Annotated in this window: 46 protein-coding genes and 3 tRNA genes (1 of these 49 running past the window's edge); 36 read left to right on the top strand and 13 right to left on the bottom strand. The window is 52.1% G+C overall.

All coding sequences use genetic code 11. The annotated features are described in order from the left end of the window. The 8 genes in view from asnB (ACVBEJ_RS03110) to ACVBEJ_RS03075 are tightly spaced (at most 44 nt apart) and all read left to right on the top strand, a layout consistent with a single transcriptional unit that may run on beyond the window. Positions 1-1,817 carry the 3' portion of an asparagine synthase (glutamine-hydrolyzing) gene (asnB, locus tag ACVBEJ_RS03110; protein WP_447128134.1) on the top strand. Its footprint begins 73 nt before the window's first position, so the window shows 1,817 of its 1,890 coding nt (coding positions 74-1,890); its start codon lies beyond the left edge, outside the window; the stop codon is at positions 1,815-1,817. Continuing rightward, the gene (locus ACVBEJ_RS03105) at positions 1,817-2,896 is read left to right on the top strand and encodes a glycosyltransferase (protein WP_447128133.1); all 1,080 of its coding nucleotides are present in this window, start codon (positions 1,817-1,819) and stop codon (positions 2,894-2,896) included. The genes asnB (ACVBEJ_RS03110) and ACVBEJ_RS03105 overlap by 1 nt, the downstream gene beginning before the upstream one ends. A gap of 17 nt (positions 2,897-2,913) precedes the next feature. Continuing rightward, the gene (asnB, locus tag ACVBEJ_RS03100; protein ID WP_447128132.1) at positions 2,914-4,818 is read left to right on the top strand and encodes an asparagine synthase (glutamine-hydrolyzing); all 1,905 of its coding nucleotides are present in this window, start codon (positions 2,914-2,916) and stop codon (positions 4,816-4,818) included. Continuing rightward, positions 4,815-6,950, top strand: a complete 2,136-nt coding sequence (locus ACVBEJ_RS03095) for a bi-domain-containing oxidoreductase (protein ID WP_447128131.1) — start codon at positions 4,815-4,817, stop codon at positions 6,948-6,950. Before asnB (ACVBEJ_RS03100) ends, ACVBEJ_RS03095 begins: the two co-directional genes overlap by 4 nt. 44 nt (positions 6,951-6,994) lie before the next feature. Continuing rightward, positions 6,995-8,635, top strand: coding sequence for a heparinase II/III family protein (locus ACVBEJ_RS03090; protein ID WP_447128130.1), 1,641 nt, complete (start codon positions 6,995-6,997; stop codon positions 8,633-8,635). A gap of 3 nt (positions 8,636-8,638) precedes the next feature. Then, positions 8,639-9,841, top strand: a complete 1,203-nt coding sequence (locus ACVBEJ_RS03085; protein WP_447128129.1) for a glycosyltransferase family 4 protein — start codon at positions 8,639-8,641, stop codon at positions 9,839-9,841. Then, positions 9,838-10,779: a UDP-glucose 4-epimerase family protein gene (locus tag ACVBEJ_RS03080; protein WP_447128128.1), complete on the top strand. Its 942-nt coding sequence runs from the start codon at positions 9,838-9,840 to the stop codon at positions 10,777-10,779. Before ACVBEJ_RS03085 ends, ACVBEJ_RS03080 begins: the two co-directional genes overlap by 4 nt. A 2-nt stretch (positions 10,780-10,781) precedes the next feature. Next, on the top strand, positions 10,782-11,333 hold the full coding sequence (locus ACVBEJ_RS03075; RefSeq protein WP_447128127.1) for a sugar transferase: 552 nt from the start codon (positions 10,782-10,784) through the stop codon (positions 11,331-11,333). A gap of 14 nt (positions 11,334-11,347) precedes the next feature. Here ACVBEJ_RS03075 and ACVBEJ_RS03070 read toward each other — a convergent pair whose 3' ends face one another. Next, a complete protein-coding gene (locus ACVBEJ_RS03070; RefSeq protein WP_447128126.1) occupies positions 11,348-13,252 on the bottom strand; it encodes a polysaccharide biosynthesis protein in 1,905 nt (634 codons plus the stop codon). A gap of 261 nt (positions 13,253-13,513) precedes the next feature. On the opposite strand from ACVBEJ_RS03070, the gene ACVBEJ_RS03065 reads away from it, so the two are divergent. Further along, a complete protein-coding gene (locus ACVBEJ_RS03065; RefSeq protein WP_447128125.1) occupies positions 13,514-13,723 on the top strand; it encodes a type II toxin-antitoxin system RelE/ParE family toxin in 210 nt (69 codons plus the stop codon). Here the strand turns inward: ACVBEJ_RS03065 and ACVBEJ_RS03060 are convergent. The 3 genes from ACVBEJ_RS03060 to ACVBEJ_RS03050 all read right to left on the bottom strand — a co-directional run bounded on the left by ACVBEJ_RS03060 (position 13,680) and on the right by ACVBEJ_RS03050 (position 14,755). Continuing rightward, complete coding sequence (locus ACVBEJ_RS03060; protein ID WP_447128124.1) at positions 13,680-13,964, bottom strand: type II toxin-antitoxin system RelE/ParE family toxin; 285 nt, start codon at positions 13,962-13,964, stop codon at positions 13,680-13,682. The two genes, ACVBEJ_RS03065 and ACVBEJ_RS03060, sit on opposite strands and share 44 nt — an antisense overlap. Next, entirely contained in the window at positions 13,951-14,220 is a 270-nt protein-coding gene (locus ACVBEJ_RS03055; protein WP_447128123.1) for a ribbon-helix-helix domain-containing protein, read from the bottom strand. The genes ACVBEJ_RS03060 and ACVBEJ_RS03055 overlap by 14 nt, the downstream gene beginning before the upstream one ends. A 459-nt stretch (positions 14,221-14,679) precedes the next feature. Next, positions 14,680-14,755 (bottom strand) — tRNA-Asn (locus ACVBEJ_RS03050). A 665-nt stretch (positions 14,756-15,420) separates the two neighbouring features. On the opposite strand from ACVBEJ_RS03050, the gene uvrB reads away from it, so the two are divergent. The 3 genes from uvrB (at position 15,421) to ACVBEJ_RS03035 (ending at position 18,708) form a co-directional block, all read left to right on the top strand. Then, entirely contained in the window at positions 15,421-17,430 is a 2,010-nt protein-coding gene (gene uvrB, locus ACVBEJ_RS03045; RefSeq protein WP_447128149.1) for an excinuclease ABC subunit UvrB, read from the top strand. Between the two features lie 58 nt (positions 17,431-17,488). Continuing rightward, complete coding sequence (locus ACVBEJ_RS03040; protein WP_447128122.1) at positions 17,489-18,556, top strand: Wzz/FepE/Etk N-terminal domain-containing protein; 1,068 nt, start codon at positions 17,489-17,491, stop codon at positions 18,554-18,556. Between the two features lie 75 nt (positions 18,557-18,631). Beyond that, positions 18,632-18,708: transfer RNA gene (locus ACVBEJ_RS03035), tRNA-Val, on the top strand. A gap of 540 nt (positions 18,709-19,248) precedes the next feature. On the opposite strand, the gene ACVBEJ_RS03030 is transcribed toward ACVBEJ_RS03035, so the two are convergent. Together ACVBEJ_RS03030 and ACVBEJ_RS03025 are read right to left on the bottom strand one after the other, a co-directional pair. Continuing rightward, a complete protein-coding gene (locus tag ACVBEJ_RS03030; protein WP_447128121.1) occupies positions 19,249-19,533 on the bottom strand; it encodes a type II toxin-antitoxin system RelE family toxin in 285 nt (94 codons plus the stop codon). After that, positions 19,523-19,771: a type II toxin-antitoxin system Phd/YefM family antitoxin gene (locus tag ACVBEJ_RS03025; RefSeq protein ID WP_447128120.1), complete on the bottom strand. Its 249-nt coding sequence runs from the start codon at positions 19,769-19,771 to the stop codon at positions 19,523-19,525. The genes ACVBEJ_RS03030 and ACVBEJ_RS03025 overlap by 11 nt, the downstream gene beginning before the upstream one ends. Before the next feature lie 439 nt (positions 19,772-20,210). On the opposite strand from ACVBEJ_RS03025, the gene thrS reads away from it, so the two are divergent. The 8 genes from thrS (at position 20,211) to ACVBEJ_RS02985 (ending at position 28,228) form a co-directional block, all read left to right on the top strand. Then, complete coding sequence (gene thrS / locus ACVBEJ_RS03020; protein WP_447128119.1) at positions 20,211-22,133, top strand: threonine--tRNA ligase; 1,923 nt, start codon at positions 20,211-20,213, stop codon at positions 22,131-22,133. A gap of 58 nt (positions 22,134-22,191) precedes the next feature. Further along, on the top strand, positions 22,192-22,734 hold the full coding sequence (gene infC, locus ACVBEJ_RS03015) for a translation initiation factor IF-3 (RefSeq protein WP_447128148.1): 543 nt from the start codon (positions 22,192-22,194) through the stop codon (positions 22,732-22,734). 248 nt (positions 22,735-22,982) lie between these two features. After that, a complete protein-coding gene (rpmI, locus tag ACVBEJ_RS03010) occupies positions 22,983-23,174 on the top strand; it encodes a 50S ribosomal protein L35 (RefSeq protein WP_289155548.1) in 192 nt (63 codons plus the stop codon). A 38-nt stretch (positions 23,175-23,212) separates the two neighbouring features. Next, a complete protein-coding gene (rplT, locus tag ACVBEJ_RS03005) occupies positions 23,213-23,569 on the top strand; it encodes a 50S ribosomal protein L20 (protein ID WP_289155546.1) in 357 nt (118 codons plus the stop codon). A gap of 207 nt (positions 23,570-23,776) precedes the next feature. Beyond that, a complete protein-coding gene (gene pheS, locus ACVBEJ_RS03000) occupies positions 23,777-24,790 on the top strand; it encodes a phenylalanine--tRNA ligase subunit alpha (protein ID WP_447128118.1) in 1,014 nt (337 codons plus the stop codon). Positions 24,791-25,158: 368 nt separating this feature from the next. After that, positions 25,159-27,552, top strand: coding sequence for a phenylalanine--tRNA ligase subunit beta (pheT, locus tag ACVBEJ_RS02995; RefSeq protein ID WP_447128117.1), 2,394 nt, complete (start codon positions 25,159-25,161; stop codon positions 27,550-27,552). A gap of 27 nt (positions 27,553-27,579) precedes the next feature. Beyond that, positions 27,580-27,888 (top strand): integration host factor subunit alpha, encoded by a 309-nt coding sequence (gene ihfA / locus ACVBEJ_RS02990; RefSeq protein ID WP_447128116.1) that lies wholly within the window; start codon positions 27,580-27,582, stop codon positions 27,886-27,888. Beyond that, the gene (locus tag ACVBEJ_RS02985) at positions 27,872-28,228 is read left to right on the top strand and encodes a MerR family transcriptional regulator (RefSeq protein WP_447128115.1); all 357 of its coding nucleotides are present in this window, start codon (positions 27,872-27,874) and stop codon (positions 28,226-28,228) included. The genes ihfA and ACVBEJ_RS02985 overlap by 17 nt, the downstream gene beginning before the upstream one ends. 319 nt (positions 28,229-28,547) lie before the next feature. On the opposite strand, the gene ACVBEJ_RS02980 is transcribed toward ACVBEJ_RS02985, so the two are convergent. Then, positions 28,548-28,624: transfer RNA gene (locus tag ACVBEJ_RS02980), tRNA-Arg, on the bottom strand. A gap of 229 nt (positions 28,625-28,853) precedes the next feature. On the opposite strand from ACVBEJ_RS02980, the gene galE reads away from it, so the two are divergent. The 13 genes from galE to ACVBEJ_RS02915 all read left to right on the top strand — a co-directional run bounded on the left by galE (position 28,854) and on the right by ACVBEJ_RS02915 (position 49,379). Further along, positions 28,854-29,876 carry a UDP-glucose 4-epimerase GalE gene (gene galE, locus ACVBEJ_RS02975; RefSeq protein ID WP_447128114.1) on the top strand — a complete coding sequence of 341 codons (1,023 nt, stop codon included), beginning with the start codon at positions 28,854-28,856 and terminating at the stop codon, positions 29,874-29,876. A gap of 26 nt (positions 29,877-29,902) precedes the next feature. Next, positions 29,903-30,967 carry a UDP-glucose--hexose-1-phosphate uridylyltransferase gene (locus ACVBEJ_RS02970; protein ID WP_447128113.1) on the top strand — a complete coding sequence of 355 codons (1,065 nt, stop codon included), beginning with the start codon at positions 29,903-29,905 and terminating at the stop codon, positions 30,965-30,967. Continuing rightward, the gene (gene galK / locus ACVBEJ_RS02965) at positions 30,964-32,130 is read left to right on the top strand and encodes a galactokinase (protein ID WP_447128112.1); all 1,167 of its coding nucleotides are present in this window, start codon (positions 30,964-30,966) and stop codon (positions 32,128-32,130) included. Before ACVBEJ_RS02970 ends, galK begins: the two co-directional genes overlap by 4 nt. Before the next feature lie 453 nt (positions 32,131-32,583). After that, entirely contained in the window at positions 32,584-33,276 is a 693-nt protein-coding gene (locus ACVBEJ_RS02960; protein ID WP_447128111.1) for a TorF family putative porin, read from the top strand. 123 nt (positions 33,277-33,399) lie between these two features. Next, a complete protein-coding gene (locus ACVBEJ_RS02955) occupies positions 33,400-34,665 on the top strand; it encodes an ammonium transporter (RefSeq protein ID WP_447128110.1) in 1,266 nt (421 codons plus the stop codon). A gap of 27 nt (positions 34,666-34,692) precedes the next feature. After that, the gene (locus ACVBEJ_RS02950) at positions 34,693-35,031 is read left to right on the top strand and encodes a P-II family nitrogen regulator (RefSeq protein ID WP_447128109.1); all 339 of its coding nucleotides are present in this window, start codon (positions 34,693-34,695) and stop codon (positions 35,029-35,031) included. 328 nt (positions 35,032-35,359) lie between these two features. After that, complete coding sequence (gene malQ / locus ACVBEJ_RS02945; protein ID WP_447128108.1) at positions 35,360-37,438, top strand: 4-alpha-glucanotransferase; 2,079 nt, start codon at positions 35,360-35,362, stop codon at positions 37,436-37,438. Continuing rightward, positions 37,431-39,665 (top strand): 1,4-alpha-glucan branching protein GlgB, encoded by a 2,235-nt coding sequence (gene glgB, locus ACVBEJ_RS02940; protein ID WP_447128107.1) that lies wholly within the window; start codon positions 37,431-37,433, stop codon positions 39,663-39,665. The genes malQ and glgB overlap by 8 nt, the downstream gene beginning before the upstream one ends. Before the next feature lie 4 nt (positions 39,666-39,669). Continuing rightward, complete coding sequence (gene glgX, locus ACVBEJ_RS02935) at positions 39,670-41,748, top strand: glycogen debranching protein GlgX (RefSeq protein ID WP_447128106.1); 2,079 nt, start codon at positions 39,670-39,672, stop codon at positions 41,746-41,748. Between the two features lie 2 nt (positions 41,749-41,750). Then, positions 41,751-44,216 carry a glycogen/starch/alpha-glucan phosphorylase gene (locus ACVBEJ_RS02930; protein ID WP_447128105.1) on the top strand — a complete coding sequence of 822 codons (2,466 nt, stop codon included), beginning with the start codon at positions 41,751-41,753 and terminating at the stop codon, positions 44,214-44,216. A gap of 207 nt (positions 44,217-44,423) precedes the next feature. Beyond that, positions 44,424-45,710 carry a glucose-1-phosphate adenylyltransferase gene (gene glgC / locus ACVBEJ_RS02925; protein ID WP_447128104.1) on the top strand — a complete coding sequence of 429 codons (1,287 nt, stop codon included), beginning with the start codon at positions 44,424-44,426 and terminating at the stop codon, positions 45,708-45,710. A 373-nt stretch (positions 45,711-46,083) separates the two neighbouring features. Then, positions 46,084-47,718: an alpha-D-glucose phosphate-specific phosphoglucomutase gene (locus ACVBEJ_RS02920; protein WP_447128103.1), complete on the top strand. Its 1,635-nt coding sequence runs from the start codon at positions 46,084-46,086 to the stop codon at positions 47,716-47,718. Between the two features lie 74 nt (positions 47,719-47,792). After that, positions 47,793-49,379, top strand: coding sequence for a glycogen synthase (locus ACVBEJ_RS02915; RefSeq protein WP_447128102.1), 1,587 nt, complete (start codon positions 47,793-47,795; stop codon positions 49,377-49,379). Positions 49,380-49,524: 145 nt separating this feature from the next. Here the strand turns inward: ACVBEJ_RS02915 and tal are convergent, their stop codons facing one another. Genes tal through ACVBEJ_RS02885 form a run of 6 tightly spaced genes read right to left on the bottom strand, consistent with a single transcriptional unit; the run spans position 49,525 to position 54,119 of the window. Next, positions 49,525-50,481: a transaldolase gene (tal, locus tag ACVBEJ_RS02910; RefSeq protein ID WP_447128101.1), complete on the bottom strand. Its 957-nt coding sequence runs from the start codon at positions 50,479-50,481 to the stop codon at positions 49,525-49,527. A gap of 7 nt (positions 50,482-50,488) precedes the next feature. Then, on the bottom strand, positions 50,489-50,911 hold the full coding sequence (locus tag ACVBEJ_RS02905; RefSeq protein WP_447128100.1) for a methylglyoxal synthase: 423 nt from the start codon (positions 50,909-50,911) through the stop codon (positions 50,489-50,491). A 12-nt stretch (positions 50,912-50,923) separates the two neighbouring features. Next, complete coding sequence (locus tag ACVBEJ_RS02900) at positions 50,924-51,634, bottom strand: FadR/GntR family transcriptional regulator (protein WP_447128099.1); 711 nt, start codon at positions 51,632-51,634, stop codon at positions 50,924-50,926. 16 nt (positions 51,635-51,650) lie between these two features. After that, entirely contained in the window at positions 51,651-52,544 is an 894-nt protein-coding gene (locus tag ACVBEJ_RS02895) for an SMP-30/gluconolactonase/LRE family protein (protein ID WP_447128098.1), read from the bottom strand. A gap of 2 nt (positions 52,545-52,546) precedes the next feature. Next, positions 52,547-53,173 carry a 2-dehydro-3-deoxy-6-phosphogalactonate aldolase gene (locus ACVBEJ_RS02890; protein WP_447128097.1) on the bottom strand — a complete coding sequence of 209 codons (627 nt, stop codon included), beginning with the start codon at positions 53,171-53,173 and terminating at the stop codon, positions 52,547-52,549. A 28-nt stretch (positions 53,174-53,201) separates the two neighbouring features. Beyond that, complete coding sequence (locus ACVBEJ_RS02885) at positions 53,202-54,119, bottom strand: 2-dehydro-3-deoxygalactonokinase (RefSeq protein ID WP_447128096.1); 918 nt, start codon at positions 54,117-54,119, stop codon at positions 53,202-53,204. A gap of 181 nt (positions 54,120-54,300) precedes the next feature. Here ACVBEJ_RS02885 and dgoD point away from each other — a divergent pair, with 181 nt between their 5' ends. The 3 genes from dgoD to ACVBEJ_RS02870 all read left to right on the top strand — a co-directional run bounded on the left by dgoD (position 54,301) and on the right by ACVBEJ_RS02870 (position 57,520). Further along, entirely contained in the window at positions 54,301-55,449 is a 1,149-nt protein-coding gene (dgoD, locus tag ACVBEJ_RS02880) for a galactonate dehydratase (protein ID WP_447128095.1), read from the top strand. Between the two features lie 147 nt (positions 55,450-55,596). Then, positions 55,597-56,418 carry an SDR family NAD(P)-dependent oxidoreductase gene (locus tag ACVBEJ_RS02875; RefSeq protein ID WP_447128094.1) on the top strand — a complete coding sequence of 274 codons (822 nt, stop codon included), beginning with the start codon at positions 55,597-55,599 and terminating at the stop codon, positions 56,416-56,418. After that, entirely contained in the window at positions 56,402-57,520 is a 1,119-nt protein-coding gene (locus ACVBEJ_RS02870; RefSeq protein WP_447128093.1) for an aldose epimerase family protein, read from the top strand. The genes ACVBEJ_RS02875 and ACVBEJ_RS02870 overlap by 17 nt, the downstream gene beginning before the upstream one ends. The last annotated feature ends 151 nt before the right edge of the window (positions 57,521-57,671 follow it).

The raw sequence follows: 57,671 nt of genomic DNA, 5'->3' as shown, positions 1-57,671 counted from the left end.
AAAATATAAGACATCGAGGCCCTGATGATTTAGGTGTTGAGGTTCTCGGTCAAGCAGTGTTAGGGCAGGTTCGCTTGAGTATTCTTGATCTTTCTGACGCTGGACATCAGCCAATGTATTCGGCTTGCCGTCGTTATGTGATTGTATATAACGGTGAAGTCTACAACTATAAGGAGTTAGTAACTAAGTATAATATTTCTACCAAAAGTCAGACGGATACTGAAGTTGTATTAGAACTGTTTGCTAAATTTGGTGATCGCTCTTTCGAAATGCTCAATGGAATGTTTGCTTTTTCAGTTTATGATCTTAAAGATCAAGTTGTCTGGTTGGTTCGAGATCGGATAGGAATTAAGCCGCTATATATTGTAGAGGAAGATGAAGGGCTGGCGTTTTCTTCAGAGATAAAAGGCCTGCCCGTCGGGGATGAGATATTGTCGGGTGTTAATTCCAAGGCGATCTCAGAGTGGTGTTACTATGGAGCTTCGCTCGGTGATAAAACCTTACTTAAAACGGTGAATAGTCTGTTGCCTGGATCCTTTCTGCGGATTGACTTGAAGTCATGGAGTTTGGGCTACTCGACTTATTGGGCAGTTAAAGATTCATCGAATAATGGGGTTTCGAATAATTTTCCGGCTTCAAAAATTAGTGAACTTACCGACTTAATATCAGCATCAGTCAAGAGACAGATGGTGTCGGATGTACCGATTGGTATTATGTTGTCCGGTGGTGTAGATAGCTCAGCAATTACATGTTTTGCTTCTCGGCATTCTAATAATCCAATAAAGACATTCTCGGTTGCTTTTGACTTTCAAAAAGAGATAAGCGAACTGGATCGTGCAAAAAAAATATCAGATCTCTGTGGTACTGAACATCATGAATTACATATATCTGGTGGAGAAATTGCTGATGTCGTCGAAAAAATGGTATTTCATCATGACTCTCCATTCTCTGATGCTGCAAATATTCCTTTATATCTAACTACTCAAAATATAAAAAATGAAGTTAAGGTTATTCTTCAGGGTGACGGTGGTGATGAGTTATTCGGAGGATACCAAAGATACAATACCTTGCATAATTACAAATTATTAAAAATATTTTCTAGGTTTTTAAAACCAGTCAACAATTTGCTCCCTTCGAGAGCACTTAAGTATCGAGTTCAGCGTTATCTGGATTGTTTAGCTGTGGGTGATAGGGCTGAACTAATGGCTCTCCTTTTAACAGTGGAGTCTAAAAGACATTCCCCTTTAAATATTTTTTCCGAAGAGTATAAGGAGATAATTGCTAGATTTGATCCATTCGAGCGTTACAGACATGTCTCTGAAATTTTTTCAGAGCATTCATTAATAGACGCTATGCTGATGACGGATATGTCTATAATACTGCCAGATATATTTTTGGAGAAAGTCGACAAGAGTACAATGGCTAGCAGTGTAGAAGTTCGAGTTCCATTTCTTGATAATGATATTATAGATTTTTCCTTGTCTATCCTAGCGAAAGATAAAATTAAAAAAGGAAAAACTAAATGGCTTTTGAAGAAGTCGTTAGAGGGCGTTGTGCCTAACGAGATTTTGTACGCTAAAAAGCAGGGATTTGGTGTGCCATATGAGTACTGGATTAAAACAAGTCTTTTGCCATTACTTAAAGATAATATATCTCTGTTCAGCAGGAAATACCCTGGTGTTCTCAATGTAAAATATATTGATTTTATGCTTGATAAGCATGTTTCTGGTGTGCAAGACAGAGGGTTTATGCTTTGGAAATTGCTTAATTTTACGATCTGGGCGAACAATAACAAACTTGAGTTTGGGGTAAAGTAGTGAAGCGAAGCTTTATATTTGTGGGTGCAGGCGTTGAAAAATCTGATGTTAACGCGGGAGGCCAGACAACTGCTTCTATAGGTATACATTCTTATGCGAAAAGAAATTCGATATTCCTCCATGTCCTTGATACTCGGCAAAACAGCTTTCCTGTGCCACCTTTCAAGGAACGATTAATCAAGGGTGTAGATAGAGTAAAGCAGGCTTTTTGTATTATCCGAGATGATAAAATTGATGGTGCTATTATATTTTCTGGTGCTGGTTTTAGTTTTTACGAGCGAATCTTCACGACATTGTTGTGTCGCTTCTATAGGGTTCCTACTTTGATTCTAATTCGAGATGGGTTTTTTTTTAAGCAATTAGAGTCTAAATTTAGTCGACTTCTTATTTGTAATTTGCTCCGAATTCCGACATACATTGGGGTTCAAGGAGGAAAGTGGAATATTCTTTTTGATGAGCTGGCAATTAAAAAAAACAAAGTTGTAACAATAAAAAATTGGTTGCCTGAACACGTTGAAATTCAAGATGAGAAAGTTTTTGAAAAGGATTTTGTGACTTTTTGTTTTGTTGGTTGGGTAGTTAAGGAGAAAGGTATAATAGAACTCTTATCTGCGGTAAATAGCTTGGTTAGCTCTGGCTTTCGATTAAAAACGAAAATAATAGGCGATGGTTGGTTGATGTCAGACTGTCAGGATTTTGTCAGACGGAATAACTTGAAAGAATTTGTCGATTTTTTTGGATGGTTAGAATATAAACAAGTTGCAATGGAGCTGTCTTCGTCAGATGTATTTGTTCTTCCTACATACGCAGAAGGTTTTCCAAATAGTTTGCTTGAGGCCATGGCGAGCGGACTGCCGGCAATATCTACTGATGTGGGAGGTATATCGGGTAGCCTTCTGCATGGTCAAAACGGATATATCGCTGCTGTTGGTTCTGAAAAAGAGCTACAGCACTACATGAAAAAGTACATAGAGTCACCCGAGTTAATATCTGAACACTCAAAGGAGACGCTGAAGATTGTTCGTGAAAATCATCAGCGCGAAGCTAATTGTAAAAAAATATTTGATTTATTCTTGTAATCATTACTGGATTTTTTATGTGTGGAATAGTTGGAGGTGTTGGTAATATATCTGATAGCCTTATGAAGGATATGCTTGAATCTATGTCTCATAGAGGGCCTGATAATCAGGGTAGTATTTCAATTGATGGAACTGTCCATCTTGGGCATTCACGGCTGAGTATTATTGATTTATCCAGTGCTAGTAATCAGCCCCTTTGGGATGTGAGTGGGCGCGCGTGTATAGTCTTTAATGGAGAAATATACAACTACAGAGAACTTAGAGATGAGCTGGCCAGTAATGGATATAGTTTTACCTCAAATGGCGATGCTGAGGTTCTTCTGAATTTATATTTGCATTTTGGAGAGGATGCGCTTTCTCATTTGAATGGAATTTTTTCCTTTGCGATCTGGGATTCTGAAAAAAATCACCTGTTTTTAGCCCGCGATCATTTTGGTGTTAAGCCACTATACTATGTAAAAAACTCAGAAGGGTTTTTCTTTGCAAGTGAAATTAAATCGCTGTTAAAGTTGCCTTCTGTGTCACGAGAAATTAACTATGATGCAATTTTTCGAAGCATTGTGTTTCTCTGGTCGCCCGGCCCAAAAACTATTTTGAAGCAAGTTAAAAAATTAGAACCAGGATCATATTTGTTAGTAAAGAATGCTGAAGTTGTTAGATGCCAAGAATATTGGTCTTGGCCTGAATATAATCCGATTGGTGATGTTGAAAGCTCTAAATTTTCTGTGATTTCTGCGCTTGATAATAGTGTGGCAGACCAGTTGGTGTCTGATGTGCCGCTAGGAGCATTTTTGTCTGGAGGTCTGGATTCTAGTTTGTTGGTAGCCATGGCTTGCAAGAAATCAGGAAAAGAACTTCCCTGTTTTACTATTAAATCTGTGGAAAAGGGAGGCGACAATGATGGTTTTTCTGATGATTTGCCGTACGCAAAAAAGGTTGCGAACACTTTAGGTTGTCCGTTAACAATTGTTGAAGCAACCCCAGATATCGTCTCCGATTTAAGATCTATGCTATATCATCTAGATGAACCTCAAGCTGATCCTGCGCCATTAAATGTCTCCATGATCTGCAAAAAAGCTAAGGAAATGGGTGTGAAAGTTTTGCTTTCGGGGGCAGGCGGTGATGATGTTTTTTCAGGTTATCGAAGGCACTATGCGATCAAGTCTGAACGATATTGGTCGTGGCTTCCCAAGCCTGTTAGGTCTTTTCTAAAAGCTATTGCTATAAGTCTTCCTAAGGAAGACCCCAGGCTGAGGAGATTGTCTAAAGCATTTTCTTATGCGGATTTTTCAGGTGATGAGAGAATACTCTCCTATTTTTATTGGGTGAATCCTGAGGTTGTAAACAGCTTGATGACTCCTGAGGTTAAAAGTCAGCTGAGCGACAACCCCATGAAAGAAATTCTCGATAGCATGAAAAAGGTAAAGTCTCGCGATCGACTTGAGCGAATGCTTTATTTGGAGCGGCGTTACTTTATGGTCGATCACAATTTTAATTATACTGATAAGATGAGCATGGCACATAGCATTGAGGTTAGAGTTCCTTTTTTAGATGCTAGAGTAGCCAGTGCTGCGGCAAAAATTAGCTCTAGCGACAAGCAAAGGGGGAGGCAAGGGAAGTGGATTTTAAAAAAATCTGCGGAGAGTTTTTTGCCTAAAGATATCATATATAGGCCGAAGTCTGGATTTGGGGCCCCACTTAGGGCTTGGTTGAAAGGAGAGCTGAAAGGCATGGTAGATGATGTCTTAAGTGAAAAGAGCTTGAAAGCTAGAGGTATCTTTAGTTATGAGAAGGTACGTCAATTGATTATAGAAGATCGTGCTGGTAAGCACGATTACTCTTATCCAATATTTGCACTCTTGTGTCTTGAGATTTGGATGCGCATATTTATTGATGGCGATGAATCAGGAGTTAAGTTGTGATTCAACTTTTACAGAATTTAAATAGCGGTGAAACATTGGCTATAGAAGCTCCAACCCCAGTCGCTTCAACGGGTAATATCATTATAAATACCGTAAAAACGCTTATCTCTGCTGGCACTGAGCGTATGCTGGTTGATTTTGGCAAATCAAACCTGGTGGATAAAGCCCGTCAACAGCCAGATAAAGTAAAGATGGTTCTGGAAAAAGTTGCGACCGATGGCTTGTTGACTACAGTTGAGGCAGTGCGCTCCAAACTTTCCCAACCACTTCCGCTTGGTTACTGCAATGTAGGCGTTGTATCTGAGGTTGGTCCAGGTGCCGATCAATTTAAAGTTGGAAATAGAGTTGTATCCAATGGACCTCATGCGGATGTTGTTAAAGTGCCAAAAAATCTCACTACTAAAATTCCAGATGTCGTGACGGATGAAGAAGCTGCATTCACTGTGGTTGCCAGTATCGGCCTGCAGGGTATTCGCCTTGCACAACCCACTTTAGGTGAAAGTGTTGTTGTCACAGGTGTTGGTTTGATTGGCCTGCTAACAGTTCAATTACTTCGCGCTCAAGGCTGTCGAGTACTGGCCATCGACTTTGATGACGCCAAGTTAGATCTTGCCAGACAGTTTGGTGCCGAAACTTGTAACCCAGGTAAAGGTGAAGATCCATTGGCTGCCGGTCTGGGGTTTAGTCGCGGCCAGGGCGTAGACGCTGTGCTTATAACTGCCTCTACAAAATCAAGTGAGCCTGTCACTCAAGCAGCGCGCATGTGCCGCAAACGTGGACGTATTGTGCTTGTAGGAGTCACCGGGCTGGAACTTAATCGCGCAGATTTCTACGAAAAAGAACTGAGCTTTCAAGTCTCTTGTTCGTATGGACCGGGCCGTTACGATGCGGCATACGAAGAGCAAGGCCAAGATTACCCTGTAGGTTTTGTGCGTTGGACAGAACAGCGTAACTTTGTTGCAGTATTGGATATGATGGCCAGCGGTCAGCTGGATGTGAAACCGCTCATTACTCATCGGTTTGCTTTTGAAGAGGCGCCCAAGGCTTATGAGCTGCTGACCACAGACAAAGCTGTGCTGGGTATTTTGCTGCAATACGACTCAGAGCCGGCCAACCGCCATAAGCGCAGCCTGGCTTTGCAGAGCGATGTCAGCTTCAAGGCCAACGAGCCTGTACTGGGTATGATTGGCGCCGGTAACTATGCCTCTCGCATACTGATCCCAGCTTTCAAGCAAGCCGGCGCTCAGTTCCATACATTAGTAACTGCAGGCGGCATCAATGGCGTGATTCACGGTGAAAAGGCCGGCTTTGCTGAAGCCTCTACTGATGTGGATAACATGCTGACCAATAGTGCCATCAATACGGTGGCCATCGTTACCCGTCATAACACCCACGCCCGCTTTGTTTCCCGGGCGCTGGCTGCCGGGAAAAACGTTTTCGTAGAAAAGCCGCTTGCTATCAATCTGGAAGAGCTAGCAGAAGTCGAGTCTGCTTACCATTTAGCTCATGCCAGTGGCCAGCAGCAGCATTTGATGGTTGGTTTTAATCGCCGTTTTTCTCCTCATGTATTGAAGATGAAGGAGTTGCTTTCATCAAAGCGCGCTCCGAAAACTTTTATTATGACTATGAATGCTGGGAGTATTCCTGCTGATCACTGGACCCAGGATGCAAGCGTTGGCGGAGGGCGAATAGTTGGTGAGGCATGTCACTATATTGATTTGATGCGTTTTCTCGTTGGAGCCAAAATTACTGGCTGGAATGCGGTTAAAATTGGAGGTGAGAATGGTGTTCAAATTACTGATGATAAAGCAATTATCACCCTTTCGTTTGAAGATGGTTCGGTTGGTTCAATTCATTACTTTGCTAATGGCGGAAAAGCTTTCCCCAAAGAAAGAGTTGAAGTTTTTTGTGATGATGCAGTCTTACAGCTGGATAATTTCCGTAAGCTAAAAGGATATGGTTGGACTGGGTTTTCCAAACAAGGTGGCTTTTCCCAAGATAAAGGACAATTGGCTTGTGCAGAGGCATTTGTTGGCGCCATAAAGAATGGCACGAGCTCTCCAATCAGCTTTGAGGAGATTTTAGAGGTGTCACGAGTTTCTATAGAGATTGCTAACTCTCTTCGATACTAGGATTAAATAAATAGTTGGAGAGGGCACAATGGTGCCTTTATTTTATGGCTAGTATTTCTAGATACTACAATACTTTAAAATATCTGCGTTGGGAGCAATTTTTGTTTCGGGCATATTATGGCTTGACGAAAGTGAGTGTTACGTCATTTTCCGTTGATGAAATTGAGGCTCATGACTTTGTATGGTGTGGGCGATCTTTTAGTCAACAGTCGTTATTTGATCAAGATAGTTTTTTTTTCTTGGGAGAGTGGGGAAGTATTGCCGATGAGACAGGGTGGAACTGCAGTAAGAAAAGTAAGCTTTGGTTATATAATCTTCACTATTTTGATGACCTTAACGCGGAAGAAAATGAAAAGCGCGGGGAACTTCATCATAAGCTGATGAAGCGCTGGGTAGAAGAAAACCCAGCTCCTTTGGGGAATGGTTGGGAGCCGTACCCGATTTCATTACGGCTGGTGAATTGGGTTAAGTGGCTCAGTCGGCAACAGTATCGAGATCCTTTTTTACTTGGCAGTATCCGGCAGCAAGCCGATGTATTAGCAAAACGCCTTGAATATCACATCTTAGGTAACCATCTTTTTGCAAATGCAAAAGCTCTCATTTTTGTGGGTAGTTTTTTGCTTGGAGGGTTCGGGGAAAAATATTTGAAGATGGGGCTGAAGGTTTTAAAGACTGAGTTGCATGAGCAGTTTCTCTCGGATGGGGGACATTTTGAACGAAGTCCAATGTACCATAATATCCTGTTGTGGGACTTGCTAGATTTAATTCAACTGGCGAGGCTCAGTAATACGGTGGAACTAGAAGCTTGCTTGAATGATTGGTCTGGTCTGGCATTAAAAGCAATCAGTTGGATGGAGACGATGAGTCATCCTGATGCAGAGGTTAGCTTTTTTAACGATGCTGCCATTGGTATAGCTGCATCGCCCCAAAAAATTAGGGATTATGCCAGTCATTTGGGTTTGGGTTGCACATCAGAATTTAAGGCTCCATTGAATGTTCTGAAAGAAAGCGGATATAGCCGGGTTTCCCATTACAGGCATTCTACTTTTTTCGATCATGGTCCAATTGGCCCTGATTATCTACCGGGGCATGCTCATGCCGATACCTTGAGTGTTGAATGGTCAGTAGATCAGCAGCGTGTTTTAGTTAATTCGGGCACCTCAATGTATGGTGTTAGCAAAGAAAGATTGAAGCAGCGCCAAACTGCTGCCCACAACACTGTTGTGGTTGATGATGAGGATTCGTCAGAGGTTTGGGGTGGGTTTCGTGTGGCACGTCGTGCAAAAGCTAGTTTGAAAAACGCATACCTTGATGGTAAGAAAGTTGTAATTGAAGCAAGCCATGATGGTTATAAGCGGCTGCCTGGAAAAGTTATTCATAGTAGAAAGTTGATTAGCTCACCCACTGGCCTGACTGTTAAAGATAATCTGGAGGGGCATTGGCAGAGGGCAGAAGTACACTTTCACCTTCATCCTAAAGTGACTGTGCAGCGACAAGGAGAGGTGGAGGTTGCTTTAATTCTTCCGGGACAGAAGCGTATTAATGTCATTTCGGATCAGCCTGTATTGATTGAGGATGCAACTTGGTATCCGGAGTTTGGTGTTAGCTTGGCCAATCAAAAGCTAATCATTCCAATGCAAAGAAGTGACTCAACTGTGTGCTTTCAAATTTGTATAGAAGTATGATTTGTGAATATTCTTATCCTATCATTCTATTTTCGTCCTGATTTGTGTGCAGGTTCATTTCGTTGTTCTTCTCTTGTTGATCAACTTGTGAATGTGAAGCATGATTATGTTCACCTAGATGTGCTGACAACTCTCCCAAATCGCTACACAACATTTTCTTCAGAAGCAGAAGCTCATGAGATAGATGATCGGATTAATATTCATAGGGTTAAGCTACCTTCTCACAGTAGCGGCATGCTTGATCAAGCTAAGGCATTTTTGGCCTATTATCGAGAGGTTAAAAAGTTAACTCACAGTGGCAAGTATGATGTTGTATATGCTACTAGTTCTCGACTTATGACTGCTTTTTTGGGTGCTCGTATTTCACGATCATTTGATGTGCCCTTATACCTCGATATAAGAGATATTTTTGTGGATACAATTAAGGATGTGTTACCGAAGCCACTGGCGGTTTTGATAAAGCCCGTGTTTGGAATGATCGAGAGATATTCTTTTGGCTCGGCGAAGAGAATTAATTTAGTATCCAAAGGATTTCGTCCATATTTTTTAAGTCGATATCCAAAAGTTGATTATCGGTGGTTCACTAATGGTATTGATAGTGAATTCATTGGAACTTGTCAGGATCGATCAATTGAGCTTCAGGAAAGGTGTGATCGAGATGTTATCAGGGTGGTCTATGCTGGAAATATAGGGGAAGGGCAAGGCCTTCATACAATTATCCCATTGTTGGCAAAGGCGGTGGAAGGCAAGGTGCGCTTTAAAATAATTGGGGATGGTGGACGAAGAAGTGCTTTAGAAGAAGCTTTGCGGGCAGAGGGAGTTAATAACGTTGAGGTGGTTGGGCCTGTAAATAGGGAAGATTTAATTGTGGAGTATCAGAGTTCAGACGTTTTGTTCCTCCATTTGAATGATTATCCTGCTTTCAAAAAGGTCCTCCCTTCAAAGATATTTGAATATGCTGCTATGGGTAAGCCTATATTGGCAGGAGTAAGTGGTTTTGCTGCGCAGTTTATTGAAGAAGAAGTGAATAATTCAGTAGTGTTCTCTCCGGGAGATTGGGAAGAAGGCACTCGAGCTTTGGATAGCATGCAGATGGGAGAGGGAGATCGATCTTCTTTCATTGAAAAGTATTTGCGTGAGAATATTATGCGAGAAATGGCTGCAGATATTATTTCATTCGGGGGAAATGGTGAGGTTGCGCTTTGAAAATCATTTTGACTGGTGCTACGGGGTTTGTTGGCCGCCATATCCTTTCAAAATTAAATGAATATGACCTATTGGCCATAGGGCGTAAATCTACTGGCTTGAGTGGAGTGACTTTCTACGAAGCCAACATTGATTCTGAAACAAATTATCTCTCAGTGTTATCTAAAGGCGATATTGTTATACATTGTGCAGCCCGTGCGCATATCATGTCGGATGATGCATCAGATCCACTGAAGGCTTACCGAGAAACCAATACCTTCGGAACTCTGAATCTAGCCATGCAAGCAGCAAAAGCAGGCGTCAAACGCTTTATTTTTATAAGCACCATTAAGGTGAATGGTGAATACACAAATCCAGGCGAACAATTTTCCTCTGGCGACCTGTGTTCACCTGCTGATCCATACGCTATCAGCAAGCACGAGGCCGAAATTGGCTTGCATGAAATTTCAAAAGAAAGCGGGATGGAAGTAGTAATCATTCGCTCGCCGCTGGTCTATGGCCCAGGTGTTGGGGCGAATTTTTTAGCTCTACTTCGCCTTTCTCATAAAAGAGTGCCACTGCCTTTCGGGTGTATCAATAATAAAAGAAGCATGGTGTTCGTAGATAATCTGGTTGATCTGGTTGTTACTTGCATTGATCACCCTAAGGCTGCTAATCAAACTTTACTTGTATCTGATGACGAAGATATTTCTATCAAAGCAGTGATCAGGCGGCTTGCTAAGGCATTCAACAGGTCTGCCTGGATTATTCCTGTGCCAGTATTTATTTTGAAGGTTATGGGTCTGATTTTTGGGAAAAAGGATGTTGTTGGCAGAATTGTGGATTCGTTGCAAGTTGATATAGAAGTTACCAAAAATATTCTGACCTGGAAGCCTCCTTACACAGTTGATGATGGCTTTAAAAAGACTGTTACCGATTATTTGTTAGAGAAAGATTAAATATGCTTCGTTGTTTAGATTTCTTTTTGGCTCTGCTTGGATTGTTGGCTGCGCTGCCTGTTTTGCTTTTAGTCGTGTTAGTCGGTTTTTTTGATACAGGCTCCCCGATATTCAGGCAGACAAGAGTGGGGAAAGGCCAAAAACCATTCACATTGGTGAAGTTTAGAACGATGAGTGTTGGGACTAAATCAGTTGCCAGCCATTTGTCTTCGCAAGACTCAATTACAAGGTTGGGGGCATTTTTGAGAAAAACGAAACTGGATGAATTGCCTCAGTTAATAAATGTTCTTAAGGGAGATATGAGTTTTGTTGGTCCAAGGCCTAACTTGTTTAATCAGGAAGAATTAATTGCTGAAAGAGCAGCTCTTGGTGTTTACGATGCTTTGCCGGGTATTACAGGCTTAGCGCAAATCAATAATATTGATATGTCTACACCAAAATTGTTGGCAAAAACTGACAAGCAAATGTTGGAAAACCTGAATTGGCTGAATTACTTTAAATATATATTCCAAACAGCTTTGGGACATGGCTCGGGTGATGCGGTAAAGGAGTAGAAAGAAGTAAGGGGTCAGTTAACCAACCCAGCAGGCACAGTTGCCGAACTCTCCTTCCAAATAGAATCCTGCAATGCATGCTGACCATGAAACTCCGTAGGCGCTTTTAACAAAATTTCCTGAATTGTCTCACAGCAAAAATCATGACAAGCAATGTCCAGTTTCTGGATAATATCCTTGGTTTCTTTCCAGCTCAGAAAGGACTCTTTTGCCATCATTATCCGTGGATGATCCGTTCCGCTAACATTGCTGCCAATCAGCAATTCTTCATACAGCTTTTCTCCAGGCCTCAGTCCTGAAAACTGAATTTCAATATCGCCATTGGGTTGATCCTGGGTCTTTTCAGTCAGTCCGCTGAGGTGGATCATCTTTTTGGCCAGGTCGACGATTTTTACCGGCTCGCCCATATCCAGAACAAACACTTCTCCGCCCTTGGCCATCGATCCTGCCTGAATAACCAATTGGGCTGCTTCGGGAATGGTCATAAAGTAACGAATAATATCCGGGTGGGTCACGCTGATGGGCTGGCCGCGTTCAATTTGCCGCCTGAATAGTGGCACAACGGAGCCGGACGAGCCCAGCACATTGCCAAAGCGCACCATGGAAAAACACATTTCAGGGGCGCGGGTTTGCAGGGCTTGCAAGGTCAGTTCGGCCATGCGCTTGGATGCGCCCATAATGTTGGTGGGGCGAACGGCTTTGTCGGTAGATACCAGAATAAAGGTTTCTACTCCGGCGTTAATTGCGGCTTCGGCGGTATGAAAAGTGCCAAAGACGTTGTTGCGAACACCTTCAACAATATTGTGTTCCACCAGGGGTACATGTTTGTAGGCAGCGGCGTGGTATACGGTCTGTACGCCGTAGGTGTTCATGATAATTTCGAGGCGGTTTTTGTTCTGTACAGAGCCGAGAAGACTGATAATTTCCAGGTCAACCGCATCGTTGTTGCGGTAAAGCTCCTGTTGTATGGAGTACAGGGCAAATTCGTTCAGCTCGTGCAGGATCAGCTTGCTTGGCTTGGATTTGATGATTTGCCGACACAGCTCTGAACCAATAGAGCCACCCGCACCGGTGACCATCACAACTTTGCCGGAGATGCACTTATTCATCAGTTCCGGTCTGGGGGGGATGGGGTCGCGGCCCAGCAGGTCGTTTACATCTACGTCGCGTATTTCCTGCAATTTGGCTTTTCCGCTAAGGATGTCTGATACCGGGGGTACGGTCTGTACCTGAACCCGTACCTGTTGCAATTGTTCAATCAGCGCTTTGCGGCGGGTGTGGGGGGTGTCGCCCAGGGCCAAAAGTACTTTGGTAGCGTTGTGTTTTTCAATAAGGCCTTTGATTTTTTTGGGGGAAGAAACGGTCAGGCCTTCTATGGTGGTGCCGTGAAGGGTTTTGTCGTCATCCACAAAGGCAATGGCTTTGTACCTGGTGCCGAGGTTTAGCTGAAGGGCCAGCTGTGTACCGGTATAGCCAGCCCCATAAATAATCACTTTCTGGCGGCCACGGTTGAAGCGCACTTGAAACAGGCTGTGAATCAGCAGCCTGGGAACGCCGATGGCAAAGAAGGCGGCAAACAGGTAAATAAACGGGATGCTGCGTGGGGTGCTGAGGTGGAAGAAAAAGCTGAATGCAATCAGCAGGATAGCCGATGCGCCTACGCCAGTGAGTATGCGCAAGATTGCCTCGCGGCCAATAAACCGCAAAATGGCCCGGTACAGGCCGATGCGAATATGCAGGAGTACGGTCAGGCCAACGGTGACGGCCAGGCACACCAGTTCGGTGTTGGTTGTTTGGGTGACTTCCCCAAGGCGAAGGAGCTTGGCGGCAAAGTAGGCTGCACAGAGGGCAATAACATCGTAGGTGACAGAAATCAGGCGTTTGGTGGCGCGAGAACTGTTCAGCAACTGCTCGATCATTAACTACTCCATTAGCATTTATAGGGCTTATTATGGCTGGCGGTATTGTAGTCTTATCGGGGCTGAAAAACGACTGGTGGTGCAAAAAGGTTGACGGCAGGGGCGCGAAAAAGGTTGGTAGTGTGTTGGGGGTCTCGTTTTGTGCGCTAGGCATGGGTATCTTGAATCCATTGACCCCTGTCATTCTGAGCGCAGCGAAGAACCCCGGTATAGAGACCCTTCGTTGTACTCAGGGTGACAGGCTTTCAGCGGAGGTTTGTTATGGTTTTGCTGCACGGGTTCATTAAGAAGGCAAAGAAAACCCCAGTGACGGATCTGGAACTGGCTAAAAAAAGACGCAATAGTATTCAACAATTGGAGTATTCACCAGTAGCCAACTTACAACTTACAACTTACAACTTACAACTTACAACTTACAACTTACCGCTTAGAGCCAGCCTTGCGTATCTTGTTTACCGAGAACGGCCATAATTTCTACTGTGCCTCCATTGATGCGATAAAAGACGCTGTCTTTACCGCATAAACTTCGCCGGTAGCCTGTTCGAATATCACTTTCAGCGTAGACGTACGGTTGTTCTGCCAGCTCAGCAAAGTGTACAAAAAAAGCCTCATGGTAAGCATCTGCAGCTTCCATGCCCCAGTGTTCGACACCGTAGTGCCAGATGCGCTCCAGGTCATCCTTTGCGTTCGGTGAAACCCTATAGATTGCCACTGCGACGTGCTCTTTCCTTGAATCCTTTGAGCATATCCTGCGATGATTCTGCGACCCAGCCCTTATCTTCTACTGATCCTTCACTGGCAATCAACTTGGCGCGGATATATTCCGCTTCACGATTTTTCTCCCGCGCCTTGCGAATGAGATCGTTGACCACTTCGCTGCGGTTTGCGTACTCACCACTATCAATCTGAGATTGAAGCCAGGATTCGTTCGGCGTAGAAATGGATAAACTTGCGCGAGTGCCTGCCATAACTGTCATTCCTGTAAGTGCATTTGTGATGTAAAAATACATCATAAGTGCATCAGCGTCTATATGTTCAGGGCTTTAGCAGATATTGGGCAGTGCGGCGATCTGGGCTTGAGTGTTCATTGGTGGATTACGCCCTTTTGAATTCATTGCCTCCCTGTCATTCTGAGCGCAGCGAAGAATCCCGGTTCAAGTGTTTTTAGACCCTTCGCTGCGCTCAGGGTGACAAACTTGAGATTTCACGCAATGATTATGCAGCGCCGCGCGCTGCTCATTGGGTCGCTCCATGAAAAAGCCCCCGATATTTGCATATCGAGGGCTTTTGTTTTTGGCTCCGCCTGCAGGGGTTGAATTAGGTGGAAGCGCCAGCTTTCACGCAATGATTATGCAGCGCCGCGCGCTGCTCATTGGGTCGCTCCATGAAAAAGCCCCCGATATTTGCATATCGAGGGCTTTTGTTTTTGGCTCCGCCTGCTGGGCTCGAACCAGCGACCCAATGATTAACAGTCATTTGCTCTACCAACTGAGCTAAGGCGGAACGGTTCAGCTTGCGCTGAGGCCGGGTATATTAGGCATCTGCCTGTGGTGCGTCAAGCATTTGTTGTGAAAAAGTTATTTTTGGGTAACTATCTGATTTTAATGGCTAAATACTTGTATATGTGGATTATCTGCCCTGCAGGTTCAGATCCCCCCAATGCTTTTCTCCAGTATTCCATTTCCGCCCATCTCGCCCAGATGCGCGATAATTCGCGGGCATAGCGTAAATCGTCTTTTATCAACAGTGGCTGGTCTGCTTCGATTACGTTCAGGGCCAAGGGTATAGGGCATTTATTGATACCGACTACTGACAGTTTATCTTCCGGTAAGTTTAGAGCCTGCCTGAATGTTGCCGCTTGTTTATGAGGGCGTGCCAGGGTAACCACCCAAGCCGTCATTGCGAGCGCAGCGCGGCAATCCAGTGTCTTTTATATGACTGATTTACAAGTAAAGCCGCTGGATCTCCGCCTGCGCGGAGACGACGAAATTTTTGAGCCTTTCAGCCATCCATTTGGCTAAAGGACTTACACAATGCGCCTTCGCAGGAATGACAGAATCCTTAAAGTGAACAGCATTACCACAAGAGGTGGATTACGCTGTGCTAATCCACCCTACATCGTCTTACGGTATAGTAACCCACTTTATTTTGAAGCTTGAATTATTGTGATCAACAAACCCTTTGCAATTGATAGTGAGTACTCCCCAGCTGGTGACCAACCCGCTGCTATTCAAGGCCTGATCACTGGTATTGAATCCGGCCTGGCCTCGCAAACCCTGTTGGGTGTGACTGGTTCCGGCAAAACCTTCACCGTCGCTAACGTTATTCAGGAAATCCAGAGGCCTACAATTGTTCTGGCTCACAACAAGACGTTGGCCGCCCAGCTATACGGGGAATTCAAAGAGTTCTTCCCAAATAACGCGGTTGAATACTTCGTCTCTTACTACGACTACTATCAGCCCGAAGCCTACGTGCCGTCTTCCGATACTTTTATAGAGAAAGACGCCTCGGTCAACCAACACATCGAGCAGATGCGCCTGTCCGCTACCAAGGCTCTGCTGGAGCGTCGGGATGTGGTGGTGGTGGCCACTGTATCTTCTATATATGGCCTGGGTGATCCAAAGTCCTATCACCAGATGGTGATTCATCTGGTGCGTGGCGAGCGAATTGATCAGCGCACCCTGCTGCGGCGTCTGGCAGAGTTGCAGTACAGCCGCAACGATATGGATTTCCGCCGTGCCACCTACCGGGTGCGGGGGGATGTGATTGATATTCATCCGGCGGATTCTGAATTTGAAGCTCTGCGGGTAGAGCTGTTTGACGATGAGCTGGAGCGCCTGTCGGTGTTTGACCCGCTAACCGGCGAAATCCTGCGCCAGGTACCCCGGTTTACCGTCTACCCCAAAACTCACTATGTCACCCCCCGGCAAACCATTCTTGAAGCGGTAGAGCATATAAAAGAAGAACTGGCGGAGCGCCTGGAGCAGTTGTGCTCAAATAGCAAGCTGGTAGAGGCCCAGCGCCTGCAAGAACGCACCCGCTATGACCTGGAAATGATGCAGGAATTGGGTTATTGCACCGGTATTGAAAACTACTCCCGCTACCTGTCTGGTGGCCAGCCCGGTGAGCCGCCGCCCTGTCTTTTTGATTATCTGCCCAAAGATGCGCTGATGGTGATTGACGAATCTCACGTCACCATTCCCCAGCTTGGCGCCATGTACAAAGGCGACCGCTCCCGCAAGGAAACCCTGGTGGAATTCGGCTTCCGCCTGCCGTCGGCGCTGGATAACCGCCCACTGCGTTTTGATGAATGGCAACATCTGGCACCGCAGGCGATTTTTGTCTCTGCCACGCCGAGCAAATATGAGGCTGAGCATGCCGGGCAAGTGGTGGAGCAGGTGGTGCGCCCCACAGGGTTGGTGGATCCGGAACTGGAAGTGCGGCCGGCGGGCAGTCAGGTGGATGATGTGTTGTCTGAAATTACCGTTCGGGTCGCGGCAGACGAGCGGGTGCTGATTACCGTGCTTACCAAACGCATGGCGGAAGACTTGACCGAATACCTGGCGGACCACGGCGTGCGGGTGCGCTATCTGCATTCCGATATCGACACCGTGGAGCGGGTAGAAATTATCCGCGACCTGCGCAGTGGCGAGTTCGATGTGCTGGTGGGTATCAACCTGCTGCGAGAGGGGCTGGATATGCCGGAAGTGTCTCTGGTGGCCATCTTCGATGCCGACAAAGAAGGCTTTCTGCGTTCGGAGCAGTCACTTGTGCAAACCATTGGCAGGGCCGCTCGCCACGTCAATGGTAAAGCGATTCTCTACGCCGACCGGATAACCGGCTCCATGCAGCGCGCCATGGATGAAACCGAACGCCGCCGCCGCAAACAAATGGCCCACAACGAACAACACGGGATTACGCCGAAAGGCGTTAAAAAAGCCGTGGCGGATATTCTGGAAGGTGCGGTGGTGCCAGGAATGCCCAGAAAAGGCCGCCTGCAAAAAGTGGCTGAAGCCAAAGCGGAATACACTCTGAGTGCTGCGATGGATGACCCTAAACAACAAGCGAGTCGCATTGCTGAATTGGAAGAACAAATGTACCAATGCGCCAAGAATCTGGAATTTGAAGAAGCGGCGAAAATACGCGATCAGATCGCAAAAGTTCGTGCAGCTGTATAGGTCTGACGCCGGTGTAATGGTATTATCCGCGCCTTGTTACAACTCACGGAGATAGACGTTGAACCCGAATCAAATGCCTGCTGCGGAGCAGGTTTACTACAGCAACGATGAAATTGATCTGGTAGCCCTGTGCGCCAAAATCTGGGCGGGCAAATGGAAGATTATTGGTGCAGCGGTGGTTTGTTTGGCGTTGGGTATTGCATACCTGGTGGTAACGCCAAAGTCCTATTTGCTGGAAACCGTTATTGCTCCGCCCATTGCCTCTGATCTGGAACCAATACAGCCCCCCCAGGCCAATGGCCGCTACACCCTGTCAAAAATAACCGCTGGCAATGCGTTTGAGCTGGTAAAAGGCTACCTGCAATCAGAGAATCGCCGGCAGGCATTCTGGGTGAATTATCACAGTCTGCCTTCAGAAAGTATCAGCGATGAAAGCCTTGAAAACTTCCTGGCGTTTAATGAAGACCTGGATATTAAAGAAGGTAAGAAAGAAGACGTGACGGTGACGGTCGCGCTGATGAGCAAGTCGCCGGACGAAGAGCTGATGTTGATTTCCAGCTTCCTGAAAGCCATTAACTCACAGGTTGTCAATGAGCTGATCAACCGTATGAATCAGGTGTTGGATATTCAGAAAGGCAAACTGATGGAAGATATTGAACGGGCGAAACGGCAATATCAGGTTCAGTTGCAGGATGAAATAGCCGGGCTGGAAGAAGCACTGAATATTGCCGGTCAAATGGGGATTAAAGAAACTCCCTACGAACAATTGGCTAATATTGAAGTCAGTGTCGTCAATAACCGATTCCTGCTGGGCACCAAAACCCTGTCTTCACAATTGCAAGCACTGCGCCAGCGCCAGGATAAAGATGCTTTTGTGCCGGGTTTGCGCGACCTGCAAAATCAACTGGATTTGGTGGAGTCGGATTTGGCGCGTTTGAAAAAACACCGCAACGATGCCAACACGTTTCAGGTACTAAAACCCCTGTCGAGGCCGCTAAAAGAAGAAAGCCCCAAAAAAGCATTGGTGCTGGCGCTTTCTGTGGTTGTTGGTGGTTTTTTGGGATTGCTATGGATAATGATAGCCGGGCTGAGCCAGGCCATTCGCGAACGGCAGGCTGAGCTTTAATCTGAAATGATTGATTTGAAATTACTTGCTCTTACCAGGGCGCACTGCTAAATTACGCGCCCTCAAACCATCACCAGACGCGTAGCTCAGTTGGTTAGAGCACCACCTTGACATGGTGGGGGTCGTTGGTTCGAATCCGATCGCGTCTACCATACAAAAACACCCCTATGCCTGTGGCATAGGGGTGTTTTTGTATGGTGGTTGTGTGAGGTTCAACCACGTTCGACAAATTTGCAGGACAGCAAATTTGGGCGCCGCAGGCGGGCGAAGCCCGAGCCACATGGATGTGGCGAGTCACTAATGCAGGACAGCAAATTTGGGCGCCGCCCGAAGGTCATGGATGGCCTGAGTCAATCCGATCGCAAATCGCCCAAACACGACCCAAAATCCCGGCGGATTACGCTGGCGCTAATCCGCCCTACGGCGATATACTTGCCGCCCTCTATTAACCCGGCAATAGAAAAGGCGTCCTGCCTTTTCTATTGCGCGCTCAATAAAACCTGACGCACTTGCGCGGAAGTGCTTGATTTTATTGAGCTCGCGCTGGCTACGCCAGCGGCGGCACATCCCTGTGCCGCATTATTAAACGCAACCTATAAGGTTGCCGGTTTAATAACTCCCCGTCATTCTGAGTGCAGCGAAGAACCTCTTTCTTGACTCGAAGTGCGAGATCCTTCGCTGCGCGGCACATATCACAGCCGCTCAGCCAACTTCCGGTATATGGCAGCCCTTTCTCGCTTGCCAACAGCAACCACCGTCACAGTAACCTTGCCATCATCCACTTGATATACAAGCCGATAACCCGCCGAGCTGAGTTTGATTTTGTAGCAATTTTGGTAGCCTCGCAGTTTGTCTGCATCTACGTGAGGATGAACGAGGCGTTCTTCGAGTTTGTTTTTGAATTGGCCTTTAATTGTTGCGCCCAGCTTTCTCCATTCTTTGAGAGCACTGGGCAGGAATTCCAGGCTATAGCTCATCAAGAGATACCGGAACCGGGGTTTCGCCTTTGCGGGCTTCGATGAGCTCTGTCAGGGCTAAATCATCTACGTATTCAACAAGGGCTTCATAGGCTTCAGCAGGGATGCAATAAAAAGCCGGGCGATTATGGTTTAGAACAGCTACAGCTTCTCCATTGCCGCTGTTTACCAGAGCCATAGGGTTTTTCTTTAGTTCTGAAATGCTGCCAGCTGTATTGGCAAAAATAGAAGAAGGCATAATAAGACCATAAATAAATCTGTATATTGGACTTAATTTAGGGTTCCTGTTTGTATTTGTCAATTGGTGATATCTACCTGAATCCGTGACTTCAGAGCGGCGTATAGCACAAGCTCTTGATTCCACAGCGGTTTGAAAAATACCCACTTAACCGATGGGTGAAGCTAAGATTTTTCAATTCCACTGTAAAACCAATATCTTGCACTCTACACTCACTCTGAAATCACGGATTCAGGATCTATTTAAAAGTTCGGCGGATTACGCTGGCGCTAATCCGCCCTACGGCGATATACTTGCCGCCCTCTAACACCCCGTCATTCTGAGTGCAGCGAAGAACCTCTTTCTTGACTCGAATTGCGAGATCCTTCGCTGCGCTCAGGATGACGTAATGCAACCCAAGTGACCCCGCGTATGGGCCACCACTGGAAAGGACAATTCAATGCCTGTAATTACCCTCCCTGACGGCAGTCAGCGTTCCTTCGACAACCCGGTTTCCATCTACGACGTCGCCGCCGATATCGGCCCAGGCCTGGCCAAAGCCACCCTTGGTGGTCGCGTTAACGGCGTGCGGATGGATGCCCACGACTTAATAAATGAAGACGCTGAGCTAACCATTTTCACCAGCAAAGACGAGGATGGTCTGGAAATTATCCGCCACTCCTGCGCTCACTTGCTGGGTCACGCAGTCAAGCAACTGTGGCCGGAGGCGAAGATGGCCATTGGTCCCACCATCGACAACGGCTTTTACTACGACATTGATCTGGACCACCGCCTGACTGATGAAGACGTAGAGAAGCTGGAAGCCCGTATGCTGGAACTGGCCAAAACTGACTATGATGTGGTGAAAAAGAAAGTCAGCTGGCAACAGGCGCGGGATGCTTTTGAGGCTCGCGGTGAGCCTTACAAGGTGGAAATTCTTGATCAAAACGTCGATCGTGACGACCAGCCTGGCCTGTACCACCACGAAGAATACGTGGACATGTGTCGTGGCCCCCACGTGCCGAATATGCGTTTCTGCCACTATTTCAAATTGATGCGGGTGTCCGGCGCTTACTGGCGGGGTGATTCCAGTAACAAGCAATTGCAGCGCATTTACGGCACCGCCTGGGCGGACCGCAAACAACTGAAAAAGCATCTCAACTTCCTGCAGGAAGCGGAAAAGCGCGATCACCGCAAAATTGCCAAAAAGCTCGATCTTTTGCACTTGCAGGAAGAAGCGCCGGGGCAGATTTTTTGGCACCCTCGCGGCTGGAGCATTTACAAAACCATCGAGCAGTACATGCGCGACAAGCAAAACCGTCGCGGCTACCAGGAGATCAAAACCCCGCAATTGGTGGATTTCAGCCTGTGGGAGCGCTCCGGTCACGCCTCCAAGTTTGGCGACGATATGTTCGCCCTGCAGTCCGACGACAAGCAGTTTGCCATCAAGCCCATGAACTGCCCCTGCCACGTACAGGTGTTTAATCAGGGCTTGCGCAGCCACAAAGACTTACCATTAAGGCTGGCGGAATTTGGCTCCTGCCACCGCAACGAACCCTCCGGCTCACTGCACGGCATTATGCGGGTGCGGGGTTTTGTGCAGGACGATGGCCATATCTTCTGTACCGAAGCTCAGATTCAAAGTGAAGTGGTGGCCTTTACCGAGTTTCTGCACGAAGTGTATGCGGACTTTGGCTTTAGCGACATTATCTACCGCCTTTCCACCCGCCCGGAAAAGCGCGTGGGCACCGATGAGGATTGGGACAAGGCAGAAAAAGCCCTGGGCGATGCCCTCGACAGTCAGGGCCTGGAATGGCAGGAATTGCCGGGGGAGGGTGCGTTCTACGGCCCCAAGATCGAATTTTCCCTCAAAGATTGCCTGGGTCGGGTCTGGCAATTGGGCACCATTCAGGTGGACTTTTCCATGCCCGGACGCCTCGACGCCCAATATGTGGCGGAAGATGACAGCCGTCAGGTGCCAGTCATGTTGCACCGCGCCATTCTCGGTTCTTTCGAGCGATTCGTAGGTATTTTGATTGAACACTATGAAGGTGCATTCCCCACCTGGCTGGCGCCAGAGCAGGCGGTGGTGATGAATATTACCGACAGTCAGGGGGAATACGTCAAAAAAGTGACCGATTCCCTGCAAAATCAGGGTTTTAGGGTGATTAATGACTTGAGAAACGAAAAAATCGGCTTTAAAATCCGCGAGCACACAATTCAGCGCATTCCTTATCTACTCGTTGTGGGCGATAAGGAGGTGGAAAATCAGACCGTGGCCGTCCGTACCCGTACCGGGGAAGACCTTGGCAGCATCAGTCTCGACGACTTTGCCAGCCGTCTTCGCGAGGACATACAGAGCCGCGGTCGCTCTCGTTCCTAGACTGTTTGTTTTTGAACAAAAAGCTTGCTGAATGACTTAAACGCACTGGAGAAGCAGCATCAAGAAAGATTACAAAAAAGGGCAGAAGCGGGCCCGGTTGAACGACGACATCACCGACCTGAGCGAAGTGCGCCTGGTGGGTGCCGACGGCGAACAAGTTGGCGTAGTGCCGTTTGACGAGGCGCTTGGCGCTGCCCAGGCTGCCAAGCTGGATTTGGTAGAGATTGCTCCCGAGGCCAAGCCGCCAGTTTGTAAAATTATGGACTACGGCAAGCACCTGTTTGAACTGAAAAAGCAACAGGCCGCCCAGCGCAAAAAGCAGAAGCAGACACAAGTAAAAGAAATGAAGTTTCGCCCAGGGACGGACGAAGGTGACTACCAGATCAAGCTGCGCAATCTGGTACGTTTCCTTGAACACGGCGACAAGGCCAAGGTAACCCTGCGTTACCGCGGTCGCGAAATGGCCCACCAGGAAATCGGTATGGAGATGCTCAAACGCATCGAAAAAGATCTCGAAGAACTGGGGCAAGTTGAGCAATTTCCAAAAATGGAAGGCCGCCAACTGACCATGGTGATCGCGCCTCTTAGTAAAAAGAAATAAGCTAAGAGAAAGTAGTGTTTAAAAAGCAGTAACGCGCAAAATCGTGGGAAAGTGAACCGAATTTTGACGTCATTTCCGCGAAGGCGGGAATCCACCATCCGAAAGGATGGACCCCCGCCTTCGCGGGGATGACAAGGCATGCAAAAGTCGGCTGTATCGCCCTCAGCCTGTTGGCTGGCTGACCGAACAGACTTTTCCTTTTATTAAACCTTGATACCCAGCGGGTATCACATTGTGGAGTACAGACAATGCCAAAAGCCAAAGCACACAGCGGAGCCGCCAAGCGTTTCAAGAAAAGCGCTTCCGGCTACAAGCACAAGCACGCTAACAAAAGCCACATCCTCACCAAAATGAGCACCAAGCGTAAGCGCCAGCTGCGCGGCACCGATCAAATGAACGCTGCCGACAAGCCACTGGTCGATCGCATGCTGCGGGTTTAACCGCGCTCATTTTCAAACATTAAGTAGAGGATAGAAAAATGGCTCGAGTCAAGCGCGGTGTTACCGCACGCAGAAAGCACAAAAAAATTCTGAAGCAAGCCAAGGGTTACTACGGTGCTCGCAGTCGCGTATTGCGCGTTGCCAAGCAAGCCGTAACCAAAGCTGGCCAATACGCCTACCGCGACCGTCGCGTTAAAAAGCGTACCTTCCGCCAGCTGTGGATTACTCGTATTAACGCCCAGGCTCGCAACGAAGGCATCACCTACAGCCAGTTCATTTCCGGCATGAAAAAAGCCGGTATTGCCCTGGATCGTCGCGTACTGGCTGATCTGGCTGTGCACGACAAAGTGGGCTTTGCGGCAGTTGTTGAAAAAGCAAAAGCCGCCCTTGCCTGATAGCGCTTGGGGTCGTTGATCCCAGTGTTATATGCAACACCCGATAGGGAAAGGGCCTGGCTCTTTCCCTATTTTTTTGCCTGCATTGTCATCCTGAGGAGGCGAAGCCGACGTGAGGATCTCGCATCTTCGAAAGTATGAGATCCTCGCGGTCGCTTCGCTCCCTCAGGATGACAGCAGGAAGAAAACGAAGACTTGGAAAAGAATGTGGAAAATCTCGAATTACTGGCACAACAAGCCAAAGCTGCCGTCAACGCCGCCACCGATGCCGCCGTGCTGGACGACATTCGGGTGGACTATCTGGGCAAAAAAGGCCAGATTACCGGTCTGCTGAAAGGGCTTGGCAAACTGTCTCCGGAAGAGCGCCCCAAAGCCGGCGCGCAAATCAATGTGGTCAAGCAGGAAGTTCAGGAGCTGATTAACACCCGCAAAGCCGGGTTTGAAAAGGCCGCTATTGACGCCAAACTGGAGAGCGAAACCGTCGATGTCACCCTGCCTGGGCGTGCTTCTGAAGTGGGTGGCCTGCACCCGGTTACCCGCACCATGGAGCGTATCGAAGCCTTTTTTACCAAAGTGGGTTACGACATCGCCGAAGGTCCGGAGATTGAAGATGATTACCACAACTTCGAGGCCCTCAATATTCCCGCCCACCACCCGGCGCGTGCCATGCACGATACCTTTTACATCAACGAGAACACCGTGCTGCGCACTCATACCTCACCGGTACAAATTCGCACCATGGAAGGCAAGCAGCCTCCCATCCGCGTGGTGTGCCCCGGCCGTGTGTACCGCTGCGATTCCGACCTGACCCACACCCCCATGTTTCACCAGGTAGAAGGACTGGTGGTGGACAAAAACATCAGCATGGCGGACCTGAAAGGCACTGTAGATCAGTTCCTCAAGGCATTCTTTGAAGCGGACTTGCCGGTGCGATTCCGGCCGTCTTATTTTCCATTCACCGAACCGTCTGCTGAAGTGGATATCCAGTGCACCAACTGCGGTGGCAAAGGCTGCCGCGTGTGCAGCCACACCGGTTGGTTGGAGGTAATGGGCTGCGGCATGGTACACCCCAACGTATTCAAACACTGCGACATCGACCCGGACCAATACACCGGCTTCGCCTTCGGCATGGGCGTAGAACGCCTGGCCATGCTGCGTTACGGCGTGAATGATTTGCGGTTGTTCTTTGAGAACGATTTGAACTTTTTGAAGCAGTTTTAAAGCGGTCGCACGTCGCACGCTTCACGTCGCACGCAGTGTGGCAGCGAGCGACTAACGGAGAAATACAATTGCTATGACCTAGGAGCCTGTCGGGTTTAAGATAAATCTACTGCGGAAAAGCCGGATTTGGCCATATTTCCCGATTATTCTCGTTAAATAGCGGGCTATTCGCCTCAAATAATCGGAAAATCTGACTCAAATCGGTCTTTCCCTCGTGACGATCACCTAAACCCGACAGGCTCCTAGCAGTTATTCCGCCAAAGATAATTTAGGAGGTTTAAGCGTGCGACGTGCGACGTCAGACGTGCGACCCCCTCTAACGAAGTAATCAGCTTTGAACTCGCTCTGGCGGGTCGAAAGGACAAAAGATGAAATTCAGCGAATCCTGGCTGCGCGAATGGGCCAATCCGCAAATTACCACCGAAGAATTGATGGCCCAGATCACCATGGCGGGCCTGGAAGTGGATGGTGTAGAACCCGCGGCGGCGGAGTTTAGCGGTGTAGTGGTGGGTGAAATTGTTGCCATCGAACAGCATCCGGATGCGGATAAGCTGCGGGTCTGCCAGGTGGCGGGTAATGGCAATGAAACGGTACAGGTGGTGTGCGGCGCGCCCAACGCCCGTCTGGGCCTGAAAACCGCTTTTGCCACCGTGGGTGCCAAGCTGCCCGGCGATTTTACAATCAAAAAAGCCAAACTGCGTGGTGTGGAATCCTTCGGCATGCTTTGCTCGGAAGACGAATTGGGTGCCAGTGACAGTGCCGATGGCATTTGGGAACTGCCTGCGGATGCGCCCACTGGGGCGGATTTGCGCGATTACCTGGATTTAAACGACCAACTGATTGAAGTTGACCTGACCCCCAACCGCGGCGATTGCCTGAGTGTGCGTGGTGTGGCCCGCGAGGTGGCTGTGCTCAACCGGGTGGACGTAAACGAAGTGGCCATTGCGCCGGTTACGCCACAGATCGACGATGTGCTGCCCATCGAACTGATTGCCGACGATGCTTGCCCCAACTATGTGGGCCGCATTATCCGCAATGTGGATACCAACAAGCCCACCCCCCAGTGGATGCAGGAAAAACTGCGCCGCAGCGGGTTGCGCTCTATCGACCCGGTGGTGGATGTCACCAACTACGTATTGCTGGAGCTGGGTCAGCCTCTGCATGCTTTCGACGCCAACAAAGTGGATGGCGGCATTCGCGTGCGCATGGCGGAGGAGGGGGAGCCCCTGAAATTGCTGGATGGCTCCGACGTTACCCTGCGCGCCGATACCCTGGTGATTGCCGACCACAGCAAAGCCGTGGCCATGGCGGGCATTATGGGTGGCGACAGCACTGCCATGTCTGCCGGCAGCAAAGATGTATTCCTGGAATGTGCCTACTTCAACCCCCTGGCCATCGCCGGCCGCGCCCGCAGCTACGGCATGCACACCGATGCCTCGCACCGCTACGAGCGGGGTGTCGATCCGCAATTGCAGGAAGCCGCCATCGAGCGTGCCACGCAACTGCTGCTGGACATCGCCGGTGGCCAACCGGGGCCGCTGAATCGCGCCAGCTGTGAAGACAAACTGCCCAAGCCCGCCACCGTTAAACTGCGCAAGACGCGCCTGCAACAACAATTGGGATTGACTCTCGATGACGATGCTGTGGTGGAAATGCTCACCCGCTTGGGCCTGGAGCTGGTGTCCAGCGACGACAACAGTTGGCAATTCAAATCCCCCAGCTGGCGTTTTGATATCGCCATCGAAGCGGATTTGATCGAAGAAATTGCCCGTATCTACGGCTACAACCGCCTGCCCACCACCACACTGGAAGCACCGTTGCCGATTCTGCCCAAGCAGGAGGCTCAGGTAGGTACCGCTGCATTGCGCCAACAGCTGATTAGCCGTGGTTACCGCGAGGCGATAACCTATAGCTTTGTGGACCCGCAACAGCAAAAACTGGTGGAGCCCCATGCGGCCACCATTGAACTGGCCAACCCCATCTCCGCCGATATGGGTGTTATGCGAACCGGGCTTTGGGTGGGCTTGCTCAATACCCTCAAACACAATCTCAACCGTCAGCAAAACCGTGTGCGCCTGTTTGAAACCGGTTTGCGCTTTGTGCCGGAAAAAGACAATGACCTGGAAGGACTGCAACAGCAGCCGGTGATTGCCGGTTTGATCTCTGGTCCGCGCCTCGAGGAAGGCTGGCTGCACGAAAAAGACACGGTGGATTTCTATGACCTGAAAGGGGATGTGGAAGCGCTGCTCAACCTCTGTGGTGAGGGCCGTCAATTCACCTTTGCCAAAGGTGAGCACAGTGCTTTGCATCCGGGGCAGTGCGCCCGGGTTTGCCGCGATGGTCGAGCCATTGGCCTGCTGGGGAAATTGCACCCCTCTGTGCAGAAATCACTGGGGTTGGGGCAAGATGCGTTCCTGTTTGAAATTGCTCTCGACGGCGTGCGGGATGCCCGTTTACCCAGCTTCCAGGAAGTCAGTAAATACCCGGAGGTACGCCGCGACATCGCCTTGCTGGTGGATCGCGATGTGGCCGTTGGCGATTTGGCCCTCACCGCCCGTCAGTCCGCAGGCAGTGCACTTGTTGACTTAAAGATATTTGACGTATATCACGGCAAAGGTATTGATAATAATAGAAAAAGTATCGCCCTGGGGTTGATCTTTAGGGATTTATCACGCACTCTTAATGAGCAAGAAGTCACTCAATCCGTGGATGCTGTGGTAGGAAAGCTGGAACAACAATACGGCGCAACCTTGCGAGGTTGAGGCGACCAATAAAAACAGGGTAGAACTATGTCGGCATTGACCAAAGCTGATCTGGCAGAAATGCTGTTCGATGAACTTGGCCTCAACAAACGTGAGGCCAAGGAGCTTGTCGAACTGTTTTTCGAAGAAATCCGTACCTCCCTGGAAAAGAACGAACAGGTGAAGCTCTCTGGTTTTGGCAACTTCGACCTGCGGGATAAAAGCACCCGCCCGGGGCGCAACCCCAAAACCGGTGAAGAAATCCCCATCTCGGCCCGCCGGGTGGTAACGTTCAAGCCCGGCCAAAAATTAAAAACAAAAGTGGAAAGCCGAATAGACGATGCTGGAAGCCAGTAACAACAACGAATTGCCGGTAATCCCTGGCAAGCGCTATTTCACCATTGGTGAAGTCGGCGAACTGTGCGATGTAAAGCCCCACGTACTGCGTTACTGGGAGCAGGAATTTCCCAACCTCAGCCCGGTAAAACGCCGCGGTAATCGCCGCTATTATCAACGCCAGGACGTCCTGCTGATTCGCCAGATCCGCTCACTGCTCTACGAACAGGGATACACCATTGGCGGTGCTCGACAGCGTTTGGGGGGCGGTGATGCCAAAGAAGAGGCGACACAGGTGCGTCAACTGGTTGGTCAGACCATTGTAGAGCTGGAAGATATACTGGGTATTTTGAAAAACTGATGTGTTTGATTCTTGCTTGCGCTAAAGGCTGCCTGTGGGTGGCCTTTTTTGTTCCTTCGGCAGCGACACATAAAAAAGCCACCACTGGGGTGACCTCCGAGAGTGCCAAATAAAAAAGGCCACCACTGGGGTGACCTTTTGTACTTGGCGCACTCGGAAGGATTGACTCGGGCCATCCATGGCCCTCGGGCTGCGCCCGCCTTCGCTATGCTGCGGCGCCCAAAATGGCTATCCTGCCATTTTGTCGAACCGGAAGGTTCTTATCTACCTCCGAGAGTGCCAAATAAAAAAGGCCACCACCAGGGTGACCTTTTGTACTTGGCGCACTCGGAAGGATTCGAACCTTCGACCGCTCGGTTCGTAGCCGAGTACTCTATCCAGCTGAGCTACGAGTGCGTTGTTAAGGCCGCGTACTATAGGGGCGAGATTTGGGTCAGTCAAGAGCTGATATGGAAAATTTGACTCTGTTTGGAGGTGTCATTTGTTGGTTGTGGCATTTGGGCAAGCGAGGCGATTTTGCATTTGGTAGCTGAATACAGTTTGGATGCAACCTGTGTTGCAAAAAGAATTGACCGAAATGATCGTAATTGGTTTAATTATATTATTAATAGGATTGAGGTGAAGAGTGAAAAAGATTCTGATAACTGGCGGCTTGGGCTACATCGGCAGCCATACCTGCATACAGCTCTATCAGGCCGGTCTGGAGCCGGTGATTCTCGACAATGGTTGCAACAGCAAGGTGGCGGTACTGGATCGCATTGAGGCCATTGTTGGTCAGCGTCCGGTGCTGTATACCGGCGATGTGCGCGATTCTGTCATTCTCGATCGTGTGTTTGCCGAGCAGTCCATCCAGGCGGTGATTCATTTTGCGGGCCTCAAGGCGGTGGGTGAGTCGGTGGAAAAGCCCCTTGAATACTTCGATAACAACGTCAATGGCACCCTGGTTCTGGCTCAGGCCATGCGCCGCGCCGGGGTCAAGTCTTTGGTGTTCAGTTCTTCTGCCACGGTCTATGGCGACCCGGAAGAAGTGCCTATCAAGGAAACCACAGCGGTTGGCGGTACCACCAACCCCTACGGTCGCAGCAAGTTGATGGTGGAGGAGTGTCTGCGGGATTTGCAGCAGGCAGAGCCCGACTGGAGCATTATTATTCTGCGCTATTTTAACCCGGTGGGGGCGCATATTTCCGGAACCATGGGTGAAGACCCACAGGGTATTCCCAACAATTTGATGCCGTTTATCGCTCAGGTAGCCGTGGGGCGCCGCGAGCAGCTCTCGGTGTTTGGCGATGATTATCCAACGCCGGACGGCACCGGGGTGCGTGACTATATACATGTGGTGGATTTGGCGGAGGGGCATATTGCCGCTTTGCAGGGAGTGGGCCAGACCGCTGGCTTCCATGTGTATAACCTGGGTACCGGCAAGGGCAGCAGTGTGCTCGAAATGGTGGCGGCTTTTTCAGAAGCCTGCGGCCACGAAGTTCGCTACCAGATATGCCCCCGTCGCCCGGGAGACATCGCCGAGTGCTGGGCGGACCCGGGCAAGGCCATGACCGAGCTGAACTGGACGCCCGCTAAAACCCTTGAAGATATGGCGGCGGACACCTGGCGCTGGCAATCCCAAAATCCCAACGGCTATCCTGATAATTAGCCCCGATAATGAGTGACGAGCGCATCATGGCAGAATTTAATCCGGTTGATCACCCCCACCGCCGCTATAACCCGCTGACCGGTTTATGGGTGCTGGTATCCCCTCATCGGGCCAAGCGTCCGTGGCAGGGGCAGGACGAAGAAGCTAATGATGAGCAGGGCGCCTCTTACGATGACAACTGCTTTCTGTGCCCGGGCAATGTGCGGGTGTCCGGCGATACCAACCCCAACTACCAGGGTACCTTTGTTTTTACCAATGACTTTGCTGCTCTGACTACCGACACGCCGGATGCGCCAGCCAGCAACAACCCGCTGATTCGCTGCGAAAGCGCCCGTGGTACCAGTCGGGTGATTTGTTTTTCGCCAGATCACAGTCGCACCTTGCCAGAATTGGGTGTCGACGCCATTCGGCGGATCGTCGATACCTGGGCGGAGCAAATTGAAGAATTGAGTCGCGATTACCTGTGGGTGCAGGCCTTTGAGAACAAGGGTGCCGCCATGGGTTGCTCCCAGCCGCACCCCCATGGGCAGATATGGGCCAACAGCTTTGTGCCCAATGAAGTGGCCACCAAAGATCGCAATTTGCAGCTATACCGGGAACAAACCGGTGGCAATTTGTTGCAGGACTATGTGCGTTTCGAAATGGAATCCGGCGAGCGCACCGTAGTGGATACAGAGCATTGGCTGGCGGTGGTGCCTTACTGGGCGGCCTGGCCGTTTGAAACCATCCTGCTGCCAAAATTTCCGGCCACCCGCTTTGATCAGCTCAGCAGTGAGCACAAAGATGATCTTGCCGATGCCATCAAACGCCTGACCAGTCGCTACGACAACCTGTTTAAAACCTCTTTCCCGTATTCCATGGGCTGGCACTACGCGCCTTTTACCCGCAACGCCCAGGGGCAGCTCGACGCCGGTGAGCACTGGCAGCTGCACGCTATTTTTTACCCGCCGCTGTTGCGCAGTGCCACGGTGCGTAAATTTATGGTGGGCTACGAAATGCTGGCGGAATCCCAGCGCGACCTTACGCCGGAGCAGGCCGCAGAAAAACTGCGGGCGGTCAGTGATGTTCACTATCGTGAGGAGGAATTATGACATCCAATAACGCACTTGCCCCCGTTGCCGCGGCCGCCTTTGCCGAGCACTTTGGTTATACCCATCAGCAGCTTGTTCAAGCGCCCGGGCGGGTGAACCTGATCGGCGAACACACAGATTACAACGATGGTTTTGTGCTGCCCTGTGCCATTGATTACAGCGCAGTGGTTGCTGCGGCGCGGCGGGATGACCACCAGGTGCGGGTGGTGTCTTTGGATTACGACAATCAACAAGACGTCTTCAGTCTGGACGCAGACATTGCCCATCACCCTGAATATCTGTGGGCCAACTACATTCGCGGTGTGGTCAAGTGCTTGCAGCAGCGTGGTTACCTGCTTGGTGGCGCCGACCTGGTGGTGACCGGCAATGTGCCCCAAGGGGCTGGCCTGAGTTCGTCGGCGGCGCTTGAGGTGGTGATCGGACAGGTGTTTAAAGCCTTGTACGACCTGGATATCAGCCAGCAGGAAATCGCTCTCAACGGCCAGGACGCAGAGAATAACTTTGTCGGTTGTAACTGCGGCATTATGGATCAGTTGATTTCCGCCAAAGGCGAGCAGGGCAATGCCCTGTTGATTGATTGCCGCAGCCTGGATACCCGGTCAGTGGAGATGCCCAAAGACCTGGCGGTGATGATTATTAACTCCAACGTCAAGCGCGGCCTGGTGGACAGTGAATACAACACCCGCCGGGAACAGTGCGAGCAGGCGGCGGCGGCCTTTGGCGCGCCCGCTTTGCGAGATGTTTCTCTGCAGGCCTTTGATGCCGGGCGCGATGGCCTTGACCCCGTTGTTGCCAAACGTGCTCGCCATGTTATTACTGAGAATGCCCGTACCGAGGCGGCGGCTCAAGCGCTGGCCGCTCAGGATATCGAGCTTTTGAGCCGTTTGATGGCAGAATCCCACGCGTCCATGCGCGACGATTTTGATATTACCGTGCCCCCCATTGACTACCTGGTGAAGCTGGTCCATTCCCAAATTGGTAATCGCGGCGGCGTGAGAATGACCGGCGGAGGTTTTGGTGGCTGCGTGGTGGCGTTGATGCCCCACGACCTGGTGTCCAACGTGCGCGAAGTAATACACCAAAACTATGAGCAGGAAACCGGCATCAAGGAAAGCATTTATGTGTGCACGCCATCTGCGGGTGCCGGTGTTTTGGAAGAATAATAATCAAGAGCCCGAGCCGTATTGCGAGAAGTATTTCCCGTCATTGCGAGGAAGCGAAGCGACCGCGGCAATCTCCATCCAATTGCCCCCACACCTGCAAAGCCCTCTGCCACACTGGTCGAGATTGCCGCGGCCTGCGGCCTCGCAATGACGGGGGGTATTCCCTGTCATTGCGAGCGTAGCGAAGCAATCTCTATCCAGTGATCACCATACCTGCACAGTCCTCTTCCATATCAATCAAGGTCACCGTGCTCGGTGATAATGCAAGCTATCGACCTAATTTGGTGCAATATTGGTTTGCGGTCAAATATAGCACTAAATTGGTGCGATGCTGCTTTTATAATTATGTTTTTTATTTATAACTTATTGTTTTTAATACATATTTAAAATATGGCACGGTATGTGTATTAGATGGTTGAATTTTTTCAAACCTCTAAACAGGAGTACATAACCGTGCGTAACTTGACCTTTAAATCCCTTCTCGCTGCCCTGGTGTTGCCCGCTGGTATGGCGGCTCAGGCCGAAGACAGCATCTCTGCCAATATCACTCTGAACACCGATTATGTGTTCCGTGGCCAGTCTCAGACCAATGAGCACGGCTCTATCCAGGGTGGCTTTGACTATGAAGCGGAATCTGGTTTTTACGTCGGCACCTGGGCATCCAATGTGGATTTCGGCTCCTCTGCTCAGGTTGAATTGGACTTTTACGGTGGCTACGCCGGTTCATTTTCCGAGAATGTGGATTACGACATCGGTGTGATTTTCTACACCTACACCGGTGAAAGTGCTCTGGATTATGAAGAGTTCACCTTCTCCGTGAGCTTCTCTGATCTGAGTCTGGGCCTGATCTACTCCGACGAATACCTGGGTGAGGGAGGCGAAAGTTTCTTTTACCTGTCTTCCGATTATTCCATCGCTTTGCCAAACGAAGTTGCCCTGGATCTGCACCTGGGCCTGAACAGCGCCGACGACATGGACATTACCTTTGACGGTACCGGCGACGACAGCTATCTGGACTGGTCTGTGGTTGCCACCAAAAACTTCGGCGGTGCGGATTTCAGCCTGGGTTACTACGGCACCAACATCGGTTCCGGTAACGAACTGGCAGACGATCGCCTGGTGTTCGGCATCAGCAAGTCTCTGTAACTGCTATACGTCACTGCTTTGTCATTTTGAGGGCAGCGAAAAATCTCTGCTTTGATCGACGTGCGAGATCCTTCGCTTCGCTCAGGATGACAAAATCAAAAACCTCACATATGGAGAACCATTGTGGAAAATCAAATTTTTGAACTTCAGTTCGCCATGGACACCTTTTATTTTCTGGTGTGCGGCGCGCTGGTAATGTGGATGGCGGCTGGCTTTGCCATGCTGGAATCCGGTTTGGTGCGTGCCAAAAACACCACCGAAATTCTCACCAAAAACGTTGCGCTGTTCGCGGTGGCCTGCACCATGTATCTGGTGTGTGGTTATCAGTTTATGTACGACGGTGGCTTTTTCCTCGCCGGTATCGGCGGTGGTGAAAACTACGCGGCCGAGCAACTGGCGGCCTCTGCGGAAAACGGTTTTGGCGGTGATTCCGTCTATTCCGGTGCTTCCGACTTCTTCTTCCAGGTGGTGTTTGTGGCCACGGCCATGTCCATCGTGTCCGGTGCGGTTGCCGAGCGCATGAAGCTGTGGGCCTTCCTGCTGTTCGCTGTGGTTATGACCGGTGTTATCTATCCGCTGGAAGGTGGTTGGACCTGGGGTGGTAAAGACGTGTTTGGCTTGTTTAATCTGGGCGAGCTTGGCTTCAGTGACTTTGCCGGTTCTGGCATTGTACACATGGCTGGTGCTGCGGCGGCTCTGGCCGGTGTTCTGCTGCTTGGCCCCCGTAAGGGCAAGTACCGCAAAGATGGCAGTGTTGTCGCCATTCCCGGTGCCAACTTGCCGCTGGCTACCCTGGGTACCTTTATCCTGTGGATGGGTTGGTTCGGCTTTAACGGTGGTTCAGTGCTGAAGTTGGGCGATATTTCCAGTGCTCACTCGGTGGCCATGGTATTCACCAATACCAACGCCGCTGCCGCCGGTGGTCTGGTGGCCGCCCTGTTGGTGAGCAAGCTGATCTTCAAAAAGGCAGATCTGACCATGTGCCTGAACGGTGCGCTGGCTGGTCTGGTGGCGATTACCGCTGAGCCATCTACCCCGACTCCGCTGCAAGCGACCTTGTTCGGCGCCCTGGGTGGTGCTTTGGTGGTGTACAGCATTTTGATGTTGGACAAACTGAAAATCGATGACCCTGTGGGTGCCATTTCGGTGCACGGTGTGGTTGGCCTGCTGGGTCTGCTGCTGGTGCCGGTTACCAATGAAGGTGCAACCCTTCCGGGTCAATTGGCCGGTGCTGCTACTATTGCCCTGTGGACCTTTGGTGCCAGTGCTGTGGTGTGGTTGCTGTTGAAAGTGACTATGGGTATTCGCATCTCTGAAGATGAAGAATACGATGGTGCTGATCTGGCCGAGTGCGGTCTGGAAGCCTATCCGGAATTTACCAGCCGCTAATTGGCGACGACTGACAGAGGATTTAACATGAAATTAGTATCAGCCATTATCAAGCCATTCAAAATGGATGATGTTCGTGAAGCCCTTGCAGAAGTGGGCGTGCAGGGCATTACCGCCACAGAGGTAAAGGGCTTTGGACGCCAGAAAGGGCACACCGAACTGTACCGTGGCGCCGAGTACGTGGTGGACTTTCTGCCCAAAGTGCGCCTGGATATAGCGGTTTCCGCTGACCAGGTGGATGTGGTGGTGGAAGCCATCATCAAGTCTGCGGCCACCGGAAAAATCGGTGACGGCAAGATATTTGTGTCCGACCTGCAGGAAGTGGTTCGTATCCGCACCGGGGAAACCGGTGTGGATGCGCTGTAGCCTGGATTGGTTGTAGTGGGTAGTACAGGGACGTGCTACTGCCTGAGGTAACCATCCAGGGCGTCATTGCGAGGAACCGAAGGGCGACGCGGCAATCCCCTGAAACCCAATCTCTTGAAACCCAATCTCTTGAAACCGAAGTACCTGGATAGAGATCGCCGCGCTGCGCTCGCGATGACGGTTTTTAAGTGTTGCTGCTCTCAGAATGACAGGAGGGGGCGCAGTGGCGCTCCTTCTTGCTCTGTTCGGGAGCTGAAATCCGAGTATCTTTTTTATGTATTATAAGTAATATATAATATGTAAGGATATCAGCGGGTGACGTGTATTTATGGGTACATTGGAAAAGCTGCTTTTTCTCAAGGGGGTTTCGGCGGAATACGATGATTATTCCGGCCAGCGCCAAATTGTGCCCTGGGAGCACCGGGTGCAACTTCTGGAGGCCATGAATGGCCCCGGCGGAGACAGGCCCAGCCACGAAGAAGAAGTTTTCACCCTCGACGCAAGCCCCTGGCAGCGTTGGCTGCAACACCAGCACATCGCGGTTCTGGGGCGCAGCCAATATCTGGATATTCGCATTTCCCCGCATGAGACAGAAAAGACCTTTCAGTGGCAAATACACTGTGAGGGTGGCGATCAGTTCACCGGTAACGCACCAGTTTCTGAGCTGGAAGAAGTGGGCGATTACTGGATTGATGATAGCCGCTACAGTGCCCGCCGCTTGCGGTTGCCGGATGTGCCCATGGGCTATCACAAGCTGACATTGGATGATGGCCAAACCCGGCTGGCAACGCAATTGGTGGTCGCCCCCAGTCATTGTTGCCGCTTTGATGACAAACCGGTATGGGGCATCAGCTGCCAGTTGTACACCCTGCGGTCTGCACGCAACTGGGGTATTGGTGACTTTACCGACCTGGCGCAACTGATTCACGAAAGTGCCTCGCAAGGTGCCAGCATGATCGGCCTCAATCCGCTGCACGCCTTGAACGGCAAGGGCGAGTTTTCGATCAGCCCCTACAGCCCCTCTGATCGGCGCTTTCTCAACCCGTTGTATGTCGATCTGGAAGTGGTGGACGATTTTCGCGAATCCGGCCCTGTTCAGGCAGTCTATAACAGCGCGGCCTGCCAGGGCGAACTGCACCGTTTGCGGGCCGTAGAGTGGGTGGACTATGCAGCGGTCAGGGCGCTGAAATACTCCCTGCTGGCCGACATGTACAGCCATTTTGTTGCCGTCCATTTGCATGCAGAGTCATCACGCGGACAGCTGTTCAGGCAGTTTGTCGCCGGGCAAGGGCAGGCGCTACAAGATTTCTGCTGCTTTGAAACGCAACAAAACGGCGATGGCTTGTTGCCCTGTGGCGATGAGCAGTTCCACCAGTACTTGCAGTGGTTGGCCTGGGAGCAGTTGCACTACTGCCAGCAATTGGCTGTCACTGAGGGCATGTCGATCGGGTTGATGGGCGACCTGGCGGTAGGCGCCACCGCAGATGGCGCCGAAGTTGCCACCAACCCGGCGCTTTATAGTTGTGAAGCATCCATAGGTGCGCCGCCGGATCCGTTCTCCCAAAGCGGCCAAAACTGGGGTTTGCCCGCCCTCAAACCGGTGGAGTTGAAACGCACAGGCTACCGCCATTTTATTGAGTTGCTGCGGGCCAATATGGTGGTTTACGGTGCCCTGCGCATCGACCACTTTATGAGCCTTTTGCGGCTTTGGTGGTGTTTGCCCGATAATGCTGGAGGGGCCTACGTCTATTACGCCTTCGATGACCTGCTGGCGCTGCTGTGCCTGGAAAGCCATCGCAATCACTGCGCTGTGGTTGGCGAGGATTTGGGGGTGGTGCCCGATGAAGTGCGCACACGCATGGCAGAAGTGGGCGTTTTCGGCAACAAATTGCTGTTCTTTGAGAAACAGGATCAAGGCTTCAGGTTGCCGGCCAGCCATCAGCGGGATGCCTTGCTGATGGTCACCAATCACGATGTGCCAACCCTGGCAGGTTGGTGGAACGGCGACGATCTGCAGGCGCAGTGTCAGTACGGTCTGGCGGATGTGCAAGGGCTTGGTTGTCGTCAATCGGCTCGACAGAATGATAAGGTTCAACTGTTGCAATGGCTGGCCAGTGAAGGCCGGCTGCCAGAGGGTTGGCAGGCCACAGAGGAGTATTCGGCAAAGCCGTTTGACTGGGCTCTGTGCAGCGCAATTTTGGCCACCAGCGCACGCAGCCGTTCAACGCTGATGCTGCTGCAACTGGAAGATTTGCAGATGATTCCGTCGCCGGTAAATATCCCCGGCACCCACAAGGAATACCCCAACTGGCGCCGCAAGCAGATTGAAAATACAAAAACCTTGTTTGCGATACCCGCCATTCAACATCTTATGGCCACCATCAACACAGAGAGAGCTCATGTCTGATCGAACAACCTTGCTGACTGGAGAACAGCTGCATGCCCTGATGGGGGCGTACCATGAGAATCCGTTTTCGGTGTTGGGCATGCACAGCCATCCGTCTGCCAAAGGCTTGGTGGTACGGGCATTATTGCCCGGGGCGCAAGCGGTTACTGTGGTCGACAGTCGCAATAACAGCGATGTTGGAACATTGCACAGCATTCACAGCGATGGTTTGTTTGAGGGTGTGCTGGCGGAACAAGCCAGTGTCTTTCCCTATTATTTGAAAGCAGAATACAAGACCGAGTACGGCGATGATTCTGTTATTGACATTCAGGACCCTTACCGCTTTCCACCGCTGCTGGACGATGACTCCCTGCACCTGTTTTGCGAGGGCACCCAGGAGCAGGCCTATCGCTGGATGGGGGCCCACCCCCGTTGTGTTGATGGCGTTGATGGCGTCCTGTTTGTGCTCTGGGCTCCCAGTGCCAAACGGGTTTCCGTGGTGGGGGATTTCAATGCCTGGGACGGTCGCACCCATGTAATGCGCAAGCATCCGGCAGCGGGAGTTTGGGAAATATTCGTCCCCTGCCTGCCCGCAGGCACTCACTACAAATACGAAATACTCAGTCAGGATGGCACCCTGATGCCACTGCGCTCCGACCCCTACGCAAGCCAAATGCAGGCGCCACCGCTGACCGCATCGGTGGTTGACGGCCAGCGGGATTATCAGTGGGGCGACGGCAACTGGATGGCCTCCCGCAACGACGCCAATCACAACTCTAATAATAACTACAGCGGCCCGGTGAGTATCTACGAGGTGCACCTGGGCTCCTGGCGCCGTCAGGACGGCAACAACTATCTGGATTATCGCCAGTTGGCGGAGCAACTGATTCCCTATGCCCTGGACATGGGCTTTACCCACTTGCAGTTAATGCCGGTGAGCGAGTACCCGTTCGACGGTTCCTGGGGCTATCAGCCAGTGGGCATGTTCGCGCCTACCAGTCGTTTCGGCACTCCGGATGACTTCCGCTACTTTGTCGACCGCTGCCACCAAAGTGGCCTGGGGGTACTGCTCGACTGGGTGCCCGGCCACTTCCCCACAGACGCCCACGGCCTGGGTCAGCTGGATGGCAGCCACCTGTATGAACACGCCGACCCGCGCAAAGGCTTTCACCCGGACTGGAATACCCTGATCTACAACTACGGCCGCAGCGAAGTGCAGAGCTTTCTGATCAGCAATGCCATTTACTGGCTGGATGAATTTCATATCGACGGCTTGCGGGTGGATGCGGTGGCCTCCATGCTCTACCTGGATTACAGCCGCGAAGATGGCCAGTGGATACCCAATGAATACGGCGGCCGGGAAAACCTGGAAGCAGTGGAGCTGTTGCAGCAGGTCAACAGCCGTGTCTACTTCAACTACCCCGGTGCGATGATGGTGGCGGAGGAATCCACCGCCTGGCCGGGGGTGTCAAAGCCGGTCAATGAAGGTGGCCTCGGTTTTGGCTTCAAGTGGAACATGGGCTGGATGAACGACACCCTGACCCATATGGCCCGCGACCCCATACACCGCAAATATCACCACAATGAGATGAGTTTTGGCCTGGTGTACGCCTTCGACGAGAACTTTGTGCTGCCCCTCAGCCACGACGAAGTGGTGCACGGCAAAGGCTCTCTGCTGAGCAAAATGCCTGGCGATGCCTGGCAACAATTCGCCAATTTGCGCGTTTACTACGGCTTTATGTGGACACACCCGGGCAAAAAACTGCTGTTTATGGGGGGCGAGTTTGCCCAGTGGAACGAGTGGAATCACGACCAAAGCCTGGATTGGCACCTGCTGGACGGTGAGCCGCACCAGGGCGTGCAACGCCTGGTGCGCGACCTCAACAAACTCTACCGGGAAGTGCCCGCCATGCACCAACTGGATTGCCAGCCCGAGGGTTTTGAATGGCTGAAAGCGGGTGACAACCCCGAGTCTGTTTTTGCCTACCTGCGCAAAGGTTTCGACGGCAGTAACCCGGCGCTGGTGATTGTCAATTTGACCCCGAGTCTTCACCAGGACTACCGGGTGGGTGTGCCCTCTGGCGGCTTTTATCAGGAATTGCTCAATACCGACAGCGGCGATTACGGCGGCAGCAATCAGGGCAATGGCGGCGGTGTACAGGCTGTACAGGAGCCCTGGGACGGTCAGGCCTGTCACCTGTCGCTGACCATCCCGCCGCTGGCAACCCTGGTTTTGCAATGTCGGTGATGCCATGACCTTGAAAGCACTGGAGCCCGGACATCACTACAGCCTCGGAGCCAACTGGGACGGGGAGGGCGTCAATTTCGCACTGTTTTCCGCCCATGCTGAAAAGGTGGAGTTGTGCCTGTACGACAGTGCCGGCCAGTACGAAATATCCCGCCACACACTGCCGGAGAAAACCCACGATATCTGGCACGGCTATTACCCCGGATTGCAGCCGGGAGCCATTTACGGCTATCGGGTGTATGGCCCCCACGACCCACAGGAAGGCCATCGCTTCAACCCCAACAAGCTGCTGATCGACCCATACGCCAAACAATTGCACGGCGAGTTCAGCTGGAATGAAGCCCATTTTGGCTATCACCGCGGCGACCCGGAACAGGATATCTCGTTCAACAATTGGGACAATGCCCCCTGGGTGCCAAAATCCGTGGTGGTTGCCCCTTTCGACGCTCGACCTGCCTTGGCCAGGCCCAGGGTGCCTTGGAGAGACACCACCCTCTACGAACTTCACACTCGCGGTTTTACCATCGCTCATCCGGATGTGCCGGAGTTGATGCGCGGCCGCTTTGCGGGTTTGAGTCAGGCAAAAATCATCGAATACCTGAAAGCGCTGGGAATCACCAGTGTTGAGCTGCTGCCGGTACACGCCTTTATCGACGAACACTTTTTGGTGGAGAAAGGCCTCGGCAACTATTGGGGTTACAACACCCTGAATTTCTTCTCACCCCACGGTCGCTACCTGAGCAACGGTGACATCGGTGAATTTCGTCAGATGGTAGACGCCTACCACGACGCCGGCCTGGAAGTGATACTGGACGTGGTTTACAACCACACCTGCGAGAGCAATCACTTCGGTCCAACCCTCAGTTTTCGGGGTATCGACAACGCCTCTTATTACCGGCTGCAATCAGAGCAGCCACGCTACTACCTGAACGACACCGGCTGCGGCAATACCCTCAATACCAATCACCCCCGGGTGATGCGGATGGTCATGGACAGCCTGCGCTACTGGAGTGGTGAGATGGGAGTGGACGGCTTTCGCTTTGACCTGGCGGCGGTGATGGGGCGCGAAGCCCAGGGCTTTAACCGCGAAGCGGCGTTTTTTCAGGCGGTGAATCAGGACCCGCAATTGACCCGCTGCAAATTTATCGCCGAGCCCTGGGATATTGGCCCCGGTGGTTACCAACTGGGCAACTTTCCCGCCGGTTGGAGCGAGTGGAACGACAACTACCGGGACACGGTACGCCGATTCTGGCGGCGGGAACCGGGCAATCTGCCGTCCTTTGCCCGCTGTATTCACGGTTCCAGTGATATTTTTGAACGCTCCGGGCGCAAGCCCTGGGCCAGTATCAACTACGTTGCCAGTCACGACGGCTTTACCCTGCGCGACCTGGTGAGCTACCAGGAGCGCCACAACAGCGCCAACGGCGAAGGCAATCGCGACGGCCACCGGGATAACCTCAGCGATAATTTTGGCATCGAGGGCGAAACCGACAACCCGACAATCAATCGCGCCCGCCGCTGCCAGCAGCGCAATATGCTGGCGACCCTGATGGTGTCTCAAGGCGTATCCATGTTGCAGGCGGGGGATGAACTGGGGCGAACCCAGCAGGGCAACAACAACGCCTATTGCCAGGACAACGACGTCAGCTGGTTGAATTGGAATCTCGATGACGATGCCGCTCAGCTGCGTGAATTTGCCAGCCGCCTTATTGCACTGCGGCGTGCCTATCCGTTGCTGAAATGTCCCTATTACCTGCATTCCCCGGCAGGCATCGGTCAGGTAAAAATCGCCTGGTTAAACAGCGATGGCGAACATATGCGCGACGAGCACTGGCAGGAACACCATTACTATCTGTTGGGCTATATGTTGACCGACAGTGACGGTACCACGGTGTTGACCATATTTAACAACGAACGCCAGTCGCAGACATTCCACTTGCCGGAACAGCCGCACTGGTATTGCCTGGCGGATACTTCTCAGGATCAGATTGCAGCGCCCCATGAGCTGTCGCTGCAAGAGGGCGCTATTGAAGTGGCCGGGCAATCGGTAACCATTTTGACCAATTATCTCAAGGAATTCTAAGCATGAACTCAATACAACCAACGCCCTGGCGCGATGTGGAACCCCTGGGGATGGATTGCGAGCGGGTCGTGGACGACCTGAAGCGCCACTTTAGTCTGACGTTGGGCCGCGACGAACTGGCCGATAACTCCCACCGCTACCTGTTCAATGCACTGGCACTGACGGTGCGCGACCGCCTGGTAGAACGCTGGCGCAACACCCGCGACCGCTATATGGAAGAACAGCCCAAGCGCATCAATTACCTCTCACTGGAATTCCTGATGGGGCGTGCCCTCACCAACGCGGTGATCAACCTGGAGTTGGAAGAACCGGTTCGCGAAGCTCTGAAAAACTACGGCTGCACCCTGGAAGACGTGCTACAGGAAGAACTGGACGCCGGGCTGGGCAACGGTGGCCTGGGCCGTTTGGCGGCCTGTTTTCTGGACAGCTGTGCCAGCCTGGAACTGCCGGTTACCGGTTACGGCATCCGCTACGAATACGGCATGTTCCACCAGAAAATTGCCGATGGTCATCAGGTGGAATTCCCGGATCACTGGCTGCGGGACGGCAACCCCTGGGAAATCGAAAGCCCGGAAAATACCTGCCGGGTGAAATTTTTTGGCAACACCGAATACTACAGCGACCACAACGGCCAGCAGCGCGCTCGCTGGGCCAACAGCAGTGATGTTTTGGCGGTGCCCTACGATGTGCCGGTGCCCGGCTATCGCAACAACACCGTCAACACCCTGCGTTTGTGGAAGTCCGCTGCCACCGACGAATTTAACCTGGATGAATTCAACGCCGGCAGCTACACCGAAGCGGTGGCGGCCAAAAACCTGGCAGAGCAGATCACCATGGTGCTCTACCCCAACGACGCCAGTGAAAACGGCAAGGAATTGCGCCTCCGTCAGCAGTACTTCCTGGCCTCCGCCAGCCTGCAGGATGTGCTGCGTCGCTGGGTAAAACAGCAGGGCAAGGATTTCAGCCAGTTTGCTGAAAAGAACGGTTTCCAGCTCAATGACACCCACCCCACTGTGGCGGTAGCGGAGCTGATGCGCCTGCTGATGGACGAGTACCTGCTGAGTTGGGACGAGGCCTGGGGCATTACCTCAAAAACCATGGCCTACACCAACCACACCCTGTTGCCGGAAGCGCTGGAAACCTGGTCAGTGAGCCTGTTCCAAACGCTGTTGCCGCGTCTGCTGGATATTATTTATGAAATCAATGCCCGTTTTCTGGCGCAGGTGTCCGAGCGCTGGCCCGGCGATGTGGAGCGCCAGCGCCGCATGTCCATCATCGCCGAGGGCAACAACCCGCAGGTGCGCATGGCGCACCTGGCCATTGTTGGCAGTTACTCCGTCAACGGTGTGGCGGCTCTGCATACAGAGTTGTTGAAGGAAGGCCTGTTTCTGGATTTCTACCAGTTATGGCCGCACAAGTTCAACAACAAAACCAACGGCGTAACCCCGCGCCGCTGGCTGGCCCACTGCAACACACCGCTGAAAGACCTGGTGAATGAGACCATTGGCGATGCCTGGATTACCCGCCTGGATCACATCAGCGAATTGGCGCAATATGCAGACAATGAGGATTTTCGCGCCCGCTGGCAGGGGGTCAAACAAGTGAACAAACAACGCCTGGCGGCCTTTGTAGAGCGCGAGTGCGGGGTGCAGTTCGACACCTCCATGCTGTTTGATGTACAGGTCAAGCGCATTCACGAATACAAGCGCCAGTTGCTCAACATCCTCCATGTGATTCACCTGTATGATCGCATTGTGCGCGGCGATACCGAGGGCATGCAGCCCCGCGCGGTATTGATTGGCGGCAAGGCGGCACCCGGGTATGCCATGGCAAAAACCATCATCAAATTGATCAACAATGTGGCGACTGTGGTCAACAAAGACCCCCGTGCTCAGCCCTGGTTGCGGGTGGCCTTTGTACCCAATTATCGGGTGACTGCCATGGAAATTATTTGCCCGGGCACGGATCTGTCCGAGCAGATTTCCACAGCGGGCAAAGAGGCATCCGGTACCGGCAATATGAAGTTTATGATGAACGGTGCCCTGACCATTGGCACCCTGGACGGCGCCAATATCGAAATTCGCGATGCGGTGGGCGAAGACAACTTCTTCCTGTTTGGCCTGGAGGCCCGGGAGGTGATGACAGCTCGCCAGAATTACAACCCCAACGCCATTATCGATGGGGATGAGGATTTCAGGCGAGTGATGCATCTTTTAGAGAGCGGCCATTTCAATCTGTTTGAACAGGGCATTTTTGAATCAGTCAGTGCCTCTGTTCGCAGTAGTGACGACGCTTGGATGACCGCAGCGGATTTCCGCAGTTATGTGGATGCCCAACAGCGGGTGGCGGATGCTTACGGAGATCAGCAACACTGGACGCGCCTGAGTATTCTCAATACCGCGGCCAGTGGTGGCTTTTCCAGTGATCGCACCATCCAGGATTACAATCGGGATATTTGGAAAATTTAAGGTAAATATTCAGCACGTTCTGAAAAACTTGAAGGCGTGAATCTGGGGTGGCTTGCAGCGTGTCACTGCAAGCCACCCCGGATTTACGTCTCGCGACAAAATCCCACAAATAGCGCCCGCGCCATTGTGAATTCAAAGGGTACTGAATAGTTACAATTTAAGTAACTTTATATGCGCCACCGGGCGCGCCGACGAAGGGGAAAATTGATGAGTGAACACAACACCGAAAACGACAGCCGCGATCTCGACCCGCGCTATCTGGCCAAGGACGCTTTTGCTCTGGTGCTGGCCGGGGGGCGGGGCTCCCGGCTGTATGAGCTGACCGATTGGCGCGCCAAGCCAGCGGTGTATTTTGGCGGCAAATTCCGCATTATCGACTTCCCCTTGTCGAACTGCATCAACTCCGGAATCCGCCGCATCGGGGTACTCACCCAGTACAAGGCGCACTCTCTGGTGCGCCATATGCTGCAGGGTTGGAGCCACTTCAAAAAAGAGCTCGGGGAATTTGTGGAAATATTCCCCGCCTCCCAGCGCTTTTCTGACGACTGGTACCAGGGCACCGCGGATGCGGTGTACCAAAACCTGGATATTATCCGTTCGGAAATGCCCAAGTATGTGGTGATTCTCTCCGGTGACCACATCTATAAAATGGATTATGGCGCTATGCTGGCGGAGCACGTTGCCTCCGGTGCCGCCATGAGTATCGCCTGTCTGGAAGTGCCGGTGGAGGAGGCGGCGGGCGCCTTTGGGGTAATGGCGGTAGACACGGAAAACCGCGTTGTCGGGTTTGAAGAAAAACCGCAAAACCCGACCCCGGTGCCGGGGCAGACGGATCTGTGTCTGGCGTCCATGGGCAACTATATTTTTGATACCGGCTTCTTGTTTGATCAGTTGTTAAAGGACGCCAAAAACGAAAATTCCAGCCACGATTTTGGCAACGACATCATTCCTTCGGTGATCGACGATCACAACATTGTTGCCTATCCGTTTCGCGAGGCAAAAACCAATCAGCGCGCTTACTGGCGGGATGTGGGTACCATCGATTCCTTTTGGGAGGCCAATATGGAGCTGATGCAGACCACGCCGCCGCTGAATCTCTACGACGACAAATGGCCCATCTGGACTTATCAGTCCCAGCTGCCCCCCGCCAAGTTTGTTTTTGACCGGGATGACCGCCGTGGCATGGCGGTGGATTCGCTGGTTTCCGGCGGCTGTATTATTTCCGGGTCGGAGGTGCGCCAGTCGCTGCTGTTCTCCAATGTGCGTGTGCACTCTTACAGCACCATCGAAGAATCTGTGGTGTTGCCGGAGGTGGAGATAGGGCGCAACTGCACCATTCGCCGCACCATTATTGACCGTGGTTGCTGTATCCCGCCGGGTATGGAGATCGGTGTCGATGCCGAGCAGGATAAAGCCCGCGGTTTCCGGGTGTCGGACAAAGGCGTTACCCTGGTGACCAAGGGTATGCTGGGGCAGCGGGAAGGGCCGTTTTAAAGGCCTATTTGAACAGGGAAGGTATTCTTTTTACCAGTTGTTCTCCATGATTTGAAGTCACTGCCGCCCCCTAAGCCCCTCGAGGGTTTTATGTCTCCTACGTTTCATGGGTAAAGACTCAAAGTTTATGGGACAGCAATGATTTGAAGTCACAATGGTCTTGGGTGCTATTCATGTTGCTGAGCCGCAGGACATAAACCCGGAGTGGTTTTCTGTGACACGCTGCGAGTACTTCCATGTAAGCTCGAGGCCAGCATCCTTGCTGGCCGCGGTCACAGAAAGCCACTCCAGATTTACGTCTTCAAGGCATGGTGAACAGCTACAATCTGGTTAGAATAAAATTTTAACAACGCCTAAATTAACGGGAAATCCATTGACCATTATCAGAAAAACCACAAATCCCTATGACGATCAAAAACCGGGTACATCCGGATTGCGCAAAAAAGTGGTCGCTTTTCAGCAGCCCGGCTATCTGGAAAATTTTGTTCAGTCGATCTTTAACACCCTGGCACCCTGCGAGGGAAAAACCCTCGTTATCGGGGGCGATGGCCGTTACTACAATCGGCAGGCGATCCAGACCATTATCCGTATGGCGGCGGCCAATGGCTTTTCCCGCTTGCTGATCGGGGCGGGGGGGATTCTCTCTACCCCGGCGGCCTCCTGTGTGATTCGCAAATACAACGCCTGTGGCGGCATCATATTGTCTGCCAGCCACAACCCCGGTGGCCCGGATCAGGATTTTGGGGTCAAGTTCAATAGCGATAATGGCGGCCCGGCCAGCGAGCAGGTGACCGAAGCCATCTATCAGCACAGCCTGCAAATCTCGGAATATCTGACCCTCGACAGCAGTGATATGGATCTCGACCGGCTCGCTGACTTGAGTCTTGGCGATTGCCGTGTGGAGGTGATTAACCCGGTTCGGGATTACGCGGACATGATGGCGCAATTGTTTGATTTTGACGCCATGAGAGCCCTGCTGAGCAGCGGTGAGTTTCGCTTTTGCTTCGACGCCATGCACGCAGTGACCGGCCCCTATGCCCGTGAAATCCTCGAAAACTGTCTGGGAGCGGAGCCCGGTTCGGTGATCAATGCCGAGCCACTGGAAGACTTCGGCGGCGGCCACCCGGACCCCAATCTGGCCCATGCAAAACAGCTGGTGGAACGTTTGCAGGGCGATGATGCCCTGGACTTTGGCGCCGCTTCTGACGGCGATGGCGACCGCAATATGGTGTTGGGCAATAATTTTTACATCAACCCCTGCGACAGTCTGGCGGTACTGGCGGCCAATGCCACCAAGGTGCCAGCCTATAGCAGCGGTATTGCCGGCGTTGCCCGCTCCATGCCCACCAGCCGCGCTGTGGACCGGGTTGCCCGGGAGCAGGGTTTCGACTGTTATGAAACGCCTACAGGCTGGAAGTTTTTTGGCAACCTTCTCGATGCCGGCAAAATCACCCTGTGCGGTGAGGAGAGCTTTGGCACCAGTTCCAACCATGTGCGCGAAAAGGACGGTCTCTGGGCGGTGCTGTTCTGGCTCAATTTGCTGGCGATAACCGGTTTGTCGGCGAAACAGATGGTGCAGCAGCATTGGCAGAAGTACGGCCGCGACTTTTTTACCCGGCACGATTACGAGGGCATAGACAGCGATGCCGCCGGGCAAATGATGGCGGCGCTCAAAGCGCAGCTGAATGATCTGCCCGGTCGACAACTGGGTAATCTTACCGTGACCGCCGCAGATGACTTTCAATACACAGACCCGGTGGATGGCAGCTGTTCCAGCCATCAGGGTGTGCGTATCTATTTCGATAACGACAGCCGTTTGGTGTTTCGCTTGTCTGGCACCGGCACCCAGGGCGCTACCCTGCGCCTTTACATCGACAGCTACAGCGATGACCCGAGTCAGTTTGGGGAAGATGCCCAGCAGGTGCTGCAACCATTGATTGATGCTGCAGATGCCATTGCCGGTATCCGCCAGTACACTGGCCGCAGTGGGCCGGATGTGATTACCTAGTTAACTTTGCCGCCTGCGAACATCGCTCTCAAGCACCCGATAAGATTAACTGACAGACAACCAAGAGGCGAACAATGCGAATTTTAATGGTTTCCTCCGAGAACGATGCTCTGCCCGGAGGCAAGGTGGGCGGCATTGGTGATGTGGTGCGGGATATTCCCCCGGCACTGGCGGCAGCGGGCCATCAGGTGCAGGTGGTCACCCCGGGTTACGGTCACTTTTCCAACTTGCCGGGCTCACAGCTGCAGGCCCATCTGGATGTGCCCTTTGGAGGTGTTGTCGAGACGGTCAGCCTGCATCGCGTACCCGCAAAAAAACCGACCACCAATGTGGATCTGTGGGTATTGGAACACCCGCTGTTTGCCATTGGTGGCCCCGGCCGAATTTATTGCGATGACCCGTCGGATCGCCCCTTTGCCTCAGACGCCAGCAAATTCGCGCTTTTCTGCGCGGCGGTGGCCAGTGCGGTGAAAGCCGAACAGTTTGGCCGCCTGGACGTATTGCACCTGCACGACTGGCACGGGGCAATGGTGTCGGTGTTGCGGGCTTATGACCCCTGTTACCAGAGTTTAAAAACACTGCACACGGTGTACAGCATTCACAACCTGGCGTTGCAGGGGGTGCGGCCCCTGGCGGGGGACGGTTCTTCCCTGCGGGCCTGGTTTCCACAACTCAACGTTGATCAAGGCCTCATTGACCAAAATACCATTAACGACCCCCGCGCACCCCACTGCATCAACCCCATGCGGGCGGGCATTAACCTGTGCGACCGGGTGCACGCGGTGTCGCCCACCTATGCTCGGGAAATTCAGCAGCCCAGTGAACCGCAGCGCGGCTATTTTGGCGGTGAGGGTTTGCAGGAGGACTTGCAAAGAGCCGCCGCACAAGGGCGCCTGCACGGTATTCTCAATGGCTGTGAATATTCCGGCGAGCAAGCGCCGGGGCTGACCGTCAAAAAGCTGCTGACCCTGTGTGAAGGGGAGGTGTTCAAGTGGATGGCCGCAGACCGTTATGCCCACAGTGCTCATATCATCGCCCTGCAACGGATACAGCAATGGGTCGAGCGCTTTAAAAACACCACCCGGTTCCCGACCCTGCTGACCTCTGTTGGCCGTATTACCGACCAAAAGGCACTGCTGCTGCGACAAAACCTGGAAAATGGCCAGTGTGCCCTGGATGCCATGGTGGAACAGCTGCCCCAGAACGGGGTGTTTGTGATTCTGGGCAGCGGAACCCCGGAGCTGGAAGATTTTTTAACCCAAGCATCCGCCCGCCAGCCCCGTCTGCTGTTTTTGAAAGGCTATTCGGAAGCGGTGTCCCAGGCGCTTTACGCCAGCGGCCACCTGTTTGTAATGCCCAGCTCCTTCGAGCCCTGCGGCATCAGCCAAATGCTGTCCATGCGCGCCGGGCAACCCTGCCTGGTGCATCGAGTGGGCGGCTTGAATGACACTGTGGAAGATGGCGTTAACGGTTTCAGCTTCAGCGGTGACAATCTTCAGGAGCAGGCCGCCAATATGGTGGCCGCGCTCGGCAAGGCGATAAACTGCAAACAGCGCAACAAGGCAAAATGGCAAGCCATCGCCAGCGCCGCCAGCCAAGCCCGGTTTTTGTGGAGCGATGTGGCCGATCAGTATACGGAGTTGTTGTACCAGGCCCCATAAAAGATCATCGCGATAACGGAATTTGCAATGCTCGCCATTGCCTTACACTGTCATTCTGAGCGCAGCGAAGAATCCCGGTGCTGGCAGACCCTTCGCTTCACTCAGGGTGACAGGCTATGTTTTATCGCAATGACCTTTATTAACCCTACCCCAACTGTTTGACCAGCGCTTCCAGCTGGCATTGGTCCACGGAGAATTTGCGAATGCCTTCGGCGAGTTTTTCGTTGGCCATGGGGTCGTCGTTCAATTGCCAGCGAAAGGCTTTTTCATCGGTCACTACTTTTCCGTTAGCGGATTGTGCGGCCTGTTCCGGGGAAAGTTTTCTGGGCAGTTCGCCGTTGTCATTTTCCAGCGCCGCCAGCAGTTCCGGGCTTACGGTCAGGTTGTCGCAGCCTGCCAGTTCTTCGATTTGCCCGGTGGTGCGGAAGCTGGCGCCCATGACAATGGTGGGGTAGCCGTTTTCTTTGTAATAGCGGTAAATGCGCTGTACGGATTGCACGCCGGGGTCGTCCTGGGGCTGGATAATCCGGTCAGGCGATTGTTGTTGATACCAGTCGTAAATACGGCCCACGAACGGTGAGATCAAGGTAACACCGGCATCGGCACAGGCGGCGGCCTGGGCAAAGCAGAACAGCAGTGTCAGGTTGCACTGGATGTTGTCTTTTTCGAGAATTTCTGCGGCGCGAATGCCTTCCCAGGTGGACGCCAATTTGATCAGTATGCGGTTGGAGGGTACGCCCGCCGCCGCGTACAGGTCGATCAGGTGGCGGGCTTTGTCCACCATGGCCTGGGTGTCAAACGACAGCCGCGCATCCACTTCTGTGGAAACCCTGCCCGGTACGATCTGGGCGATTTGTTTGCCGATGTGAATGGTAAAGCGCTCTGTGGCCTGGGACAGCAGCTCGTCTCCGGCAAACCCCTGGGCTTTGGCCCACTGCACAGACTCTGCCAGTACCGGCCGGCCTTCGTCTGTTTGTGCGGCCTTGAGCAACAGGGCGGGGTTGGTGGTGGCATCGGTGGGTTGAAAGCGGCGGATGGAGGCGATGTCTCCGGTATCGGCCACAACGGTGGTCATGGTTCTTAACTGTTCCAGCTTGTTCATGGTGTTATCACTGTTCCCGTGAGAATGGTGTGGGTTTAACCGGGGTGCTGCTCGGTGGTGGCAGGCGGTCGAGGTTTTCGGCAATCAGATTGGCGGTGGCCTGGTTGTAGGCGTGCGGAATATTGTAGAGCGTTGCCAGCCGGGTAAGGGCTTTTACATCCACATCGTGAGGCATGGGGGAGAGCGGGTCGATAAAGAATATCAGCGCGTTGAGTTTGCCTTCGCAAATACGTGCACCAATTTGCTGGTCGCCCCCCAGGGGGCCGCTTTTCAGTGGCTCTATATCCAGCTCGGGGCAGGCTTTTGAAATCAACCCACCGGTGGTGCCGGTGGCGACAATATGGCAGTTACCCAATTCTTTGCGATGGGTTTTAACCCACTCCAGCAGGCTGTGTTTCATTTCGTCGTGAGCGACCAGACCGATTTGCATGGCCATTATTTATCAGGCCGCCTTATTTTCAGCGATGGCTTTGCGAAACATATCCAGCGCTTCCTGGTTCATGGCTTCCATCAGTTGCGCGGCTTTTTTGTGGTGACCGGATTTGATGGCTTCGTAAGTGGCGCGGTGGTCGGCGACACTGGCGATGCGCACCCCTTTCAAACGGTTGGTAAAGCGAATGCTGAATTTCAAGGCGGTGCTGATCATCTGGTCGAACTGGTGTAAAAAGCGATTGCCGCTGGCCTGCAGAACTGCCACGTGAAAAGCGATGTCGGAATCCAGTGGGTCGTCCAGCCCGGATTCTGCCGCTTCCATACGTTTGACCGCCTGCTCAATGGCGGCCAGCTGTTCATCGGTGGCGTGTCGGGCAGCCAGTTTTGCTGCCATGGGTTCAATGGAAACGCGCATTTCTGCAAATTCCGCCAACAGCGACAGGGAGACTTGTCGCTCCAGCAGCCAGCTGAGCACATCCGGGTCCAGCAGGTTCCAGTTTTCTTCCGGTTGCACCCGGGTACCTTGCCGTGGCCGTGCGCTCAGCAGGCCCTTGGCGGTGAGCATTTTTACCGCTTCGCGCAAAACACTGCGGGAGGCACCGAAGGTTTCACAGAGTTCAGCTTCAATCGGGAAGGGTTGGTCGGGGGTGTAATGTTCGGTGACGATATCCTTGCCCAGCTTCTGGACAATGGTCTGTGTCAGATTTTGTGTAGAAGCCACTGGATTTTACTCCTGATTACCGATGCGAATAAATGGGTTCTGCCAGCCCGGTAATGGTGGTTTGTAAAACAAACAGGTTACCTGCCTGGGTGTCTTTTGCCAGTTGTTGTGCCGTCAAATCCTGGCGGGCAGAGGTGACAAACAGAGTTGTCAAATCCGGGCCACCAAACGCCAGACAACTGGGCTGCGCAGTGGGTATTTCGATGCGCTGGGCCACTTTGCCTTGCGGGGTGTAGCTTTGCAGGCACCTGCCGCCCCAGTGGGCGCTCCACAGCTGCCCGTTTGAATCGGTTACCGCGCCATCCGGGTAGTGGTTTTCGGGTGTGGCTGCAAACAGGTTTTGCGCGGATAGTTTACCACTGGACATATCATACTTATATGAAAATATTTTTTGTGCTGAAGAGTCGGCAAAATAGAAGGTGCGGTTATCCGGTGCCCAGCAAATACCGTTTGAAATGCCAATATCGGATTTGTGAACAGACAGGCTGCCATCGCTGTTCAGGCAGTAAAGGTTTGCGGAATCGCTGCCTGCGGCGGCTTCGTCTTCCACCATGGCGCCCACCCAAAAGCGCCCCTGGCGATCCAGGCGGCCATCATTAAGGCGGCGACCGCTGCCGGGTTGTATTTCTTGCGGGCGATGCAGCCAGTCAATAGTGCCGGTGTTGGCCTGGTACAGGGCAAAGCCGCTGGCAAACGCTACCAGCAGTGTGTCCGGGTTGTCTGTCAATGCAAAACAGCACAGTCGTTCCGGGGTGTCAAAATGGCGTATGGCCAGGCTTGGGTAAGCCATACAGTACAGGCGGCTTTGCTGAATGTCGGTCCACCACACAGACTGGCTGCGGGCGTCCCACACAACGCCTTCACCGAGGGTGTTGTGTACCGGAATGCTGTGGATTAACTCGGCTTCCATAATCACCTGTTCTCTACCGCCGCCAGCAAAGCCCTGGCTTTGGTGCGCAAGTCTTCCAAGGTCACTCCTGGCTTATACAGATCGCCGCCTATTCCCGCTGCGGCAACGCCTGCCTGCAACCATTCGCCCAGGTTGCCGGGGTTTACACCGCCGGTAGCAACTACGCGGACGTGTTTGGGCAAAATGGCCGAGATGGAACGGAAGTAATCCAGGCCAATATTGGCGGCGGGGAACATCTTCAGATAAGTGGCCCCGGCGTGGATGGCCTGGTACGCCTCGGTGGGGGTATTAAAACCGGGTGTGGGAATCATGCCAAGTTCCACAGAGCGGCGGATAACCGCTGCATCGGTATTGGGCGCCACCACCAGTTTGCCGCCGGCCCGATGGACCAAATCCACCTGCTCAGGGGTAACCACGGTGCCCGCACCGCACAGGCAGCTGTCGCCAAAGCGATCGCACAACAATTTGATGCTGGTGTAAGGGTCGGGCGAGTTGAGGGGCACTTCAATAACCCGAATGCCCTCAGCCACCAGTATTTCGGCCACGTCGATAATTTCGCTGGGCTGTATGCCACGCAATATGGCAACGATGGGGGATTCTTTGAGTAGCTGATCGGGATCGAAAGGCATGGTAAATGGCTCTTGATAAAAAATGGAATTAACGCAACGTTTGCATGCCAAGCAGGGATAGCTGATCGCCGTTCAATGCCTGACAGGAGAGGCTTATTTGTTCGCAGGCCAGACAATAGAGCCGGTTCAGCGCCGGGTTAGCAATAAAGTGTATGGGCTGCTGTGGGTCGGTATCGGCAAACAGCCCAAGGGCGTTTTGAATGTCCCGGCCGATGATCAATCCAGACAGAAAGTCCGCCGCCTGTTGAGCGGGGAGCTTGCCGGCAATTTGTCGGCTGCGGGTTTCGAATAACAAGTGAATCAGATCGCAGCTACTTTGCTCAATGCTGCGCTGTACTCCCTGTACAAAGTATTCCTCATCGGGGCTGCTGTCATTGGCACCGGGAGCGAGAATGCTGTGGCTCTTTAGTGTGGCAAACAGCTCGCCACTGAGACTGGTCAAAAAACTCTCGGCCACACCCTCTTTCAATAACACCCACTTGCTGTGGGTACCAGGCAGGCACAGCAGATGGCTGCCCTGGTTTAACTGTGGTTCGCTGCGCAGGGCACCCAGCAATTGGGTTTCTTCGCCGCGCATAATGTCCATTGCACCGGTGGGGCTCTGGCAGCGAATACCGGGGACAATGCGGGTGGGTATTTTTGTGTCGGGTACCGGGCAAAGGTGGTCTTTCAGTGTGATCAGGGGCAGGGGGCAGTCAATATAGCCAGCGTCCAGCCAACCTATGGTAGAGCCCACCATGCCGCACAACAGAATCTGCTCAATATTCCGGTCCAGCCAGGGTGAGACCAGTTTGCTCAGCAGCTCGGGAATCCGATCCTGGGCAGTTTTGCCAATACCCGGGCCGTTGACCTGGGCCAGGCAGTCCCCAGAGACGCTATCCAGCAAGAACAGGCGCAGATTGGTGGTGCCCCAGTCGCCAACGATGTAGCAGGCAGTTGTATTCATGGTATGGCTTCGTGCATTTTCAGAAGAAAAGCGCTGCAGATTTAACATTGTTTTTTAGTAATATAAATACTATTATAAAATTCAGGCAGAGTCCATAATTGATTACCGATAGGGTGCGTCTAAAAATAGTGCATTTTTAGAAGTGCCCTATATTGAATAATTATTAAACAGGTAGTAAAGCATGAAAATCCAGGGCATTCGTTTATATCCAGTGGCTCCCAGATGGATGTTTTTGGCGATTGATACCGATGCGGGTATTACCGGCTGGGGTGAGCCGGTCATTGAAGGGCGCGCGGCCACGGTTGCGGCGGCGGTGGAGGAGTTGTCCTGCTACCTGATTGGCAAAGACCCCCGCAAAATCAATGATATCTGGCAGACGCTTTACCGCGGCGGTTTTTACCGCGGGGGCCCGATTCTGATGTCTGCCATTGCCGGCATCGATCAGGCGCTCTGGGACATCAAAGGTAAAGACCTGGGGCAACCTGTGTACGAACTGTTGGGTGGCACCTGCCGCGACAGCATGAAAACTTACTGCTGGGTGGGTGGCGATGACCCCAGCGATGAAGTGCGTCAGATGGAAGAGCGCCTGGCCCAGGGCTGGGACACCTTCAAACTCAATGGCTGCGGGCCACTGAAAATGATCGACAGCCACCGTGCGGTTGAAAAAGTGGTGACCCGTGTGGCTACCATTCGCGAAGCCTTTGGCAGCCGTATTGATTTTGGCCTGGACTTCCACGGTCGGGTTTCTGTGCCCATGGCCAAAGTGTTGCTCAAGGAACTGGAGCCGTTCCATCCGCTGTTTGTTGAAGAACCCGTACTGGCAGAGCAGTTTGAGCAATACCCCAAGCTCTGCGAGCAATCCAGCATTGTGCTGGCGGCGGGGGAGCGCATGTACAGCCGCTTTGAATTCAAGCGCGTGTTGCAGTGCGGCGGGCTTGGCATTATCCAGCCCGACCTGTCACACGCTGGTGGCATTAGCGAGTGTGTGAAAATCGCTGCCATGGCCGAGGCCTACGATGTTGGTCTGGCGCCACACTGCCCCCTGGGGCCCATCGCACTGGCGGCCTGTTTGACAGTGGATTTCGTGTCCTATAATGCGGTGATTCAGGAACAGTCCATGGGTATTCATTACAACAAGGAAGCCGACTTGCTGGATTATGTGGTCAACAAAGACGACTTTGCCATCAAAGATGGCGTTATCAAACCGTTGCCGGGCCCCGGTTTGGGTGTGGTCATTGACGAAGACGCGGTACAGCAAGCCGCCCGACAGCCCATGAACTGGAAAAACCCCCTGTGGCGTCACGATGATGGTTCTGTTGCCGAGTGGTAACGCCTGTCACCCTGAGCGCAGCGAAGGGTCTGAAAGCCCGGGGCCGGGATTCTTCGCTGTGCTCAGAATAACAGGGACGGTAGTGGCGGGGTAACGATAGTCAGTGGGTTTTCGTTAACAGTTGATAAAAAAGCAGTGGGACTAAACATGAGTTCATCGGCTTATTTAAGTGATATTAAAGGCACATTGGAAAACGCCACCACCGGCTTTTTCCCGGAGTACAAAGACCTTGCCGGAGCGGGTGTGTTTATCACTGGCGGGGGCTCGGGAATTGGTGCGGCCATGGTTGCCGCCTTTGCATTGCAGGGGGCGAAGGTAGGCTTTGTCTCTCTGCCCCAGGACCCGGCAAGCCGACTGTGCGACGAGATAGAGCAGGCCACCGGCAATCGCCCGCAGTTTTACCCCTGCGATATTCGCGATATTGACAGTTTGAAAGCCATTATGGAGGACTTTCAAAGTAGTGTCGGGCCTATCAAGGTGTTGATCAATAACGCCGCCAGAGATACCCGTCACGATGTCGGCAGCTACAATACGGATCAGTGGGACGACGCCATGAACACCAACCTGCGTCCCCACTACTTTTCCGCCCAGTTTGCCGTAGAGGGAATGCGTGGGTCCGGCGGTGGTTCGATCATCAATCTGGGTTCAAACTCCGCCGTTCTCGGCCTGTCCGGTTACCCGGCTTATGTGGCTTCCAAAGCGGGTATTGTCGGTTTGACCAAAGCACTGGCCCGGGAATTGGGGCCCGATAACATCCGTGTTAACTGCCTGATTCCCGGCTGGGTAATGACCGAACGCCAAAGAGAGCTCTGGGTAACGCCGGAGGCTTTGCAGGAATGCCTGGATCAGCAATCCCTGAAAACCACCATTGCCTGTGAAGATGTGGCTCAGTCTGCGCTCTTTTTGGGGGCCAGTGCGTCATCCGTGATTACCGGCCAGTCATTGATTGTTGATGGCGGCCGAGTTTGATAATGGCGATAACACCCGGAATATGATGGCGGCAGAACTCGGTACAATTCACAAAAGTCTTTACGGCCAATTGCCCGACGGTCGTGAAGTTCATCAGTATTGCCTGGGCAATGCCCAGGGAATGCGAGCCAGTATTATCAATTACGGTGGCATTATCACCGAACTCCATGTGCCGGATCGCCATGGCCAGCTGGCGGATGTGGTGCTTGGCTACGACAGTCTCGCCCAATATCAACAAGACAAGTTTTATCTGGGAGCAGTTCTGGGCCGCTATGCCGGGCGTATCGCCGGGGGGCGCTTGAGTATTGCCGGCAATCACTATGTGTTGCCCGGCAACAATGACGGCAACCACCTGCATGGTGGGGACAGCGGCTTTAACCGGGTACTGTGGCAAGCACAAAGCAGGCAGGGCGACGAAGGCCCCAGCCTGGTGCTGTGCCACACAAGCCCCGACGGTGAACAGGGTTATCCGGGTAATCTGCAGGTGGAGGTGACCTACACCTTAACCCGGCACAATGAGTTGAAAGTGCAGTACCGGGCCCGCTGCGACAAGCTGACAGTACTGAACCTGTCGCAACACAGCTATTTTAATTTGTCGGGGGACTTGGGAGCGCCGGTTCTGGATCACCGCTTGCGGGTAAATGCAGACCGGTTTTTGCAGCTGGACAGCCGCCTTATTCCCAGTGGGGAGCTGTTATCCGTGTCCGCAACGCCATTTGATTTTCGCGCAGATCGACAGCTGGGTGAGCGTATCCACATGCCTCACGAGCAGCTGATCAGGGGTAATGGTTACGATCACACATGGGTGCTGGGGGTGGCGCCTACACAATCTCCCGAGCCGGTGGCGGTGTTGTACGACCCCAGGAGCGGCAGAAAGCTGTCTGTATCCACCACCGAACCGGGGCTTCAGGTGTATACCGCCAATTTTCTTGATAACTGTACTGTGGGCAAAAATGGCCAGACGCTCAACCGGCGCGCGGCGGTTTGCCTGGAAACCCAGCACTTCCCGGATTCCCCCAATCGCCCCCTGTTCCCATCAACACTGTTGCACCCGGGTGAGCAGTTTGAGTCTCACACCTGGTTTGCGTTTGGTGTTGGGTAATGGGGTGGTGATTTCGTTGCATGCTGGAATCTGGTTGAACACCAAAATCCGTCATCCCCGCGAAGGCGGGGATCCAGCGACTTTGCTTTTAAATCAGCGTGTTAAAGACACTGGATTGCTTCGCTGCGCTCGCAATGACGAGGGTAACAAC

The sequence above is a fragment of the Porticoccus sp. GXU_MW_L64 genome, assembly GCF_052983295.1.
Note: the sequence above shows the minus strand (reverse complement) of the source record. Positions and strands in the feature narration are given on the sequence as shown.

Excerpts from the sequence above, each read along its gene's own strand:
- glgC (WP_447128104.1), top strand. The coding sequence starts at position 44,424 with ATGAGTGAACACAACACCGAAAACGACAGCCGCGATCTCGACCCGCGC.
- tal (WP_447128101.1), bottom strand. The coding sequence starts at position 50,481 with ATGAACAAGCTGGAACAGTTAAGAACCATGACCACCGTTGTGGCCGAT.
- ACVBEJ_RS03070 (WP_447128126.1), bottom strand. The coding sequence starts at position 13,252 with ATGATCGAGCAGTTGCTGAACAGTTCTCGCGCCACCAAACGCCTGATT.
- dgoD (WP_447128095.1), top strand. The coding sequence starts at position 54,301 with ATGAAAATCCAGGGCATTCGTTTATATCCAGTGGCTCCCAGATGGATG.
- glgX (WP_447128106.1), top strand. The coding sequence starts at position 39,670 with ATGACCTTGAAAGCACTGGAGCCCGGACATCACTACAGCCTCGGAGCC.
- ACVBEJ_RS02930 (WP_447128105.1), top strand. The coding sequence starts at position 41,751 with ATGAACTCAATACAACCAACGCCCTGGCGCGATGTGGAACCCCTGGGG.
- ACVBEJ_RS02890 (WP_447128097.1), bottom strand. The coding sequence starts at position 53,173 with ATGCCTTTCGATCCCGATCAGCTACTCAAAGAATCCCCCATCGTTGCC.
- asnB (WP_447128132.1), top strand. The coding sequence starts at position 2,914 with ATGTGTGGAATAGTTGGAGGTGTTGGTAATATATCTGATAGCCTTATG.
- ACVBEJ_RS02905 (WP_447128100.1), bottom strand. The coding sequence starts at position 50,911 with ATGCAAATCGGTCTGGTCGCTCACGACGAAATGAAACACAGCCTGCTG.
- ACVBEJ_RS03025 (WP_447128120.1), bottom strand. The coding sequence starts at position 19,771 with ATGCCTTCTTCTATTTTTGCCAATACAGCTGGCAGCATTTCAGAACTA.
- rpmI (WP_289155548.1), top strand. The coding sequence starts at position 22,983 with ATGCCAAAAGCCAAAGCACACAGCGGAGCCGCCAAGCGTTTCAAGAAA.
- ACVBEJ_RS02895 (WP_447128098.1), bottom strand. The coding sequence starts at position 52,544 with ATGGAAGCCGAGTTAATCCACAGCATTCCGGTACACAACACCCTCGGT.
- ACVBEJ_RS02885 (WP_447128096.1), bottom strand. The coding sequence starts at position 54,119 with ATGAATACAACTGCCTGCTACATCGTTGGCGACTGGGGCACCACCAAT.
- ACVBEJ_RS03030 (WP_447128121.1), bottom strand. The coding sequence starts at position 19,533 with ATGAGCTATAGCCTGGAATTCCTGCCCAGTGCTCTCAAAGAATGGAGA.
- ACVBEJ_RS03055 (WP_447128123.1), bottom strand. The coding sequence starts at position 14,220 with ATGGCAGGCACTCGCGCAAGTTTATCCATTTCTACGCCGAACGAATCC.
- malQ (WP_447128108.1), top strand. The coding sequence starts at position 35,360 with ATGGGTACATTGGAAAAGCTGCTTTTTCTCAAGGGGGTTTCGGCGGAA.
- galK (WP_447128112.1), top strand. The coding sequence starts at position 30,964 with ATGACATCCAATAACGCACTTGCCCCCGTTGCCGCGGCCGCCTTTGCC.
- ACVBEJ_RS03065 (WP_447128125.1), top strand. The coding sequence starts at position 13,514 with ATGGTTTTGCTGCACGGGTTCATTAAGAAGGCAAAGAAAACCCCAGTG.
- glgB (WP_447128107.1), top strand. The coding sequence starts at position 37,431 with ATGTCTGATCGAACAACCTTGCTGACTGGAGAACAGCTGCATGCCCTG.
- ACVBEJ_RS02985 (WP_447128115.1), top strand. The coding sequence starts at position 27,872 with ATGCTGGAAGCCAGTAACAACAACGAATTGCCGGTAATCCCTGGCAAG.
- ACVBEJ_RS02950 (WP_447128109.1), top strand. The coding sequence starts at position 34,693 with ATGAAATTAGTATCAGCCATTATCAAGCCATTCAAAATGGATGATGTT.
- thrS (WP_447128119.1), top strand. The coding sequence starts at position 20,211 with ATGCCTGTAATTACCCTCCCTGACGGCAGTCAGCGTTCCTTCGACAAC.
- ACVBEJ_RS02970 (WP_447128113.1), top strand. The coding sequence starts at position 29,903 with ATGGCAGAATTTAATCCGGTTGATCACCCCCACCGCCGCTATAACCCG.
- ACVBEJ_RS02875 (WP_447128094.1), top strand. The coding sequence starts at position 55,597 with ATGAGTTCATCGGCTTATTTAAGTGATATTAAAGGCACATTGGAAAAC.
- ACVBEJ_RS02915 (WP_447128102.1), top strand. The coding sequence starts at position 47,793 with ATGCGAATTTTAATGGTTTCCTCCGAGAACGATGCTCTGCCCGGAGGC.
- ACVBEJ_RS03090 (WP_447128130.1), top strand. The coding sequence starts at position 6,995 with ATGGCTAGTATTTCTAGATACTACAATACTTTAAAATATCTGCGTTGG.
- rplT (WP_289155546.1), top strand. The coding sequence starts at position 23,213 with ATGGCTCGAGTCAAGCGCGGTGTTACCGCACGCAGAAAGCACAAAAAA.
- ihfA (WP_447128116.1), top strand. The coding sequence starts at position 27,580 with ATGTCGGCATTGACCAAAGCTGATCTGGCAGAAATGCTGTTCGATGAA.
- pheT (WP_447128117.1), top strand. The coding sequence starts at position 25,159 with ATGAAATTCAGCGAATCCTGGCTGCGCGAATGGGCCAATCCGCAAATT.
- ACVBEJ_RS03075 (WP_447128127.1), top strand. The coding sequence starts at position 10,782 with ATGCTTCGTTGTTTAGATTTCTTTTTGGCTCTGCTTGGATTGTTGGCT.
- ACVBEJ_RS02870 (WP_447128093.1), top strand. The coding sequence starts at position 56,402 with ATGGCGGCCGAGTTTGATAATGGCGATAACACCCGGAATATGATGGCG.